General features: G+C 60.5%; 29 protein-coding genes and 4 tRNA genes (1 of these 33 only partly in view). 16 read left to right on the top strand and 17 right to left on the bottom strand.

The window, feature by feature from the left end; translation table 11 throughout:
- Window positions 1–312, bottom strand: partial view of an energy-coupling factor ABC transporter permease gene (locus tag GVN17_RS20670; protein ID WP_166597109.1) — the start only. It extends 372 nt beyond the left edge of the window; 312 of the gene's 684 nt are visible here — the first part of the coding sequence; its start codon is at window positions 310–312; the stop codon falls past the left edge of the window.
- A 111-nt stretch (window positions 313–423) separates the two neighbouring features.
- The gene (locus GVN17_RS20675) at window positions 424–1068 is read right to left on the bottom strand and encodes a hydrolase (protein ID WP_166597110.1); all 645 of its coding nucleotides are present in this window, start codon (window positions 1066–1068) and stop codon (window positions 424–426) included.
- A 155-nt stretch (window positions 1069–1223) separates the two neighbouring features.
- Here GVN17_RS20675 and GVN17_RS20680 point away from each other — a divergent pair, with 155 nt between their 5' ends.
- Window positions 1224–2123, top strand: coding sequence for a LysR family transcriptional regulator (locus GVN17_RS20680; protein WP_166597111.1), 900 nt, complete (start codon window positions 1224–1226; stop codon window positions 2121–2123).
- Window positions 2124–2182: 59 nt separating this feature from the next.
- Here GVN17_RS20680 and GVN17_RS20685 read toward each other — a convergent pair whose 3' ends face one another.
- From GVN17_RS20685 to GVN17_RS20700, 4 genes are all read right to left on the bottom strand, one after another.
- Entirely contained in the window at window positions 2183–3136 is a 954-nt protein-coding gene (locus tag GVN17_RS20685; protein ID WP_166597112.1) for a 2-hydroxyacid dehydrogenase, read from the bottom strand.
- A gap of 32 nt (window positions 3137–3168) precedes the next feature.
- Window positions 3169–3933: an SDR family oxidoreductase gene (locus GVN17_RS20690; protein ID WP_166597113.1), complete on the bottom strand. Its 765-nt coding sequence runs from the start codon at window positions 3931–3933 to the stop codon at window positions 3169–3171.
- A 41-nt stretch (window positions 3934–3974) separates the two neighbouring features.
- Window positions 3975–4676, bottom strand: coding sequence for a fumarylacetoacetate hydrolase family protein (locus GVN17_RS20695; RefSeq protein WP_166597137.1), 702 nt, complete (start codon window positions 4674–4676; stop codon window positions 3975–3977).
- A 297-nt stretch (window positions 4677–4973) separates the two neighbouring features.
- On the bottom strand, window positions 4974–6317 hold the full coding sequence (locus tag GVN17_RS20700) for an MFS transporter (protein ID WP_166597114.1): 1344 nt from the start codon (window positions 6315–6317) through the stop codon (window positions 4974–4976).
- 322 nt (window positions 6318–6639) lie between these two features.
- Between GVN17_RS20700 and GVN17_RS20705 the strand changes: the two genes are divergently transcribed.
- From GVN17_RS20705 to GVN17_RS20720, 4 genes are all read left to right on the top strand, one after another.
- On the top strand, window positions 6640–7542 hold the full coding sequence (locus GVN17_RS20705) for an AraC family transcriptional regulator (RefSeq protein ID WP_166597115.1): 903 nt from the start codon (window positions 6640–6642) through the stop codon (window positions 7540–7542).
- Between the two features lie 245 nt (window positions 7543–7787).
- Window positions 7788–8417 (top strand): DUF1780 domain-containing protein, encoded by a 630-nt coding sequence (locus tag GVN17_RS20710; RefSeq protein ID WP_081566644.1) that lies wholly within the window; start codon window positions 7788–7790, stop codon window positions 8415–8417.
- Between the two features lie 131 nt (window positions 8418–8548).
- Window positions 8549–8722: a DUF3094 family protein gene (locus GVN17_RS20715; protein ID WP_166597116.1), complete on the top strand. Its 174-nt coding sequence runs from the start codon at window positions 8549–8551 to the stop codon at window positions 8720–8722.
- Between the two features lie 63 nt (window positions 8723–8785).
- Window positions 8786–10084, top strand: coding sequence for an NAD(P)/FAD-dependent oxidoreductase (locus GVN17_RS20720; RefSeq protein ID WP_166597117.1), 1299 nt, complete (start codon window positions 8786–8788; stop codon window positions 10082–10084).
- A gap of 305 nt (window positions 10085–10389) precedes the next feature.
- Here GVN17_RS20720 and GVN17_RS20725 read toward each other — a convergent pair whose 3' ends face one another.
- Window positions 10390–11790 carry a sensor domain-containing diguanylate cyclase gene (locus GVN17_RS20725; RefSeq protein ID WP_166597118.1) on the bottom strand — a complete coding sequence of 467 codons (1401 nt, stop codon included), beginning with the start codon at window positions 11788–11790 and terminating at the stop codon, window positions 10390–10392.
- 170 nt (window positions 11791–11960) lie between these two features.
- Here GVN17_RS20725 and pstS point away from each other — a divergent pair, with 170 nt between their 5' ends.
- Window positions 11961–12980: a phosphate ABC transporter substrate-binding protein PstS gene (gene pstS / locus GVN17_RS20730; protein WP_256665327.1), complete on the top strand. Its 1020-nt coding sequence runs from the start codon at window positions 11961–11963 to the stop codon at window positions 12978–12980.
- A gap of 63 nt (window positions 12981–13043) precedes the next feature.
- Here the strand turns inward: pstS and GVN17_RS20735 are convergent, their stop codons facing one another.
- The 9 genes from GVN17_RS20735 to rluD form a co-directional block, all read right to left on the bottom strand.
- Entirely contained in the window at window positions 13044–29399 is a 16356-nt protein-coding gene (locus GVN17_RS20735) for an autotransporter-associated beta strand repeat-containing protein (RefSeq protein WP_166597120.1), read from the bottom strand.
- Window positions 29400–29914: 515 nt separating this feature from the next.
- Window positions 29915–30130 carry a hypothetical protein gene (locus tag GVN17_RS20740; RefSeq protein WP_166597121.1) on the bottom strand — a complete coding sequence of 72 codons (216 nt, stop codon included), beginning with the start codon at window positions 30128–30130 and terminating at the stop codon, window positions 29915–29917.
- 388 nt (window positions 30131–30518) lie between these two features.
- Window positions 30519–30595 (bottom strand) — tRNA-Pro (locus GVN17_RS20745).
- A 95-nt stretch (window positions 30596–30690) separates the two neighbouring features.
- Window positions 30691–30766: transfer RNA gene (locus GVN17_RS20750), tRNA-Lys, on the bottom strand.
- 6 nt (window positions 30767–30772) lie between these two features.
- Window positions 30773–30849 (bottom strand) — tRNA-Pro (locus GVN17_RS20755).
- A 20-nt stretch (window positions 30850–30869) separates the two neighbouring features.
- Window positions 30870–30945, bottom strand: a tRNA-Asn gene (locus tag GVN17_RS20760).
- Window positions 30946–31284: 339 nt separating this feature from the next.
- Complete coding sequence (gene clpB, locus GVN17_RS20765) at window positions 31285–33849, bottom strand: ATP-dependent chaperone ClpB (protein WP_166597122.1); 2565 nt, start codon at window positions 33847–33849, stop codon at window positions 31285–31287.
- A gap of 293 nt (window positions 33850–34142) precedes the next feature.
- Entirely contained in the window at window positions 34143–34880 is a 738-nt protein-coding gene (gene pgeF, locus GVN17_RS20770) for a peptidoglycan editing factor PgeF (RefSeq protein ID WP_166597138.1), read from the bottom strand.
- 8 nt (window positions 34881–34888) lie between these two features.
- Entirely contained in the window at window positions 34889–35851 is a 963-nt protein-coding gene (gene rluD, locus GVN17_RS20775) for a 23S rRNA pseudouridine(1911/1915/1917) synthase RluD (RefSeq protein WP_166597123.1), read from the bottom strand.
- 151 nt (window positions 35852–36002) lie between these two features.
- Here rluD and GVN17_RS20780 point away from each other — a divergent pair, with 151 nt between their 5' ends.
- The 4 genes from GVN17_RS20780 (at window position 36003) to GVN17_RS20795 (ending at window position 40328) form a co-directional block, all read left to right on the top strand.
- Window positions 36003–37019, top strand: a complete 1017-nt coding sequence (locus tag GVN17_RS20780; RefSeq protein WP_166597124.1) for an outer membrane protein assembly factor BamD — start codon at window positions 36003–36005, stop codon at window positions 37017–37019.
- Window positions 37020–37163: 144 nt separating this feature from the next.
- Entirely contained in the window at window positions 37164–37403 is a 240-nt protein-coding gene (locus tag GVN17_RS20785) for a PP0621 family protein (protein ID WP_256665328.1), read from the top strand.
- A complete protein-coding gene (locus GVN17_RS20790; RefSeq protein ID WP_166597125.1) occupies window positions 37393–38985 on the top strand; it encodes an ATP-binding protein in 1593 nt (530 codons plus the stop codon). The genes GVN17_RS20785 and GVN17_RS20790 overlap by 11 nt, the downstream gene beginning before the upstream one ends.
- A 2-nt stretch (window positions 38986–38987) precedes the next feature.
- Window positions 38988–40328, top strand: a complete 1341-nt coding sequence (locus GVN17_RS20795) for a sigma-54 dependent transcriptional regulator (RefSeq protein WP_166597126.1) — start codon at window positions 38988–38990, stop codon at window positions 40326–40328.
- Between the two features lie 82 nt (window positions 40329–40410).
- Here the strand turns inward: GVN17_RS20795 and thiO are convergent, their stop codons facing one another.
- The gene (gene thiO, locus GVN17_RS20800; protein WP_166597140.1) at window positions 40411–41514 is read right to left on the bottom strand and encodes a glycine oxidase ThiO; all 1104 of its coding nucleotides are present in this window, start codon (window positions 41512–41514) and stop codon (window positions 40411–40413) included.
- Between the two features lie 190 nt (window positions 41515–41704).
- On the opposite strand from thiO, the gene GVN17_RS20805 reads away from it, so the two are divergent.
- Genes GVN17_RS20805 through GVN17_RS20830 form a run of 6 tightly spaced genes read left to right on the top strand, consistent with a single transcriptional unit; the run spans window position 41705 to window position 49117 of the window.
- Window positions 41705–42238: a GspH/FimT family pseudopilin gene (locus GVN17_RS20805; protein ID WP_166597127.1), complete on the top strand. Its 534-nt coding sequence runs from the start codon at window positions 41705–41707 to the stop codon at window positions 42236–42238.
- Window positions 42238–42777, top strand: a complete 540-nt coding sequence (pilV, locus tag GVN17_RS20810; RefSeq protein WP_166597128.1) for a type IV pilus modification protein PilV — start codon at window positions 42238–42240, stop codon at window positions 42775–42777. The genes GVN17_RS20805 and pilV overlap by 1 nt, the downstream gene beginning before the upstream one ends.
- Complete coding sequence (locus tag GVN17_RS20815) at window positions 42774–43559, top strand: PilW family protein (RefSeq protein WP_166597129.1); 786 nt, start codon at window positions 42774–42776, stop codon at window positions 43557–43559. Before pilV ends, GVN17_RS20815 begins: the two co-directional genes overlap by 4 nt.
- Window positions 43556–44125: a PilX N-terminal domain-containing pilus assembly protein gene (locus tag GVN17_RS20820; protein ID WP_256665329.1), complete on the top strand. Its 570-nt coding sequence runs from the start codon at window positions 43556–43558 to the stop codon at window positions 44123–44125. The genes GVN17_RS20815 and GVN17_RS20820 overlap by 4 nt, the downstream gene beginning before the upstream one ends.
- Window positions 44125–48675, top strand: a complete 4551-nt coding sequence (locus GVN17_RS20825; RefSeq protein ID WP_256665330.1) for a pilus assembly protein — start codon at window positions 44125–44127, stop codon at window positions 48673–48675. Before GVN17_RS20820 ends, GVN17_RS20825 begins: the two co-directional genes overlap by 1 nt.
- A 13-nt stretch (window positions 48676–48688) precedes the next feature.
- The gene (locus GVN17_RS20830; RefSeq protein ID WP_166597130.1) at window positions 48689–49117 is read left to right on the top strand and encodes a type IV pilin protein; all 429 of its coding nucleotides are present in this window, start codon (window positions 48689–48691) and stop codon (window positions 49115–49117) included.
- Window positions 49118–49171: the final 54 nt, after the last annotated feature.

Here is a 49171-nt window from a genome sequence, read left to right on the forward strand (position 1 = left end):
CAGTTCCTGTCGTCCCAACGCCAACAAGCCAAGCTGCGCAATGAACCCGCCGACGATCGCCAGTGGCCAGTCCAGCAGCAACGTCACCGCCGTCATGCCGAGGAAGTGAAAGGAGACGCCGGTGTCGAAGTCGCGGCGCATCAGCCACAGCAAAAACAGCGCGAAGACCGTGCCGAACAGCAGGTGCTGACGTCGTGCGTCGGTGAAGAGTTCGACCCAGGGACAGCGCCAGATCGCCCACCCCAGCACCGGCAGATAAAACAACCAGGCGAGGGTCATGGTCTGCGCAGTCAGCACCTGTGCTCCGATCATCTCCGTTGCTCTTGTACGTTCGGATAACGACAGTCTAGCCCGACGCAAAAACACCCGATGGCGCGGGTTGATTCGCGCCATCGGGTGGGAAGACTTACCAAGTTGTGTGAGTTAGCTGGCTTTACGCTGTGGCGCGCCGTGAACCATGGTGTAGGCGTAATCAACACCCATGCCGTAGGCGCCACTGTGTTCGAGCACAAGTTGCATGACGGCGTCGTAGGTTTCTTTGTGCGCCCAGTCGCGTTGGAATTCGAGCAAGACTTGTTGCCAGGTCACCGGGACCGCGCCGGCCTGAATCATGCGCTGTACGGACATGTCGTGGGCTTCTTTGGTGGTGCCGCCTGAAGCGTCAGTGACGATGTAGACCTCATAGCCTTCGGCCAGCGCGTCGAGGGTCGGGAAGTTGAGGCAGACTTCAGTCCACAGCGCCGCGATGATCAGCTTCTTGCGACCGGTCGCCTTCACGGCTTCGACCAGCTTCTTGTCTTCCCAGGAGTTCATCGACGTGCGCTCGATGGGCTGTTGGTCCGGGTGTACCGCCAGCAGTTCCGGCCAGATGTAGCCGCTGAAGCTCTGGGTTTCGACCGAGGTATAAATGGTCGGCACGTTGAAAATCTTGGCCGCCTTGGCCAGGCCCACGGTGTTGTTCTTCAGGGTTTGACGATCGATCGACTGCACGCCGAATGCCATCTGTGGCTGGTGGTCGATCAGGATCAATGCGGAATTGGTTGGGTTCAGCAGTTCGCGGATAGACATGGCGTTTTCCTTTGGATTCGATAATGGTCTGTTGGGTTAGCCGCTGGAGCGCTTGGCGCTGTGTGCTTGCTGGCTTGGGAGTAAATTTACGGACTGGCTGACTTCGGAACAATCCCATAGAATCGAGACTCATTGTTTCCATATCAGGGACACTCATGGATCGCATCGAATGCATGCGCGCGTTTGTCGCCACCGTCGGCGCCAACGGTTTTGCGGCAGCGGCCCGGGCGCTGGATGTACCGCGCTCAAAAGTCAGCAAACAGATTCAGGCCTTGGAGGAGGCGATTGGTGTGCAACTGCTGCAACGCACCACCCGCAGCCTGCACCTGACAGAAGCTGGCGCCGAGTACTACGACGCCTGTCGCGATGTCATCGCCTCGCTGGACGAAGCGGAGCAGCGTGCACGCACAGGAATGGGTGAAATACGCGGGGTGTTGCGGGTCAACGCGCCGATGTCGTTCGGCTTGAGTCGGCTCGGGCCACTGATCCCTTTGTTCAATCAACTGCACCCGAATGTCGAGCTGCAAGTCGTACTCAGCGACCAGCAGGTCGATCCGGTGAAAGGCGGCTTTGACGTGACCATCCGGATTGCTAGCCTGCCGGACTCGTCGATGGTGGCCCGCTCGCTGGCTCCGGCGCCGCGACTCATGGTGGCCTCGCCTGACTACCTCGCGAAACACGGCGTGCCGCAATCGCCGAAGGATCTGGCGAATCATCAATTCCTCAGTTACGGCTACCTGCAAAGCGGGATCAGCCTGCAACTGTGCAACGGCAAGGAAACCCAGCGCGTCACGGTCAGCGGGCCGTTGCACGCGAACAACGGCGACATTCTTGCGCAGGCGGCGGTGGGGGGAATGGGCATCGCGTTGCTGCCGAATTTCATCGTCGAAAGGGCGGTGGCGGACGGGCGATTGAAGGCGGTGTTGTGCGAGTGGGAAGCCCCGGCGATTTCAGTGAACGCGGTGTACCCGTCAGCGCGCCGCGTGCCGATGAAGACACGGGCGTTCATTGATTTTCTGGTGGCGGAACTGGCGTTGGGCACGGCGGGGTTTTGATTTCAGGCGGGTTCTGTAGCAGTCCGGCTTGCCGGATTGCTACAGGGGGGGACGCAAACTCAGGCGACCGCGCCAACAGGCTCACGCCCTTCCAGCACCGCCGCCAGACTCGCCAACACCATCTCGCCCATCTTCGTCCGCGTCTGAACGGTCGCGCTGGCGCGGTGGGGTTGGAGGATGACGGTTTCCAGGCCGAACAGCACCTCGGGCACGTTCGGTTCGTCGACGAACACGTCCAGACCAGCGCCTGCTATTGACCCCGATTGCAGCGCTGCGATCAGGTCCGGCTCGTTCACCAGGCTGCCCCGCGCGACGTTGATCAAATACCCCTCCGCGCCCAGCGCCTCCAGCACTTGAGCATTGATGATGCCCTTGGCCTTGTCCGCGGCGGCAGCAACAATCAGTGCGTCGCTTTGGCGAGCCAGTTCCACCAGATCACTGACGAAGGCATAGGGCACGTCGCTCATCGGGTTGAGGTCGGTGTAACTGATAGGGCATCCGAACGCCGCAGCCCGCGTGGCGACGGCACGCCCTACCCGGCCCAAGCCGACGATGCCCACACGCATGCCGCTGAACTGGCGTGCCAGAGGCAGCGGCACCAGCGGCGTGGCGGTTCTGGCCCATTCGCCGGACCGCACGTAGCGGTCGCCAGTGCCCAATCCGCGACAGGCCGAAATCAACAGGCCAATGGCGAGGTCCGCAACGTCCTCGGTCAGCGCACCCATGGTGGCCGTGACCCGAATCCCGCGATCACGGGCATAGGCCAGGTCTACCGCGTCGGTGCCGACGCCATTGACCGCGATCACTTCCACCTTCGGCAACTGCTCCATCACCGCACGGGTGATGCCGGTGTGGCCGCCCGTGACGACGCCGCGAATGTTAGCGCCATGTTCGGCGAGGTAGGCGGCCTTGTCGGACTGCTGAAAATACGGGCGCACGGTGTACAGCGCGTTGAGCCGCGCGTTGATGTCGGGAATCAGGATCGGGCTAAGTTGCAGGATTTCAGGTTTCATCGAAGTCTCGCTCGCAACGGGAGGCAAAAGGATCAACCACGGCCCACGAAAGGCATATTGGTGGCCATGACGGTCATGTTCAGCACGTTGGCCGACAGCGGCAGTGCGGAGATGTAACGCACGGCATCGGCGATGTGTTTGACGTCGATCATCGGCTCCACTGCGATAGACCCATTGGCCTGGCGCACGCCTTTGGTCATGCGCACCGACAGCTCGGTCAGCGCATTGCCGATGTCGATCTGGCTGCACGCGATATTGAATTCACGACCGTCCAGCGCGAGGCTTTTGGTCAGACCCAGAACCGCGTGTTTGCTGGCGGTATATGGCGCCGTGAACGGGCGCGGAACGTGGGCGGAAATCGAGCCGTTGTTGATGATTCGGCCACCCTGCGGCGATTGTTTGCGCATCAGGCCGAACGCCCCGCGACTGCACAGGAAAACCCCGGTCACGTTGGTGTCGATCACGCTCAGCCATGTCTCGACCGGCAACTCGTCCATCGGCACAGCCGGTGCGTTGACGCCCGCGTTGTTGAATACAACATCGAGTCGGCCATAAACCTCTTCGATGGTCGCGAAAAGCGCGTCGACGCTGGCCGGATCGCGCACATCAGTGGACACCGCCAGCGCTTCGCCGCCCTGCTCGCGGGCCTGCGCCACAAAGGCTTCCAGGGGTTCGAGGCGGCGTCCGGTCACCACCACTTTGTAGCCATCTTCCAGCAGGCCCAACGCCACAGCGCGACCGATGCCGCTGCCTGCGCCGGTGACCAAGGCAATTTTTGAGGGGGATTGTGCAGTCATTGTTGTTCTCCTGTTGCTCGTCTGGATGCTCGTAGAGCGGGTCAGTCAGCGCGACGGCTGCCGACGCGCATTTCCAACTCGCCGATGCCACTGATGCCCGCGTTGATCACATCACCCGCCTGGAGTGCTGCGACGCCGGGCGGGGTGCCGGTCATAATCAGGTCCCCGGCGCGCAGGCCGACGGAGTGGGAAAGCTGGCTGATGATTTCGCTTACCGACCAGATCTGGCTGTCCAGGTCCGAGCGCTGACGCTCCACGCCATTGACGCTGAGCCAGATCGCGCCCTGCTTTGGATGGCTGTCGGGGCACGCCGGACGAATCGGAGTGATGGGTGCCGAACCGTCGAATGCCTTGGCGGGTTCCCACGGATTGCCCACGGCTTTTGCGGCCATTTGCAGGTCGCGGCGGGTCAGGTCCAGGCCTGCGGCATAACCCCATACGTGGTCGAGGGCCTGTGCTTCGCTGATCTCGAAACCGTCCTTGCCGATGGCAACCACCAGTTCGATCTCGTGGCAGAACTGCTCGGTCTGGGTCGGGAAATCCAGCTCGCCGGTCGCATCGATGACCGAGGTCGCGGGCTTCATGAAGAAAGCCGGAACTTCACGCACAGCATTCAGCGCATCGCCCCAGTAATAATTGCGCCCCAGGCAAAACACGCGCGCGACAGGGAAGCGCGCGTCGCTGCCACTGACAGGCAAGCTAGGGATGCGGGCGGGTTCGAAGACAAAATTGCTCATGGAGATTCCCTTGGGCCCGGAGGGGCGTGATCGTCGGTTTTTATGACCCCCTGTAGGAGTGAGCTTGCTCGCGATGCCCTCTGACGGTGTCATCCGCATCGACTGATACGCCGCTATCGCGAGCAAGCTCACTCCTACAGGGATAACCGTTTGAACCAGAGACTACGGGATCAAAACGTCCGGAAGTTGGACAAAACCGTGTTGGCGCTGGACTAAAAAACTCAATGTCGCGGGCATAAAAAAGGCGTACTCGCGCACGCCCTTGCCTAGTTCGGCAGAAGGTCACACACACATTCGTAGCGGTTAGCTGGCCTTGAGTTGGATGCGGTAAATCCGGCCCAGCAACAGCGAGTAAGACAGCGTGCCCATGCAGGCGAGCCCGCCGATGAACCAGAATGCCCAGGCGAAACCGCCCGTGACATGCAGAATTTGACCGATGACGATGGGGGTCACGATGCCGCCAATATTCGCCGCCAGGCTGGTGACACCGCCGGTCAGGCCGATCAGTTCTTTCGGTGCGATTTCCGAGACGGCAGCCCAGGACGCCGATGCGATGCCCTGTGCGAAAAAGGCGATGGTCAGCAACGCGATGCAGACTTCATTGGAGTCAGTGAAGTTAACGAGCATGATCGACATGCCCAGCGCCGAGCCCACCACCAGCGGCAGCTTGCGGGCAAAGGACAATGAAATTCCGCGACGGATGAGCCAGTCGGAAACGAACCCCGCCAGTAGCACGCCGACCGTAGCGCCAATGAATGGCAGTACCGCGAAGATCCCGACTTTGACCATGGTCAAATGACGTTCTTCGATCAGGTACGTCGGGAACCAGGTCAGGAAGAAATACAGCACCGACGTGTTGGCGAATTTGCCGATGCAGATCGCCCAGACCTGGCGATACTGAAACAGCTCCGCGATCTGCCCCCACTTGAATTTATTTTTGTCCTGACTGCTTTTGACCAGGCCACCGCCTGCCTCGATGTAGTCGAGTTCTTGCTGACTGACCTTCTTGCAGCTCAGCGGATCGCGGTACAGGTAGAGCCAGGCAACGCCGAACAGGATGCCGACGATGCCGGTGCTGTAGAACACGTGGCGCCAGTCGTAGGTGGTTGCGAGCCACAGCAGCAAACCGGTGAACAACGCGGTGCCGAGATACTGGCCACACACGTAGATGCTGCTGGCCAGCCCCCGCTCCCGCGCCGGAAACCAGACGGTGACGGCACGACTGTTGGCCGGGAACGCCGGTGCTTCCATGGCGCCGATCGCCAGACGCAATCCGAACAGCGACGCAAATCCCCCCGCCATCCCTTGGCACACGGTGACAGCAGACCAGGAAATCAGCGACGCACCGTACGTCAGTCGCGAACCGAAACGGTCGGCGATGAAACCGGCGGGCACCAGAGCGAAGGCGTAGGTCCAGGCGAAGGCCGAGAAGATCAGGCCCATCTGGACTTTATCGAGGCCCAGGTCCTTGGCCATGAACGGCGCGGCGATGGAAATGTTGACCCGGTCCACGTAGTTGATGATCGTCGCGATCAACAACAATGACAGCATGAACCAGCGGCGATGGGAGGCGGGACGTGCGGGTGCGGCAGCCATAGGCGCCGTCGCGGCAGCATCGATCGCCTGAATGTCAGGGTGGCTCGACATGAGAATTCCTCGTTGTTTTTATTGGAATCGAGTGATGAAGCGTGCCTTTAACTTATCGTACGACTGGTTTTAAACAAGACGCTGCTTAGAACGTTTTCGGATTTCAGAGAGTGTCCCTAATTATTAGTCCAAGAAACCTTGAGGAGTCAGATAAGGTAAATGTTGGAGGGAATGCGCCGGAAAATACCGAGATAGAGCCTTTTCACTTTTCTGACGTATTGCGTTCTTTTTGGACAAAAAAACTGGCCAGCGAAAACAGAAAGGTTTTGAATCGTGTCGTAGGACAACTGACAATAAAAATAGACGACTGAGGAACACCCCGATGGACTCTGCCAATCGCGTCCCCACTTTCGGCATGCAGCAACGCAGCGAGCGGCCGGATTTCTATATCCGTGGCAAGACCGAGGGCAAACCGGAAACCGCGCCTCACCGGCATGAGTATTTCCAGATTCAGATCAATCTGGGTGGCGATACGGTGCAGCACATCGGCGGTGTCGTCCGGCCCTTTCCGCGCAACACGCTGGCGTTCATCCTGCCGCACAAACTGCACCTCATCCCGCACCCGCCCGAGGGCAATTTCCTGCTGATCAACTTCGCCCAGACCTTCCTGCTGCCGCAGTTGCAATGCGACCCGCTGGACCTGGAAGACGTGGCCATTGCGCTGGCGCCTGAACTGTCGCCCTTCCGGTTTCAGGAGCATCTGGATTTCACCCTCGATGCAGAAGATTTCGCCGAGATACAACGTCTGCTTGACCGCATGCGCGACCTGGACCAGAACCGTCAGTTCGGCACGCGGGAGATGCTCAAGGGCTGTTTGCTGCAACTGATCGGGACCGTCTGCGCGCTGTACGCCGAACCGATCAAGCTGCTGGCAGACGACAACGCCGCCGAACGCAGCCGTCGCGATGCGCTGGCGCGGATGTCCGAATACGTGCGCAAAAACCTGAGCGACCCGGACCTGAGCCTGAAAAAAGCGGCCTCAGCGGCGTTCCTGTCGCCCAACTACTTGACCCACTGGCTGCGCAAGGAAGTCGGCAAGACCTTCAGCGAACTGGTGCTGGAACGCCGCATGCACTTGGCCCGCACCCTGTTGCTGAACGGCAGCAAGCCTGTGGGCGAAGTGGCCCGGCTGTGCGGGTTTGCAGACGAGGCGTATTTTTCACGGCGGTTTCGTCACGCCCACGGGATGCCGCCGGGGCAGTTCAGGAAGCAGCGGGATTTGTAGTCCTGATTTCAAGCCCACGCGATAGGCCTCTGCCCGGGTCGCGTCCGACCGAAGCGGCAGTAAAACCTGAGCACCCCGAACGGACTGACACACCGTGTATACCGAATTTGCTGCCGCTGCGCGCCAGATCGCGAGCAAGCTTGCTCCTACGGCCTTCGGCCAGAATCAAAAACCAGAGCCAGCGCCCTCAACTTTATGTTCCACAGGACGTTTCATCTTCACACCAGAGCGCTAAGCTCTCCCCCATGGACGACTCTGATTACCTCCGTCTACTGACGATCCAGGCCGAGCAGGCCAATGCGTTCCTGTCCAATGCGCGTAAATGGGAACGTGAGCGCTGGGTGTGCCAGCGTTTGCTGCAAGGTCTGAACATTCCTCACCGCACCGACGATTTCCTGCCCGCCGGGCAAGAACCGCCGGACGTACTGTTTCGCGATGCGTGTTTTGAGGTGTTTTTCGTACTCGATGAGGGGCGGCGGCTCAATGATGAGTGGCGCGAGGAATTGCAGCGGCGGCGCAGTGCGTTTTCCTTGAGCCAACTGGTGCGGCGCGAGGCGAAGCCCAAGCGCATTCCGGCGTCGGAACTGCTGCGACGCCTGGCGCCGACCTTGCGCAAGAAGGCCCACAATTACAAGGAACGCGGGCTGGATCTGAGTGAGTTGGACATCATCGCGTTCGCCAGCCTCAAACGCGAAGTGCTCGACCTCAACAGCCACTTCCCTCCCCCGACCGAATACCTGCGACAAGGGTGGCGCTCGCTCTCGCTGGTGGGTCCGACGTTCGCGCGGGTGCTGTTCGCGCACCCTGACGCACCGGATTTCCTGCGCACGAATCTGGGCCGCAGCGTCGTGTTCGACGTGGGCATCAGCCTGTAATAGCGCAATTCCCACGCGAATGTTACAAAGAGCCATTGCTCGTTGATGTCGGCTTGCGAGGCGCCGTCGACGAAGTTACCGCATGGCAGGCCGTCGTCGCATGACGCCGGTCAACGTTCTGACGAGGCTTTATGACCAGCCGCCTGAACCCTGACGACCAGAAGCGTGTCGAAGAGTACCTTCAAGCGCCTCAGCACCAAGTCGAGCGCCGGCCTTTTCGGCCCTGGCTGCTCCTTATGGTGGTGCTTGTCGTGGTGATCGGGTTGGGCCTGTTGAGCCGTTTACTGAGCTATCTGACGCTATGAGCTGCCTGGCGCTCGCTCGGATAGAGCCACAAGAGAATTCCTTAAGCCTTATGAGATATCCCCATGACTCATCGTATCGTGATCGTCGGCGGAGGCGCCGGTGGTCTGGAGCTGGCTACCCGTCTGGGTAAAACCCTCGGCAAGAAAGGCACGGCCAGCGTCACGCTGGTGGACGCCAATCTGACCCACATCTGGAAACCGCTGCTGCACGAAGTCGCGGCCGGTTCGCTCAATTCTTACGAGGACGAGCTGAACTACGTGGCGCAGGCCAAGTGGAACCACTTCCAGTTTCAACTGGGTCGGATGATGGGCCTGGACCGCGAGAGCAAGCAGATTCATCTGGCGGCCACACAGGACGAAAACGGTAACGAACTGGTCCCGGCGCGCAGCCTGGATTACGACTCACTGGTGATTTCTGTCGGCAGCACGACGAATGACTTCGGCACCAAGGGTGCGGCAGAACATTGCCTTTTTCTCGACACCCGTAAGCAAGCCGAACGCTTCCACCAGCAGCTGTTGAACCGCTATCTGCGCGCCCACGCCAACGAACTGGCCGCCACCGAAGAAATCAACGTGGCGATTGTCGGCGCCGGTGCGACAGGGGTTGAACTGGCCGCTGAGCTCCACAACGCCGCTCACGAATTGGCCGCTTATGGCTTGGGTCAGATCAAGCCGGAAAACCTGCGCATCACGGTGATCGAAGCCGGCCCTCGCGTACTGCCTGCGCTGCCGGAACGTATCGGTGGCCCGGTGCACAAGACGCTGGAAAAGCTGGGCGTGACGGTGCTGACCAACTCGGCCGTGAGCGAAGTGACGGCGGAAGGTCTGGTGACAGCAACGGGTCAGGTGATTCCGGCGACGTTGAAGGTCTGGGCAGCGGGCATTCGTGCTCCGGCATTTCTGGAAGGCATCGCCGGACTTGAGACCAATCGCATCAATCAGCTGCAAGTGCGGCCGACCCTGCAAACCACGCGCGATGACAGCATCTTTGCGTTCGGTGACTGCGCGGCCTGTCCGCAGAAAGGCACGGATCGCAACGTCCCGCCACGGGCTCAAGCGGCGCATCAGCAGGCGTCGTTGCTGGTGAAGTCGCTGAAGTTGCGCATCGAAGGCGGTGAGCTTCCGGAGTATCGCTACAAAGACTACGGCTCGCTGATTTCGCTGTCGAAGTTTTCGGCGGTGGGCAATCTCATGGGCAACCTGACCGGTAGCGTGATGCTGGAAGGCTGGCTGGCAAGGATGTTTTATGTGTCGCTGTACCGGATGCACCAAATGGCGCTGTACGGGATGTTCCGTACGCTGATGCTGATGCTCGGCAGCCGGATCGGGCGCGGGACCGAGCCGAGGATGAAGTTGCATTGATTTTTGTCTGGTGTCTGCCGCGCATATGCGGCGGACCCGCTTCTGCCAAAGGCGTAGAAGCTGCCAAGGTGGCGCGATCAGAGCTTTTGATTCTGGCCGAAGGCCGTGGGAGCTGGCTTGCCTGCGATCGGCTGCGAAGCAGTCGTCAATCCGGTCGATGCGGTGTTTCAGGAAAATCGAGCCAGCAGGTTTTGCTGCCGCTGCGCGACAGATCGCAGGCAAGCCAGCTCCCACGGCCCTCGGCCAGAATCAAAGGCACATCGCGTTGTGCCAATGTTCCAAACCTTGGGCAAGCAGATACCGACTCACGGCATCACCCGCCCTTTCCCCGAATGTTTGGCCTTGTACATCCAGCGGTCCGCTTCGCGCATCAGTTCGTCAGGGGCTTTGCCAGAGCCGGGTTCGTACATGGAGAAACCCACGCTGGCGTTGGTACGGATCACGCCCCCTTTCAGCAGAATCGGCTCGGCAATCGCAGCGATCAGTTTTTTCGCCACTTCCCTCGCTTCATCCACGCCCGGGACGATCCCTTCCAGAATCACGATGAATTCGTCACCCGCCAGACGGATCAAGCTGTCAGTGCGACGCACGCAGCTTTGCAGGCGTGCCGAGACGGTGCGCAGCAGGTCATCCCCCGCGTCGTGGCCGTAGGTGTCGTTGACGCCTTTGAAGCCATCGAGGTCGATGAACATCAACGCCAGCTGCAAGCCTGAACGATCTGAGCGGGCCTGGGCGATGGGGAGAATGGCGTCCAGCGCACGGCGGTTGAACAGGCCGGTGAGCGCATCGTGGCGCGCCTCCTGTTCCAGCTCCTTGCGCGCCTGAATGCTCTGGATGATCGAGATGAAATATTCCAGGTGCCCTTTTTCGGACAGCTTTTTAGTGACGCTGAGGTTAATCCAGACGGGGTGGCCGTCGTTGTGCAGATAGCGCTTCTCCAATTGATAGCGATCAATTTTGTTGTCGATCAATTGGGTCAGCAATTCGAGGTCGGTGTTCAAGTCATCAGGGTGGGTAATGTCCTGGAACGTCAGGCGTTTCAGCTCATCCGGGGTGTAGCCGATGATGTCGCACAACGCCGAGTTGACGCTGATCCAGCCGCCATCGGGCGCCACCAGCGCGATGCCCACCGAGGCCAGTTCGAACATCGAACGATACCCGGCTTCGCTGGCTTTCATCAGCGCGTCCGAACGGGTTTTCTGCAAGCGCGCCATCATCAGGTTTTCCCGCAACTGCACCTCACGGCTGACGATGTCGGCGAGGTCGCGCAGCGTGTCGAGCTCGTCCTGAGTCAGCTGCCGCGGGCGTTCGTCGATGGCGCAGAGGGTGCCGACGGCGAACCCCTTGCTGGTGCGAATGGGCACGCCCGCGTAGAAACGGATATGGGGGGCGCCGGTGACCAACTGGTTGTCGCAGAAGCGTTCATCTTGCGCAGCGTCCGGGACCACCAATGGCGTGGATTGCAGAATGGCGTGGGCACAAAAGGCCATTTCTCTGGGGGTTTGCGTGGCGTCGAGGCCCGCTCGGGATTTGAACCACTGCCGGTCTGCGTCCACCAACGACACCAGCGCGATGGGCACGTCGAGAACACGCGCCACCAGTCGGGTGATCCGGTCGAGGGAGGCCTCGGCCGGGGTGTCGAGTATTTCCAGTTGCTGCAGCGCCTCAAGGCGCTCTTTTTCGTATGGAGGAATTGGCGCTTTCATATGACCGGCCGACCCTGAAAAGACTGTCTGGAGTCTATACCGGGTCTTGGAAATGCGCATCTCGAATGCCATCACCGTCTTCGGTAACGCCCTGTCATAAAAATGTGCGGATGACTGTGATCCCATTAAGACATCACACCCCGATGTCGCTCGATCACAGGAAGTCATCCATGTTGCAACTTTCCCGAATGATGCTGGCCGCAGGTCTTGGCATTGCACTGACCCTCTCCATGCCAGGCACTGCTGGCGCCGCCCAGGAAGTCACTGGCGCCGGTTCCACGTTCATCTACCCGGTCCTGTTCAAATGGGCGACCGATTACGATCAGAAGACTGGTGTAAAGGTTAACTACCAGAGCGTCGGCTCGGGCGCTGGCATCGCGCAGATCAAGGAAGGCGCCGTGGATTTCGGCGCGACCGACATGCCGATCAATTCCGCCGAGCTGGAAAAATTGGGTCTGCAACAATTCCCGTCGGTGATTGGCGGCGTGGTGCCGGTGATCAACGTGGCGTCGATCAAGACCGGCGCGCTGAAGCTGAACGGCCCGGTGCTGGCAGACATTTACCTGGGCAAGATCAAGAAGTGGAACGACCCGGCCCTCGCGGCACTGAACGCGGATTTGAAGCTGCCGGACAGTGCGATCAACGTCGTATACCGCTCGGACGATTCGGGGACCACGTTCAATTGGGCGACTTATCTGTCCACGGTGAGCCCTGAATGGAAAGGCAAGATCGGCGCCGGAACGTCCGTCAAATGGCCGGTCGGGATTGGCAGCAAAGGCAGTGAAGGCGTGGCGTCGTACGTGAAGAAAATGCCGAACTCGATTGGCTATGTCGAGTACGCCTACATCAAGCAGCAAGGGATGAATTTCGGCCTCTTGCAGAACGCCGCCGGAAAGTTCGTGGCGCCGAGCACCGAGTCGTTCCAGGCAGCCGCCGACACTGCGGACTGGAAGAATGCGAAGGACTTCGACCTGTCGATGATCAACGCGCCGGGTGACAACGCCTACCCCATCACCGCCGCGACATTCATCGTGATGTACAAGCACCCCAAAGACGCCGATCGCCAGACGACCGTAAAAGAGTTCTTCCGCTGGACGCTGGAGAACGGCCAGGAACAGGCGCGCAAGCTGGACTTCGCCCCGATCCCTAACGATCTGAAAGCGCAGATCGAAGCGTCTTGGGGTCAGTGAAAACAGAGACACGATAAATGGGGTGGACCCGTTGGAGAGCGTTTGACGGGGCCACCCCCGGATTCAAAACCCCATGCTGAAGCTGATGGTCATGGCGTGGTCTTTGTTTTCTTTCGAAAGCTGCCCTGAATAGCCAATCCCCAATTTGCTGTCTTCGCCTACCTGGAAATCCAGCCCGGCTTCGACCACCGCTGCATCCCGCGCAATCGGCACGCCTTGGGTGCTGAAGGAGGCGCCGCCGTTGATAAAAGTCAGGTCGGCGTCGGGTTTGGTATCGCCGTACGCATGTCGCCAGCCGATGCTGCCACGAGGGGTGATTTCCGAATCCTTGCCCAACTGAATGCGTTTGCCCGCACGCACGCCGACGGTGGAGAAGGTCATGTTCTGATCGGAGTCAGCGCTCAGCCGCGCCATGCCGCCCTTCTCTTTCGCCCTGTCGCTGTCGTAATCGACGTGGGCCAGGCCCGCGAATGGCTCGAACGACACGCCGCCTGCCTCAAGGGTGTAACCCACTTCACCGAACACCTGAGCCGTACGCGCATCGTATTTCGCTTTCAGGCGGTCACTGTAATTGCCCACGCTGACCTCGCGTTTGCTTTCGATGTCATGCCAGCTGTAAACCGCGCCGAAGCGCGCAGCCAGTGCGTCGAGCTGGTAGTTCATGTAAGCGGCGAGGTGGTAGCTGTCGACGCTCGCGGTGGAGTGACGATCATGCGCATTCAGGTCGCTGCGGGTGTAACCGGCGGCCGCCCCGACGCGCCATTGATCATCGATCTGTTTGTCGGTGCCGAGCATGAAGCCTGACACGTTGTGATCGAGTTTGGCCGTGTTGCTGTCACCCTTCGCCTCGCCCCACGATCCCAACACGCGCATCCAGCCGACCATTTCGTTTTGACACCCCGCGCTGCTCAGGCGATTTTCGCTGGTCACCAGCGCGTTACGCGGATCGTCCTCGCGATAGCAGCCGGGTTGGCGCATACGCTCCGTGAGGGCGTCGCGAACGTAGTGTGAGTCCTCGATCATCGCGCTGGTGGTGCTGGCAAAAATCTCGCCGGACAAATTGTCGAAGGCCGCCCGGGCACCGCTGCTGCTCATGTTGAGGATTTCGTTCTGCAAGCTGTTACCCCGAGGGCCGCCCACCGCACCAGCGACACCTTGTTGGTTAGGGGTATCGGCCACGTCTGTGAAAGGGGTCTGATTGCGGGTGACGTCCAGATTCACGGCGTTTGGCGCGTAGCTGACGGAGGTGTCGAGGAACGCGTAATTCGGCAGGTCCAGTGTGTTGAAGGTGCCGTTGATACCGCCTGCGGAGGTCAGCAGCGTGTAGCGGGTGTTGCCGGTGAACGGTGCCAGCGGCACAACCTGCAACGTACCGCCCAACGTTGTAACGCCGCCGACCGCCAACGGACTGAACGACGCAGCGTTGACCAACAGACGCAGGCGGCCGGTCGGACCATTGGTGAAGTTGCCGGTCACACCGAGATTGCCGGTCTCGCCACCCGATTGCACGAGACCGTTGTTGCTCAGGCCCGCGACGCTGCCATTGCCCACTAACGCAGCGCCATCGGCAACGGCCACCTGCCCGCCGAGTGTCGCAGGGCTGTCAGAGGCGCCCACTTGCAACGTGCCCTCGTTCACAGCAACGGAGCCGCTGAACGGCTGGGCACCGGTCAGCAATAAGGTGCCCGCGCCCTGCTTGATCAACTCGCCGGTGCCGCTGAGGGTGCCATTGAATCGGCCATTCGCCACCTGGGCGAACAGCAGCCGCGCGTTGTTGCGGATGGTGCCCTGCAAGCTGCTGGTGTTACCCGCCAGCATCCCGCCGCTGACCGTGGTCCCGCCGCTATACGTGTTGGGCCCCGTCAGCCACAACGTACCGGCGTCGAGTTTTTCGATACCGGCAGCGCCCACCAGCGACGCGGCAATCTGCGTGGTCACGCCCGAATCCACGCGCACCGGTGCCGGACTGCCATCGGTCCCATTGGTCGGCGTGAGCGTCCCGCCGCTCGCTGAGGTGAGGGTGTAGCCATCCTCCAGAAACTGCAGGCCGGTGAAGTTCTGATTGCCCTCGACGGTCACCACGCCGCCCCAACCGCCAAACACGGCGAAGCGCGCATTGGTGGGCAGACTCAGCGTACCCGTGGCATCGGTCCAGTTGGTGTCGGCACCCCACACGCCGTCGCCGCCGCCAATGGCACCGTCCGCGCTGGTTTTGCTGCCGTTCCAGAACTGAAGCTCACTGGCGTCGCTGGCCACCAGCAGGTTCACCTGGTTGGCCATTGACGTTTGCAGGCTAAGGTCCCCGGCAGCCGTGCCCGTTGGCAACGTGCCGTAATTCAGGCCATTGTTGGTCAGGTTGCCGCCGTAGCGAAACAGCCGATAGACCCCGGTGCCGAATCCGCCCGCGTTGCTGATGTTCAGGGTGCCGCCGAGGGTCAGATCGCCGCCCACATTGACAGCAGTGGTCGAGCTGCCGGGCAGACCCAAGGCAAAGTCCAGCGTGCTGCCGGACGCCAATGCGAGGGAGCCGAGGGACAACGGCGTCGCGCTGCTGCCTGCCGTCAGTGTCGCGCCCGAATTGACCTGAACGGCGCCGTTGATTTGCCCGCCGCCGCCCAGGGTCGCGCCGCTGGCGACGTTGACACTGGCGCTGTTCAGGCTGCCGTCGACCCGCAGCGCACCGGCTTGCACGTCGGTGGTGCCGGTGAAACCGCTGTTGCCGGTCAGCAGGAGTTCGCCGGTGCCGCTTTTGATCAGCGAGCCGTTGCCGGACAGGCTGCCCGCGTAGGTGCCATTGGCGTTTTGAGCGAAGGTCAGCGCGGCGTTATTGAGGATCGAACCCTGCAGGCTGGTGGTGTCGCCGGTGGTGCTGCCGCCGTTGAGCGTTGTACCGCCGCTGTAAGTGTTGGCGCCGCTCAGCAGCAACGCACCCGTGCCATTTTTGATGAGGCTGCCGGTGCCGCTGATCACCCCGTTCAGTGTGGTCGCCTGGTTGCCTGCAAGTGTCAGCGATCCGCCCAATTGAATCCCGTTGGCCAGATTCAATGCCCCGCTGCTGTCCAGTGTCCCGGCACCGGCGACATTCAGAGCGCCCGAACCCAAAGCGCCGTCGTTGCCCAATAGCAGCGCCCCCGCGTTCAGTTGCGTGCCGCCTTGCCAGCTGTTGGTGCCCGTCAGCGTCAGGGTATTTGCATCATTTTTGATGAGGCTACCCGCGCCACTGATGTTGCCCGCGAGGGTGAACGGGCTGAGCCCTCCCACCGCCAGCGCACCCTTGAGCACGATGCCGTTGCCCAGCGTGACTGCAGCGTTGTTGCCCAACGCAGTGCCGTCCGCCGCCGTCAGTACGCCGGAACCCAACGCAGTGTCATTGCCTACAACCAACGCGCCACCGTCGAGAGAAGTGCCACCGGTGTAGCCATTGGCGCCGTTCAACACCAACGTGCCGCTGTCGAGCTTGTTCAGCGTGCCGGTGCCATTGATCACGGTGTTGAGGGTCGCCGTGACGTTCGGATCGACACGCACCGCTGTCGTGCCAGTGCTGCCATTCACGGCGTTCAACTCGCCTCCCGCCCCTTGATCGAGGACGTAGCCGTCGGTCACGAACTGCAAACCGGTGATGGATTGGCTGCCTTCGACGGTCACGGTGCCGGGTGCGCCCATGAACACCGCGAAGCTGTTTTTCCAGGTGTTGTTATCCAGACCGTCCACGGAGGTCCAGTTGCTCGACCCGGCATTCCAAACGCCGCTGCCACCATCCACCGTGCCATTGGGCGTGGTCTGGCCGCCGTCCCAGAACTGCACCGTGGTGCCGGACGTCGCTACCAGCAGATTGACTTGATTGGCCACGGCCGTTTGCACTTGCAGGTCGTTCTGGCTCACACCGCTGGGCAGCGTGCCGATCGCCAGACCGTTGTTGATCAGCGCGCCGTTGTAGCGCATCAGACGGTAGACACCGCTGCCGAACCCGCCGATGTCCGTCACGTTCAGGGTGCCGTCCAGCGTCAGGTTGCCATTGATGTTGACCAGTGCATTGCCGCCACCGCCGACCGGTGCGCCGAGGCTCACATCGAAAAGCGCGTTCGGCGCCAAGGCCAGCGAACCCAGCGTGAGCGTATCGGGGGTACTCGCCGCCAAGTGCCCGCCGTCTTCGACGGTGACCTCGCCGAGGACGGACCCGGTACCGCTCAGCGTGCCGCCGTTCTTCACCGCGACGGTGCGGCTGGCCAGCAGATTACGAATGTTGAGGGTGCCACCTTTGATCACGGCATCGCCGCTGTGGGTGTTGGCGCCGGTCAGGCTGAGGGTGCCAGCGCCGTCCTTGACGAAGGTGCCCGGGCCACTCAGTACGCCGTCGAACACACTGCTGGCGTTGCCACCGCCGACGGTCAGCGTGTTGCCGCTGGCCACATCGACGCTGCCATCGCCGCTCAGCCCGCCGAGGTTGGCGGAGCCACTCAGGTTCAGCGCCGCGCCGCTCGCCAGATTGATTCCCGCGTTATTGCCGAGGGCGTTAGCGCCCACAGTGGTCAGGCTGCCCGACAGGATATTGATGAGGCCGGTGAAGGTGTTGTTGCCGCTGAGGGTCAGGTCGGCGAGACCGGTCTTGATCAACGAACCGGCGCCGCTGATCACACCGGCGAGGGTCAGGTTCTGGCTTCCGCCGACGGTCAGGTTGTCGGCCAGGGCGACGTCATTGGCGAGGCTCAGCGGTGTCGTATTGTCCAGCGTGGAGGCCGCGCCCACGGTGAGCGCCCCGCTTCCCAATGCGCCTGCGTTGCCCAATACGAGCGTACCACCGTTCAGCCGGGTGCCACCGGTGTACGTGTTGAGACGATTGAGGACGAGCCGGGAAACGCCGTTCTTGATCAGCCGGCCGCTGCCCCCCACGACACCTGACAACGTCAGGTCAGAGGTGCCCGCGACGGTCAACCCGCCGCCCAGGTTCACGTCGTTGGCCAGAGTGACTGCCGTCGAGCTGTCCAGCGTCGTGCCGTCAGCGGTATTCAATGGGCCGCTGCCCAACGCGAAGTCGCTGCCGACGATCAACGAACCTGCTTTTAGCGTGGTTGCGCCCTGGTACAGATTGTCGCCGTTAAGGGTCAACGCGGCAGGGCCGTTTTTGATCAAGCCGCCCGTGCCGGAAATTGCGCCATTGAGGGTCAGGTCGTTGCTGCCGCCGAGGTTCAGGCCGCCGTTGAGCGTGATCCCGTTGCCGAGCGTCGCAGCGGTGTTGCTGTCCAGCGTGGTGCCGTTGGCGGCGGTCAACACGCCACTGCCCAGTGCGCTGTCGTTGCCCACGACCAACGTGCCGCCCTGCAGCGAGGTGCCACCGCTGTAGGTGTTGGCGCCGTTGAGAACGAGGGTGCCGGTGTCGAGTTTGGCGATGGGACTGGTGCCGTCGATCAGGGTGTCGATGATCGCGGTCACGCCCGGATCGACGCGAATGGACGTGTTGCCATTCAGTGCAGCGACCGCCGTCAAGCTGTTGCCCTGTCCGCCGAGCAGGTGATAACCGTCCGTGGAAAACTGCATGCCGTTGAAGGTCTGATTGCCCTGCACGGTGACATCGCCTGCGGTGCCCTGGAACACGGCGAACTCACCGGCCCACGGGCCATTTTGGCTGCCATCAGCGGTGGTCCAGTTGGTGTTTCCGGCGCCCCAGATGCCCGCCCCGCCATCGACACTGTTGTTGGGAGCGGTCTGCGCGCCGTCCCAGAAATTGATGTTGGCGGTGGCGTTGCCGTACACCAGGTTCACCTGATTACCGACCGAGGTTTGCACTTGCAGATCGGCCAGGCTCACGCCCGCGGGAATACGGGCGATGTCCAGACCGAGGTCTGTCAGGCTGCCGGTGTAGTCGATCAAACGGTACACACCCACGCCGAAGCCGCCGACGTCCGTCACGTTGAGGTTGCCGTCCAGCGTAAGGTTGCCGCCGACGCTCACCAACCCGGTGGGGGATGGCGCGCCGAGCCCGACATCAAAATTCGAGTTCGCGGCCATGATCAGCGAACCGACTGACAAGGTGCCGCCCTGCGCTGCTTCGAGATGCCCGCCATCGCCAATGTTGACCGCACCGGCCAACGAGCCAGTGCCCGCCAGCGCCGCGCCGTTGCTGACTTGCACGTTGCCACTGGCCAGCGAGCCGGTGACGTTCAGCGTGCCGCCGTTGACGAGAGTGTCGCCGGACAGGCTGTTGATGCCGGTCAGTGTCAGGGTGTCGAGACCGGATTTGGTGAACTGGCCAGTGCCAGCCAGGCTGCCGTCGAACGTGCTGGCGAGGTTGTTGTTGTCCACCGTCAACGTCGCGCCGTTGCCAATGGTGACATCGCCCGCACCGGCAAGCCCACCGACGCTGGCATCGCCCCCGAGATTCAGGCCCGCGCCCGCCGCCACATTCACGCCGGACGCGTTGCCGAGTGCGCTGTTGCCCACCGTGAAGACATTGCCCGCGACGACACTCAGCGGACCGGTGAAAGTGTTGATGCCGCTCAGGGTCAGGTCATTGACGCCGTTTTTGATCAACCCGCCCACGCCGGAAATCACCCCGGACAATGCCAGGTCGTTGACCCCATCCACCGTGAGATTGGCGCCCAGGTTGACGTTATTGGCCAAAGCAGTGGCAGGCGCACTTGCGTTGTTGATGAGGGTCGACACGCCGCCGACAGTGAGCGCGCCAGTGCCCAGGGCCTGAGCGTTGTTCACGATCAAGCGGCCCGCGTTCAGGTCGGTGCCGCCAGTCCAGGTGTTGTTGCCTCCGAGGCTCAGATCAGAAGTGCCGTTCTTGATGAGTGTGCCAGCGCCGTCGACGGTCCCGCTCAAGGTCAGGTTGCCGGTGCCCGCGATCATCAAGTCCGCCAGCAGCGAGACGTTGTTGGCGAGGTTCACACCGCCGATGTTGCTGAGGGTCGAAGCGCCCGCCACCGTCAGCGCGCCGATGCCCAGCGCACTGTCACTACCGGCCACCAAGGTCCCGACGTTGAGGGTGGTGCCGCCCTGATAGGCGTTATTGCCATTGAGCAAGAGCGACCCGGCGCCGTTTTTGATCAGGCTGCCCGTGCCGCTGATATCGCCGTTGAGGACAAAGGTGTTAGTCGCGTCCATGCTCAGCGCGCCGTTCGACACGACGTCGTTGCCCAGCGTTACGTTGCCGTTATTGCCCAGTGTGGTGCCGTCAGCTGCCGTGAGCGTGCCGGTGCCTAAAGCCCCGTTGTTGCCCACCACCAGCGTGCCGCCGTCAAGCGACGTGCCGCCGCTGTAGGTGTTGGCGCCGTTGAGCACCAGCGTGCCCGCATCCAGTTTGTTCAAGGTCGCTGCGCCGTCGATGCCGAGCCCAAGGGTCGCGGTCACGTTCGGATCGACTCGAACGGCGAATGTGCCGCTGCCCGCATTGAGCTGGCCGTTGGTACCCGAGACCAGCGCGTAGCCGTCAGTGAGAAATTGCAGCCCGGTCACGTTCTGCGCACCGTTCACCGTGACGGTGCCTGCGCTGCCCTGGAACACGGCGAAACCGCCGCCCCAGCCAGCATTCACCCCACCATTTGCGTCCGTCCAGTTGAGGTTCGTGGCATCCCAAGTGCCCACTCCGCCGTCGACGGTGCCGTTAGGGAGCACTTGGCTGCCGTCCCAGAATTGCAGGTTGCCGCCAGCGCCGGAGACGACCAGATTGACCTGGCCATTCACGCCGGTCTGCACCAGCAGATCGGACGCATTGACGTTGCCGGGGATGCTGCCAATGTTCAGGCCCGCGCCGCTGAAGACACCGCTGTAATCGATCAAGCGATAGACGCCCAGCCCAAACCCGCCGATGTCGGCAACGTTCAGATTGCCATTCAGGCTCAGGTCGCCGTTGACGTTGATCAGCCGTGTGCCACCCGTGGAAGGCGCGGCCAGGCCGACGTCCAGATTCGACCCCGAGTCGAGCACCAACGAACCGACAGTCAGGGTCCGGTTGCTCTGCGCGTTCAGGTGACCGCCGCTGGCAATGTTCACCCCGCCCAACAAGGTGCCGGTGCCTGTGAGCGTCGCGCCGCTGCCGACGGCCACGTTGCTGCTGTCCAGCGAGCCGGTGACGTTCAGTGTTCCGCCGGTGACTTGGGTATTGCCGGTGAAGCCATTAGCCCCCGCCAGAGTCAGTGTGCTGGTGCCGTCTTTGATCAGGTTGCCGATGCTATTGAGGCCGTTGTTGATCGGCCCGGTGAGAGTCAGGTTATGGCTGCCAAGGACCGTCAGATCGGCGCCGAGATTGATCCCGTTGCCGACGCTTATGGCGCTGCTGTTGTCGAGGGTCGAAGCACCCGCGACGTTCAGCGCACCCGTGCCCAATGCGGCCCCATTGCCCAAGTTCAGCGCTCCGCTGTTGAGAGTGGTGCCACCCGTGTAAGTGTTGACGCCGTTCAGCGTCAGTTGCGCGGCGCCGTTTTTGGTCAGACCGCCTGCGCCACTGACGATGCCGCCGAGCGCCAGATCTGCCGTGCCGCCAATGTTGAGGCTACCGGCCAACGTCACGTCGTTGGCTGCAATGACGCTGGTGCTCGCATCCAGCGTGGTGTTCGCCGCTGCGTTCAATGGTCCGCTGCTCAGGGCCGTGTTGGACGCCAGAATCAGCCCACCGGCATTCAGCGCGGTCGGCCCGAGGTAGCTGTTGTTGCCGCCGAGGGTCAGGTTTGCCAGGCCGTTTTTGATCAGGCCTCCGGCGCCGCTGACGATGCCGTTGAGGGTCAACCCGTTGCTGCCACCAATGGCCAGGTCGCCGTTCAGGTTCACCGCATTGCCGAGCGTGACAGGCGCGTTGCTGTCCAGCGTGGTGCCAGTGACCGCCGTTAGTCCGCCGCTGCCGAGGGCGCTGTCGCTGCCAACGACCAACGTGCCGCCGTTGAGTAATGTGCCACCGCTGTGGCTGTTGTTGCCGCTGAGGACCAGTGTGCCGCTGTCGAGTTTGTTCAGCGCGACGGTGCCTGCGAGGTTCACGCCCAAAGTGGCGGTAACGTTGGGATCGACCCGCACCGCCGCGTAGCCGTTTCCGGTATCGGCGGTGGTCAGTTGCCCGTTCGTGCCGTTAATCAGGCTGTAGTTCGACGAGAACTGCAAACCGCCGAAATTTTGGTTGCCGTCTACCGTGACCGTACCCGCCGCGCCCTGGAACACCGCGAAGTCATTGCCCCACGCCTGATTGACCGTGCCGTTGGCCGAGGTCCAGTTGGTATTCGTCGCGCTCCAGGTGCCGTTGCCGCCATCCACCGCATTGTTGGCAACCGTGTTGCTGCCATCCCAGAACAGCAGGTTGCTGGACTGCGAGGACAGCACGAGGTTGACCTGCCCGTTTACGCCGGTCTGCACCGACAGGTCCGCGAGGTTGACGCCTGCAGGGAGGGTCGCGATGTTCAGCCCCAGATCGCTGAGACTGCCGGTGTAGTCGATCAACCGGTACACGCCGACGCCGAACCCGCCTGCGTCGGTGACGTTGAGGTCGCCGTCCAGCACCAGATTGCCGCCGACGCGGAACAGGCCCGGGCCGCCGGTTGCGGTCGGTGCGCCCAGTGCGACGTCCATTTGCGAACCGCTGGCGAGGGTCAGTGCGCCCATCGACAAGGTGTTGCCCGTCGACCCCGCAAGATGCCCGCCGTTGGCCACCGACACCGCGCCCGCCAGCGAGCCCACGCCGGTGAGTGTCGCGCCGCTGCCGACGGCCACGTTGGCACTGGCCAGCGAGCCTCCCACGTTCAGCGTGCCGCCGTTGACTTGCGCATCGCCGCTGAGGCCGTTCACGCCGGTCAGGTTGAGGCTGCCGCTGCCCGCTTTGATCAGGTTGCCGCCGCCGTTGATCACGCCATCGAACGTCGAGGTAGCGTTGTTCCCGCCGAGGCTCAGGGTGTTGCCGCTGCCCAGCTGCACGCCACCTGCGCCCGACAGGCTGTTGAGGCTGAGGCTGCTGCCGAGGTCCAACAACGCGCCGGACGCGACGTTGGCGCCGGAAGTGTTGCCCAGACTGGCCGCGTCGGTGGTGCTGAGTGTGCCCGACTGAATGTCCAGCGGGCCGCTGAAGGTGTTGGTGCCGCTGAGGGTGAGCGTGTTATTGCCGGACTTGATCAGCCCGCCCGCGCCACTGACGACGCCTGCCAGATTCAGGTCATTGCTGCCGACCAGGCTGAGGGTGCTGTTCAGGTTGATGGCGTTGTTCACCGTCATTGCGGCGAGGGTGTCGAGCGTAGAGGTCCCGCCGACGGTCAACGCATCGGTGCCCAGGGCGGCCCCATTGCCAAGGAGCAGGCCCCCGGCATTCAGGTTTGTGCCGCCGCTGTACGTGTTGCTACGGTCGAGGATCAACTGCGCCGCGCCATTCTTCGTCAGACTGCCGGAGCCGCTGACCACGCCGTTGAGGGTGAGGTCCGAGGTGCCGCCGATGCGTAGATTGCCTGCCAGCGTGATCGCATTGTTCGCGGTGATCGCCGTGGTCGGGTTGGCCGTGTCCAGCGTTGCGTTGCCGGACACGTTCAGGGCGCCGCTGCCCAGCGCCGTGTTTGAGGCGAGAATCAGGCCACCGGCATTCAGCGCGATGGGCCCTAGGTAGCTGTTATTGCCGCCCAGGCTCAGGTTGGACAAGCCGTTTTTGATCAGGCCGCCCGCGCCGCTGATGTCGCCGTTCAAGGCCAGCGCCTGGCTGCCGGCGACGGTGAGGTTGCCTGACAGCGTGATCGCGTTGCCCAGCGCCACCAAGGTGTTGCTGTCCAGCGTGGTGCCGTCCGCAGCGGTCAGTCGGCTGACCCCAAGCGCGGTGTTGCTGCCGACGACAAGCGTGCCGCCATTCAGTTGCGTGCCACCGCTGTAGCCGTTGGCGCCGTTGAGGACCAGCGTGCCGCTGTCGAGTTTGTTCAGCGTGCCTGCGCCACCGATACCGACACCGAGGGTCGCCGTGACGTTGGGATCGACCCGGATCGCTGTGTTGCCGTTCGCGCCGTTGAGCGCGGTCAACTGGCCATTGGTGCCAGAAACCAGGTTGTACCCATCGGTGACGAATTGCAGGCCGGTGAAGCTCTGATTGCCCTCAACGGTGACGGTGCCCGCTGTGCCCTGAAATACACCGAAGTCGCTCGACCAGGTTTGATTGAGCAAGCCATTGGCCGAGGTCCAGTTGGTGCCCGAACCCCAGACGCCGCTGCCGCCATCCACCGCCGCGTTGGCCACGGTCTGGCTGCCGTCCCAGAAGCGAATGGTGCCGGTGTCACCGTTCACTACCAGATTCACCTGGCCGTTGACACCGGTCTGCACGGCGAGGTCTGCCAGGTTCACGTTCGCCGGGATGCTGCTGATGTCGATCCCCAGGTCGGTGAGGCTGCCGCTGTAGTCGATCAGCCGATAGACGCCCACGCCGAAGCCGCCAACGTCGGTGACGTTGAGCTTGCCGTCGAGGGTCAGGTTGCCGTTGACGTTGATCAGCCGGGTGCCGCCGGTGGAAGGCGCGCCGAGGCCCACATCCAGATTGGAATTGCCGTTCAAGAGCAACGAACCGACCGACAAAGTGTTGCCGCTGCTGGCGCTCAAATGGCCGCCGTCCGCAATGTTCACGGCACCCAGCAACGCGCCATTGCCGGTCAGGATCGCGCCACTGGCGACACCGACGTTGGCGCTGGCCAGCGAGCCCGCTACGTCGAGCGTGCCTGCGTTGACTTGCGTGTTGCCGGTCAGGCCATTGGTGCCCGTCAAACGCAACAGGCTGCCGCCGTTTTTGATCAGGCTGCCGGTGCCATTGAGGGCGCCGCCGAGGGTCAGCTCGTTGCTGCCAGCCACGGTCAGGTTGGCGCCGAGGTTCATGGCGTTGCCGAGGGCCAGCGCTGCGCTGTTGTCCAGTGTCGCGTTGCCGACCACCGACAGCGCACCCGTTCCCAGCGCCACGCCGTTGCCCACCACCAGCGTGCCGCTGTTCAGGGTGGTGCCGCCGCTGAAGGTGTTCAGGCCGTTGAGGGTCAGCACGCCGGTGTCATTTTTGGTCAGGCCGCCTGCGCCGCCGATCAGGCCATTGAGCGTCAGGCTGGAGGGCGTGCCGATGCCCAGATTGCCATTCAGGTTGACGACGTTGTTCAGGGTGACGGCGTTGACGCTGTTGAGGTTCGTGCCCGCCTCGGCCGTCAGCGCGCCGACGCCGAGTGCGCCGTCGTTGCCGACCACCAACGTGCCGCCTGTGAGTTGTGTGCCGCCCGCGTAGGTGCTGAGGCCGTTGAGCACCAAGGTGCCGCTGTCGAGTTTATTGAGCGTGGCGGCGCCGGTGATGCCGACATTGAGGGTCGCTGTCACGTTGGGATCGACGCGCACGGCGGTGTAGCCGCTGCTGCCGTTCACCGCCGCCAGTTCGCCGAGGGCGCCAGCGTTCAGGACGTAGCCGTCGGTCAAAAATTGCAGGCCGTTGAAGGTCTGGGGGCCTGCGACCGTGACCGTGCCCGCCGTGCCTTGAAACACCGCGAAGTCGCTGGCCCATAGCTGGTTGAGTGCACCATTGGCGGAGGTCCAGTTATTGCCCCCGCTGCTCCACGTGCCGCTGCCGCCGTCCACCGAACCATTGCCAGCGGTGTTGCTGCCGTCCCAAAACCGGATCGTGCCTGGCGTGGTGCCTGTCGAAACCACCAGATTGATCTGGCCATTGACACCCGTCTGCACCGCCAGATCGCCCAGGTTGACACCGGCCGGCAAGCTGCCGATGTCCAGGCCGAGGTTGGTCAGGCTGCCGGTGTAATCGATCAGTCGATACACGCCGACGCCAAAACCACCGATGTCCGTGACGTTGAGTTTGCCGTCCAGGGTCAGATTGCCGCCGACATTGAACAGCCGAGTGCCGCCGCCATTGATGGGCGCAGCGAGACCAACGTCGAGGTTGGCGTTGTTGCTCAGCACCAGAGAGCCAAGGGACAACGTGCTGCCGGTCGAGCCTTTCAAATGCCCGCCGTCGGCAACGTTGACCGCCCCTGACAACGAACCAGTGCCACCCAGCGTCGCGCCGTTGGCCACCGCGACGGTGCTGTTCGCCAACGAGCCGTTGACGTTCAAGGTCCCGGCGTTAACCTGCACGGCCCCGCTCATCGTGTTGCTGCCGGAGAGTGCCAGCGTGCCGGTGCCTGCCTTGATCAACGTGCCCGCGCCCGTGAGTACGCCGCTGAAAACGCTGTCCAGATTGGTGGCGCCGATGGTTAACGCGTTGCCCGCGCCCATTTGCACCGAACCCGCGCCGCTGATGCCGTTGAGGCTGGTGCTATTGCCCAGATTCAATTGAGCGCCGGAGGCGACGTTCGCGCCTGACACATTCGCCAGGGCGTTCGCGCTTTGGGTCGTCACGCTCCCGGCCTGCACGTCGAGCAAGCCGCTGAAGGTGTTGTTGCCTGCCAGCGTCAGGTTGGCCAGGCCGTTTTTGATCAGGCCACCAGCGCCGCTGATGACGCCGCTCAGGTTGAGATTGTTGGTGCCGCCGACTGCCAGATTACCGGCCAGATTGATCGCGTTGCCGAGGCTGGTCGCGGTGTTGCTGTCCAGCGTCGTTCCTGTGGTGGCCGTCAGTTGTCCTGTGCCGAGCGCGGTTGTGTTGCCGACCACCAGTTTGCCGCCGTTGAGCAGGGTGCCACCGGTGTAGGTATTGGCGCCATTGAGCACCAGTGTCCCGGCGTCCTGTTTGTTCAGCGTGCCCGCCCCCTCGATGCCGACGCCCACTGTGGCCGTGACATTCGGATCGACCCGAATCGAGGTATTGCCGGTGCTGCCGCTGACCGCCGTGAGTCGCCCGCCCGCGCCCGCATTGAGGCTGTAGCCATCGGTGACGAATTGCAGACCGTTGAAGCTCTGATTTCCCACCACCGAGACCGCGCCCGCCGTGCCCTGAAACACACCGAAATCGCTCGCCCACGCCTGGTTCTGAGTACCGTTGACGCTCGTCCAGTTGGTGGTGCCTGCCGCCCATGTTCCGGCGCCGCCATCGACGATGCCGTTGGCGGTGATTTGCGCGCCGTCCCAGAATCGGACGCTACTGTTCGAACCCGCGACGACCAGGTTGACCTGTCCGTTCGCCCCGGTCTGTACCGTCAGGTCTGCCAGATTGACGTTGGCCGGGATGGAATTGATGTTCAGCCCCAGATCGCTCAACGAGCCTGTGTAGTCGATCAGCCGATACACCCCGGTGCCGAACCCGCCGACGTCGGTCACGTTGAGGTTGCCGTCGAGGGTCAGGCTGCCGTTGACTTTGATCAGCCCGGTGCTGGAAGGCGCGCCTAATCCGGCATCCAGATTCGCAGAACTGCCCAGCACCAGCGAACCCACGTTCAAGGTGCTGCCCGAGGTCGCGGCGAGGTGCGCACCATTGGCGATGTTCACCGCCCCGGTCAACAAACCTGTACCGGCGAGGGTCGCGCCACTGTTCACGTTGACGTTGTCGCTGGCCAGACTGCCGCCCACGTTCAGGGTGCCGCCGCTCACCAGCGTGGTGCCGGTGAGGGTGTTTGCACCGGTCAGGCCCAAAACGCCGGAGCCGGATTTGGTCAGCCCACCCGCGCCGCTGATGACACCGCCGAACGTACTGCTCGCGCTGGTTCCGCCGAGTGTCAACGTATTGCCTGTGCCAATGTTCACGCCACCGGTACCGGTCAGCGAACCGAGGCTGGCGTTGTTGCCGAGGTTGAGCGCCGCGCCCGTCGCGATGTTCGCCCCAGCGCTGTTGCCCAAGGCGCCTGCACTGGCGGTGGTGACGGTCCCGGCGAGAATACTCAGCGGCCCGGTGAAGCCCGCATTGTTGCCACTGAGGGTCAGGTTGGCCGCGCCGTTTTTGATCAGCGCACCGGTGCCGTCGATCACACCGCCCAAGGTCAGCGCTTGAAGGCCTGCGATGCTCAGGTCCGCGCCCAGATGCACGGCGTTGTTCAAGGTGTAGGCAGCCGCGTTATCCAGGGTCGCTGCGCCGCCGACCGTCAATGCGCCCGTTCCCAAGGCTGAGGCGTTGCCGAGCTTCAGGCCTCCGCCGTTGAGCTGCGTGCCGCCCTGCCACGTATTGGCGCCGTTGAGCGTGAGGTTCGCGGCGCCGTTCTTGGTGAGTTGGCCGGTGCCCGAGAGGATGCCGCCCAGCGCCAGCGCATTGGTGCCTGCAACGGACAAGTTGGCCCCGAGACTGATGTTGTTGCCGACGGTCAGTGCCGTGCTGCTGTCGAGGCTGCTGGCGCCCGTCACCGTCAACAGCCCGGTGCCCAACGCGGCGCCATTGCCAAGCGACAACCCACCGCCGCCCAACGAAGTCCCGCCGGTGTAGGTATTGGTGCCGTTCAGGCTCAACGTCCCTGTGCCGGATTTGACCAACGGACCGGTCCCGCCAACCACGCCGCCCAGTGTAAGGTTGCTGGCACCCTGCTCGGTCAGACCACCCGTTCCGAGGGTGACTTGATTGCCCAGCGTCAAACCGTTGTTGAGCGCCAGTATCGACCCACCATTGGACGTCAGCAGCCCACTGCCGAATGCTGCCACGCTGTCGAACTGAGCGAGGCCGCCGTTGAGGATGGAAGTGTTGCTGACCACCGGCCCTTGTAAGGTCCATGTGCCGCTGTTGAGGGTCAATCTGTTGAAGTTGATGTAATTCGCGCTGCTGATCGTGCCTGTGCCGCTGCTGCCAGTATTCGTCGGGTTATTCAACACCAGCGTGTTGTTGCCCCCGGCGCCGCCGTCGATGATGCCGGTCGCCGCGAACCCCAGGTTCACGCCCACCAGGCCCGCTAGATTCAGCCCAACACCGCCACCTGAGCTGACGCTGGACCCCGTGACGGCCGTGAATAGGTTGGTGCTGTTTTGCCCCATTGATACGCTGCCGACGATCTCGCCCGCGTTGTAGAACGTATTGCCGCCCGTCGTCGGTTTTTCGAAGGCGACTCGGCCGATGATTTTCCCCGTGGCAGCGTTGGTCATACTGATCTGCGCACCACCCCAGGCCGCCACGACCGGCGCGTCACCGCCCAGTAACGTCACGCCCAATAACCCACTTGAGCTGATGGTGCCCGCGTTGTTGATAGTGGTCGTGCCCGCGCCGTTCTGCACGTTCAGCGCCATGCCATCGAGGGAGAGCAAACTGACGCCCAGTAAACCGGTCGTGCCCCTCAATACCCCGCCAGTGGCGTTGGAGATATTGATGGTGTTGGTGCCCGAGTTGCCGACTTTCACCCCTGAACTCAGCACCGACAGCAGGCCAAGCAATGATGGGTCGACTGTGCCAGCGTTATTGAAGGTGACATTGTTGCCGGAGAGTTGGAGCGCCGTGCCAATGCCCAGCAGCGGACTGTTGACCGAGCCGCCGGCATTGATCACGAAGGTGATGTTGTTCAGAGAGGAGGAGTAGCCACCGTTAGCGCCGGTGCAGGTGATCGTTGCACCTGCTGAAGGAAACACCGGAGTGCATGCCGCCATGACCGGACTTGAAATAAGCCCCAGCGCCAGCCCTGCCGCGCTTAATCCCCCAATAACCCAAAGGCCGGACCGATTCCCTACTGCAGAAACATACCGATTATTCACGTCAACATCCTTTTATATGGGAACTGCCTTTCCCATAACAACAAAAGCGAATCCTCACCGCGTCCGCAGTTAGATTTAGTTGACCAGCAAGTTCATGTCAAAGCGGGACAGTATTTAAATAGCATTAATACTTTCGTGTGCAGTGTTTCACGCGCATTACAAACATGAATAAAAACTATATAAATTCCTCGATAAATCAGATAGATAAGCAGAGACGCATTTTGGCTTAGGTATTTAAAAAACATTAAGCCACTTTGTATGCTACGCCCTCTCATACAAATTCAAGAGCAGCTTATTGCCACTCATCGCCCGGGGCGTAATCAATCTGAACTTATATGATGGGCTGCAAGAGCGATCGACTTTATGTCGAACCTGGCCTGACATTGCGCCAGGCCTGCGGCAGACAACGATCAGCGACCGGACATCTTATCGAGCAGCGCGCTCTTTTCTTCCAGCACTGCAGCCCGGCGAGCAATTTCTGCGCGGGCCGTGTCAATACGAGCACGTCCCGCTTCCACCGCAGCCTCGTGAGACTCAAAAAGTGTGTCTGGGGCGTACCACTTGCCCTTGATCGTTCGCTCGTACTGCCCGTCAGCCGTCGGACCCGCGAGCTCGACTTCAAGCACAGTAAAGCTCCGGGTTAGCACCCAGGCGGTGTAGGGGTAAATGCGCTCGTTAGGGTTCGGCCTCATGGCTCAGTCTCTCTATGAGGTGTGTGCAGGGCGCAGACGATCCACGTCGCACTTTTCAACATGAGCGAGGGCCTTGATCACCCAACGTCACACGAGCGCCCATGATACCGATCGCTGTATATATTTTCATATAGCGTAAACGTACAAGCGCTCAAATCGGCCATTCAGCCGCCATCATCAGATGATGCTTCGTCATCAAGAATGGAGAGGGAAACAGGAATGCCAGAAACGAAAAAAGCGCCCCGAAGGACGCTTTTTTGTTGGCTAGACGCGAATGACGCCAGAGCCTGTATTTTCTGCCCGGGTACTGCTGGGGCGAAAATGGTCGGGGTAAGGGGATTCGAACTCCTGACATCCTGCTCCCAAAGCAGGCGCGCTACCGGACTGCGCTATACCCCGATGAAACAGAGAAACACCCCGTAAGGTGTTCCTGAAGCGGGTGACGTAACTGACGTCACTCCCTAAGATTCAACCCGATGAAGCCAGGCCAAAAATGGTGGGTCGTGTGGGATTCGAACCTACGACCAATTGGTTAAAAGCCAACTGCTCTACCAACTGAGCTAACGACCCAAAAAATGGTCGGGGTAAGGGGATTCGAACTCCTGACATCCTGCTCCCAAAGCAGGCGCGCTACCGGACTGCGCTATACCCCGACGGTACTACCTCTGGAAATTGGCTCCGTGACCAGGACTCGAACCTGGGACCCAATGATTAACAGTCATTTGCTCTACCGACTGAGCTATCACGGAATTTCAATTTCAGATGCAGCATTTGACGCGCTTCGACACAACAAATTCAGTACTTCTTTGCGAAACGAATCTCGCATCTACAACCCTGAATCTACTGCATTTTCAGCCTCTTCGACCTGTCTGCATCGCTGCGTTCACGTCTCTGAGGCGCGCTATTCTACATTCCCAGAAACAGGTGTCAACCCTCTAAATTGCTTTTAAGACAATGATTTGCGACTTTTTTTCGAGAAGGCCTTCGAGGGCCGAAAATCGCGGGATCGAGCCTGTTTCCGGGCGCGCATGAAAAAGGGCGCACCTCTTGGCGCGCCCTCCGATCCCCTTCTATATAGAAACAGGCGATCAGACGAATGCGATTTCGTCGTTCTCCACCGTGCCCTTGATGCTGGTGCCTGGCATGAAACCTCCGGACAGGATCAACTGAGCCAGCGGGTTTTCGATCCAGCGCTGAATCGCACGCTTCAGTGGCCGTGCGCCATACACCGGGTCGTAACCGACCGCGATCAGTTTCTCCAGGGCTTCCGGCGTCAACTCCAGGCTCAGGTCGCGCTCTGCCAGACGCTGACGCAGGCGGCCAAGCTGAATGTCGGTGATACCGGCAATCTGGTCATGACCCAACGGCTCGAAAATCACCACCTCGTCGACCCGGTTGATGAACTCCGGACGGAAGTGCGTGCTGATGGCGTCCATCACCGCCGCACGTTGCGCCTCGCGGTCACCCACCAACTCCTGAATGCGCGCCGACCCCAGGTTGGAGGTCATGACGATCACCGTGTTGCGGAAATCGACAGTGCGACCGTGGCTGTCGGTCAGGCGTCCGTCTTCCAGCACCTGCAGCAGGATGTTGAAAACATCCGGATGGGCCTTCTCGACTTCGTCCAGCAGGATCACCGAATACGGCTTGCGACGCACAGCCTCGGTCAGGTAGCCGCCCTCTTCATAGCCGACGTAGCCCGGTGGCGCACCAATGAGGCGAGCCACGGAATGTTTCTCCATGAACTCGGACATATCGATGCGGACCATTGCCTCTTCGGTGTCGAACAGGAACTCGGCCAACGCCTTGCACAGTTCGGTCTTACCCACGCCGGTCGGGCCGAGGAACATGAACGAGCCGCTTGGGCGATTCGGGTCAGACAACCCGGCGCGCGACCGCCGCACGGCATTGGCCACGGCCACCACCGCTTCGTTCTGCCCGATCACGCGCTGGTGCAGCAGGCTTTCCATTTTCAGCAGCTTGTCGCGCTCGCCTTCGAGCATTTTCGACACGGGAATCCCGGTCCACTTCGACACGACCTCGGCGATTTCTTCCTCGGTTACTTTGCTGCGCAGGAGCTGGTTTTCCGGCTTGCCGTGCTGATCGACCATTTGCAGGCTGCGTTCCAGATCGGGAATCACGCCGTATTGCAATTCAGCCATACGGTTGAGATCGCCCCGACGACGCGCGGCTTCCAGTTCCTGACGCGACTGCTCGATCTTCTGCTGAATCTGCGCAGAACCGGTGACCTCGGCTTTTTCGGAGGTCCAGATTTCTTCGAGATCAGCGTACTCGCGCTCCAGTCGGACGATCTCTTCCTGAAGTTTTTCCAGACGCTTGATCGCGGCGTCATCGTCTTCCTTCTTCAGTGCCTGAGACTCAACCTTCAGCTGAATCAGGCGGCGCTCCAGGCGATCCAGCACTTCGGGCTTGGAGTCGATTTCCATGCGAATGCGGCTGGCGGCTTCGTCGATCAGGTCAATGGCTTTGTCGGGCAACTGACGATCCGTGATGTAACGGTGACTGAGCTTGGCCGCCGCGATGATCGCGCCGTCGGTGATCGCCACTTTATGGTGAACCTCGTAGCGCTCTTTCAGGCCGCGCAGGATCGCGATGGTGTCTTCTTCGCTCGGCTCATCCACCAACACTTTCTGGAAGCGCCGTTCGAGGGCCGCATCCTTCTCTATATATTGGCGGTATTCGTTGAGGGTCGTCGCGCCCACGCAGTGCAACTCGCCTCGCGCCAACGCTGGCTTGAGCATGTTGCCGGCGTCCATCGAGCCCTCGGCCTTGCCCGCACCGACCATGGTGTGCAGCTCGTCGATGAACAGAATGATCTGGCCTTCCTGCTTGGACAGCTCGTTCAGTACGGCTTTCAGGCGCTCTTCGAACTCGCCGCGAAATTTGGCACCGGCAATCAGCGCGCCCATGTCGAGCGACAGCAAACGCTTGCCACGCAGGCCATCCGGCACCTCGCCGTTGATGATGCGTTGAGCGAGACCTTCGGCAATCGCGGTTTTACCCACGCCTGGCTCGCCGATCAGCACCGGGTTGTTCTTGGTGCGACGTTGCAGGACCTGAATGGTCCGGCGAATTTCGTCGTCACGCCCAATGACAGGATCGAGCTTGCCTTCTTCGGCGCGCTTGGTCAGATCGACGGTGAATTTATCCAGCGCCTGACGCGACTCTTCGGCATTCGGGTCGTTGACCGCATCACCGCCGCGCAGGTTGCTGATGGCGTTTTCCAACGCTTTTTTGCTCACGCCCTGGCCAAGCAGCAACTTGCCGAGCTTGCTGTTTTCGTCCATTGCGGCGAGCAGTACCAGTTCGCTGGAAATGAACTGATCACCTTTCTGTTGGGCCAGACGGTCCGCTTGATTGAGCAGACGCGCCAAGTCCTGCGACATGTTCACGTCGCCCGTCGGGTTTTGAATTTTCGGCAGTTGGTCGAGTTCTTTGCTCAACGCCTTGCGCAGGCTGTTGATGTCGAAGCCGACTTGCAGCAGCAGGGGTTTGATCGAACCACCCTGCTGTTCGAGCAACGCCTGCATCAAGTGCGCGGGCTCGATGGCGGGATGGTCCATGCCCACCGCCAACGATTGGGAATCGGATAAAGCGAGCTGAAGTTTGCTGGTTAAACGGTCAATACGCATTGGTCACCTTCCTAATGGGCAGGCCGGAGCAATGAACACACCTTAATAAAGAAAACCTGCCAGATAGCCCTTAGATGTGGCCGATTTAACAGGATTCAAGCGGCGGGCGCTTGACACAGAACAACATTAGCTGGCGAGAAGGGTTTAGGAGAGGAAATCGAAGATGGTCGGACTGGAATACAAAACCTGTGGGAGCGAATTTATTCGCGAAGGTCGGTCAGGCAACGGAGATGCGTAGGCCATACAACCTTATCGCGAATAAATTCGCTCCCACAGAATGAATCAGAGGTGAGTCAGGCAGACGGCAGAGATTCGATCCACACCAACGACGCAAACCGACCTGTGCGTGCGCCGCGACGATAGGAGAAAAAACGCTCGTCGTTGTAGGTCGACAACCCGCCGCCATACACCGCCGTCACACCATGGGCCGCCAAACGCAGGCGCGCCAGTTGGTAGATGTCGGCCATGAACTTGCCGTCGTTGACGCTCGGCACGAAGGCTTCGGCCGTTTCGGGGTGCGACGCCATAAAGGCTTCGCGCACTTCCGGGCCGACCTCGAACGCTTGAGGACCGATGGCTGGCCCTAGCCAGACAAGGATGTCAGCAGGCGCATCGACGAAACTGTCGACCGCCGCTTCCAGCACACCCGCCGCCAAGCCGCGCCAACCCGCATGGACCGCCGCAACTTGCGTACCCTGTCGATTACAAAACAGCGCAGGCAGGCAGTCAGCCGTCATGATCGTGCAGGCGATACCTGGCGTCTTGCTCCAGCTGGCATCCGCTTGCATCACATGAGCAGCCGAAGCCTCGACCACGTTGATGCCATGCACTTGCTTGAGCCATGCGGGCTGGATGTTCAAAGCGGTCGTGAGTGTCGAACGATTCTGCGCAACGGCATCAGGATCGTCATCGACATGATCCCCAAGGTTGAAACTGTCGAACGGCGCCACGCTGACGCCGCCCGATCGAGTGGTGACGCACGCTTTTATCCCCACCGGCGCAGGCCAGTCGGGAATCAGCCAGTCCGCCACGAACTCACTCATCCGATGAACGCCTCACGATCCTGCTTCAACAGCGACAGCAGCCAGTTGAAGTCCTCTGGCAGTGGCGACTCCCAGCCCATGCGCTGACCGGTTGTCGGATGATCCAGCTCCAGGAAGCGCGCGTGCAGGGCCTGACGCGGGAAATGCTTCAACGATTCAACCATGGTCTGGCTGGCCGCTGGCGGAATGCGGAAGCGACCGCCGTAGGCCGGATCGCCCACCAACGGGAAGTTGATGTGCGCCATGTGCACGCGAATCTGGTGAGTACGGCCGGTTTCCAGCTTGACCCGCACGTGGGTGTGGGACCGGAAACGCTCCAGCACGCGGTAGTGACTGACCGCAGGCTTGCCGCCTTCCATCACGGCCATGCGCTGACGCTGCTGGCCATGGCGCCCGATCGGGGCGTTGATCTTGCCGCCAGCGGTGACCACGCCGATCACGATGCACTCGTAGATCCGGCTGACCGAGCGCTTCTGCAATTGGGTGACCAGTTGGGTCTGTGCCTGAATGGTCTTGGCCACCACCATCAAACCGGTGGTGTCCTTGTCCAGACGGTGCACGATGCCCGCACGCGGGACATTGATGATGTCCGGCACATGGTGCAGCAGCGCGTTGAGCAGGGTGCCGTCGGCATGGCCTGCCGCCGGGTGCACAACCAGCCCGGCCGGTTTGTTGATCACCAGAATCTGGTCGTCTTCATAGACGATGTCCAGTTCGATGTCCTGGGCCACCCATTCACCTTGGGCCTCTTGCTCGGCCTTGAGGACCAGTTCGGCGCCGCCATGCACGATGTCACGCGGGCGCAGTACGCCTCCGTCCACAGTCAGGCGGCCGTCTTTGATCCAGGCGGAAAGGCGCGAGCGCGAATGCTCGGCGAAGAGTTGGGCGGCGACTTGGTCGAGGCGTTGACCGCCCAATTCGGACGGCACCTCTGCGCGAAGTTCAATGATCTCAGACATGCTCAAACTAGGAGGTGGCACTGGCCTTTGGTTTCGGCTGTGCGCTTGTGGTTAAATACGGCGTCTTTTGTCCCGGGGGTTCCACGGGGCGCCCATCATAACAGGACGGTCCTGCGCAAGACAGCAGGCCGTTATAGGGACGCAAGCCGCCATGCAAGTGAAACACCTGCTGCTGATAGCCATCCTCGGACTTACCGCTGCCTGTTCTTCGAAGAAAGAAGTCATCGACGAAAACCTCAGCGAAGTCGAGCTGTACCAGCAGGCGCAGGCCGATCTGGACAACAACAGCTACAACAGCGCGAGCGAAAAACTCAAGGCGCTGGAATCCCGCTACCCGTTTGGTCGTTATGCCGACCAGGCCCAGCTGGAACTGATCTACGCCAACTATAAGAATGGTGAGCCCGAGGCTGCGAAATCCGCCGCCGAGCGCTTCATTCGTCTGCACCCGCAGCACCCGAACGTCGACTACGCCTACTACCTGAAAGGCCTGACCTCGTTCGACCAGGACGTGGGCATCATTGCGCGCTTCCTGCCGCTGGACCAGACCAAGCGCGACCCTGGCGCCGCTCGCGACTCTTACAACGAGTTCGCCCAGCTGACCAGCCGCTACCCGAACAGCCGCTACGCGCCGGACGCCAAGCAGCGCATGATTTATCTGCGCAACCTGCTGGCCGCCTATGAAATCCACGTGGCCGACTACTACCTGACTCGTCAAGCGTACGTCGCTGCGGTGAACCGTGGCCGCTACGTGGTGGAAAACTTCCAGGAAACCCCATCGGTCGGCGACGGCCTGGCGGTGATGGTCGAAGGCTATCAGCGCCTGCACCTGGACGATCTGGCCGACACCAGCCTGCAAGTCCTGAAAGCCAACTACCCGGACCACCCACAGCTGGCCGATGGCAAATTCAGCGCTCGCACCCCCGATCCGGACAACCGTTCGTGGCTGTCGAAAGCAACGCTGGGCCTGATCGAAAGCCGTCCGCCGCTGCCACCGGGAGAGACCCGCGCCAACCAGGACGTGATCAAGCAGTACCAGGACGCGAAGGACGCCATTCCGCCAGAGCTGTTGCCTGAGAACCAGAGCGAAGAGAAGAAAAATACTGACGATGACGGCACCCCGAAAAGCCGCTCGATCTTCAGCTACATGACCTTTGGCTTGTTCGACTGATTCAGTCGCGGCGTTTGCGTCACACAAAGAGAGGTCCTACGGGACCTCTTTTTCATTTCCGACACACTGGAACGGTGTTGCTCACTGTGCGCCCGCCAGCGCCTTGGCTACACTGCGACATCTTCACTGACTAAGCTGGTAAACATGATTCGCTTGATTATGTGGGTCGCCCTGATCATGGCGGCGATCTGGTTCTTCAAACGCTTGACCAAAGGTCCGGCCCCTCGCCCGAAACCCGCCGCGCCTGAAATCGACGCGGCGCCGATGGTGCGTTGCGCGCAATGTGGCGTTCACGTTCCTCGCGATCGCGCGTTGAGCCAAGGTCAGCAATGGTATTGCACCGAAGCGCATCGGCTTCAGGGCCCTGCCGCCCGTGACCGCTGAAACCCTTTCGCTGGCCACCCCTCAGGCCCAACGTATCCTGCGGTTGTATCACCTCTATCGCCTGAGCATTGGCATCCTGCTGGTGCTGCTGATTTCCAGCAGCCTGGACGCCGAACTGCTGGAGCTGGCGGATATCGAGCTGTTTCGCACCGGCTGCTGGCTGTATCTGGTGTTCAACATCCTGGTGGTCGTGCTGCTTGAACGACCGACCCGTCAAGGGCAACTGTTCACCCTGGCCACGACCGACGCGATCATGCTCTGCGCGCTGTTCTACGCGGGCGGTGGCGCGCCGAGTGGAATTGGCAACCTGATCGTCGCGTCGGTCGCGATCAGTAATGTCTTGCTGCGCAAGCGCACAGGCCTGCTGATCGCCGCCATTTCCGCGATTGGCATCATTTACCTGACCTTTTACATCAGCTATCACAAGCCTGCTGCCGCCAATCACTTCGTTCAGGCCGGCTCCCTGGGTGCGCTGTGTTTCGCGGCGGCCCTGTTGGTGCAGACCCTGGCCAGACGCTTGCAGGTAAGCGAAGACATCGCCGAACAACGTGCCGCCGATGTCGACAACCTTGAAGAGCTCAACGCGCTGATCCTTGAACGCATGCGCACGGGCATTCTGGTGCTGGATGCCGATCACAAGGTGCTGCTGGCCAATCACAGCGCGCTCACGTTGTTGGGTCACGAGCGCCTGCTGGGGGAGGCCATCGATCTGTACTCGCCCCAACTGGTGGAGCGGCTGCGGCAATGGCAAATCAACTCGTCGATGATCCCGCGCAGCATGACCACGTCGGCCATCGGCCCCGTGTTGCGCCCCGGCTTCATCGCCCTGACTCGCGGGCACCAGCGCCACACCCTGGTGTTTCTCGACGATCTTTCGCAAATATCCCAGCAGGCCCAGCAACTCAAGCTCGCCGCCCTGGGTCGGCTGACGGCTGGCATTGCCCATGAAATTCGCAACCCCCTGGGCGCGATCAGCCACGCTGCCCAGCTGCTGCATGAATCCGAGGAACTGGCGGCGCCGGACCGGCGTCTCAGTCAGATCATTCAAGATCAATCGCGACGGATGAATCTGGTGATCGAGAACGTCTTGCAGCTGTCCCGCCGACGTCAGACCGAACCGCACCTGCTCGACCTCCGGCAGTGGCTCGAACACTTCGTCGCCGACTTCCGCAGTCGACTGCCGACCGATCAGTCCCTGCATGTCGAGATCGGTTTCGGCACCCTCACTACCCGCATGGACGCCGAACAACTCCAGCAGGTCATGACCAACCTCGTGCAGAACGGCCTGCGCTACAGCGGCCAATTGCATGAGCGTGCGCAGGTCTGGCTGAGGCTGTTTCATGATGCCCACAGCGACCTGCCAAGCCTTGAAGTGCTGGACGATGGCCCCGGCGTCGCGGCCGAGCACCTGTCGAAAATCTTCGAGCCGTTTTTCACCACGGAAAGCAAAGGCACGGGGCTGGGGCTGTACCTTTCGCGAGAATTGTGCGAAAGCAATCAGGCGAACCTGGATTACACACCACGGGAAGGTGGCGGCAGTTGTATGCGGGTCACCTTCGCCCATCCGTTCAAATTGAGTTGAACATGAGCCAACGGCAAAAAATCCTGATCGTCGATGACGAGCCCGACATTCGTGAACTGCTGGAAATCACGCTGGGCCGGATGAAACTGGACACCCGCAGCGCGCGGAACGTCAAGGAAGCACAAGACTGGTTGGCCCGCGAGCCCTTCGACCTGTGCCTGACCGACATGCGCCTGCCCGACGGCAACGGCCTGGAACTCGTGCAACACATTCAGAAACGTCACGCGCAGGTTCCCGTGGCGATGATCACCGCTTTCGGCAGCCTCGACACCGCGATTCATGCGCTCAAGGCCGGTGCCTTCGACTTCCTCACCAAACCCGTGGATTTGGGACGACTGCGCGAACTGGTGGGCAGCGCGTTGCGTCTGCACAAATCGCCGCTCAATGAAAACAGCATCGACAACCGACTGCTTGGCACTTCCCCGCCGATGCAGGCGCTGCGCAAACAGATCAGCAAGCTGGCACGCAGTCAGGCGCCGATTTACATCAGCGGCGAATCCGGCAGCGGTAAAGAACTGGTGGCGCGCCTGATCCATGAACAAGGCCCGCGCATCGACAAGCCGTTCGTGCCGGTCAACTGCGGCGCGATTCCAAGCGAATTGATGGAAAGCGAATTCTTCGGCCATCGAAAAGGCAGCTTCACTGGCGCCCACGAAGACAAGCCGGGACTGTTTCAGGTGGCCAACGGCGGCACCTTGTTTCTGGACGAAGTGGCTGACTTGCCATTGGCCATGCAGGTCAAGCTGCTGCGCGCGATCCAGGAAAAATCCGTACGCCCGGTCGGGGGCCAGCAGGAACAAGTGGTGGATGTTCGCGTTCTGTGCGCCACCCACAAAGACCTCAGCGTCGAAGTAGCGGCCCAGCGTTTCCGACAGGACCTCTACTACCGCCTCAACGTCATCGAACTGCGCGTCCCCCCACTGCGCGAACGCCGCGAAGACATTGAAGACATCGCCAATAACGTTTTGCGCCGCCTCGCCGAGAATGCCGACCAGACCCCTGTCCGGCTGACGCCCCACGCATTGGCCGCACTCAAGGGCTATCGCTTTCCCGGCAACGTCCGCGAACTGGAAAACATGCTCGAACGGGCTTACACCCTTTGCGAAAACGACCAGATCAACGCCGACGACCTGCGCCTCGCCGAGCCGCTCAGCACCTCGGAACAAGACGGCCCGAGCCTCGCCGACATCGACAATCTGGAAGACTACCTGGAAAGCATCGAACGCAAGCTCATCCTTCAGGCGCTGGAAGAGACGCGCTGGAACAGAACGGCAGCGGCGCAGCGGTTGAACCTGACGTTCAGGTCGATGCGGTATCGATTGAAGAAGCTGGGGTTGGAGTAACGCTGAGAAAGGTCCCAAATTGGGTCCGATCATTCCCAACGTGGGAATGATCGTTCTTGATGCAACAACTGTCGTGAAAAGGTTAGCGGGACAGGCGTCCCTCAGGCGCATATGGCGCAGGATCAATGATCGGCGCATTGCCCGTCAGCAAGTCGGCCAGCAGCTGACACGATGCAGGCGCCAGCACCAGGCCGTTGCGGAAATGCCCGCAGTTCAGCCACAGCCCTTCATGATTCGGCACTCGCCCAATGAACGGGATGCCCTCCGGCGAGCCCGGTCGCAGGCCCGCCCAATGCCCCACTACTTCAGCGTCGGCCAAGGCCGGGATCAACTCCACCGCCGAGGCTTTAAGACTTTCGAGCGCGGTGCTGGTCGGCGTCTTGTCGTAGCCTTCGTATTCCAGCGTGCTGCCGATCAGGATATGCCCGTCGCGGCGGGGGATCGCGTAGCGGCCTTTGGCAAGGATCATGCTCGGCAGAAAATCCGCGTCGCATTTGTACAAAATCATCTGGCCTTTCACAGGTTCAACAGGCAGCTCCAGATCGAGCTTGCCCAGCAGATCGCCGCTCCAGGCGCCTGCCGCCAAGACCACGCTATCACCCAGGATATCGCCTGCAGAGGTGCTCACGCCGATGATCCGGTCGGCATCGCGCACGAAATCGCTGACTTCGCATTGCTCATGGATCGTCACGTTAGGCAGCGCCTGCAAAGCGGCTTTGAGTGACTTCACCAGCCGAGGATTGCGCACGTTGGCGATGTCGGCCATGTGAATGGCGCGTGAGTATCCGCCGCCCATCACCGGCACCGCATCGTAGACCGCCGAGATGTCCACCGGGCGCAGAGGCCGGTTCAAGCGTTGCGCCCACTCAAGCGCTTGCGGCTCGTCGTCCAGGTCCAGCCAGTACAGGCCGGTCATGTGGACTTCCGGGTCGATGCCGGTGGCCGCCAACAGGCGCTCGGCCAGACGTGGATAAAAATCCTGAGACCAATGCGCCAGCGCCGTCACTGCCGGACTGTAGCGCCAGGGATAAAGCGGCGAAACGATGCCGCCACCCGCCCACGAAGACTCCTGCCCAACCCCAGCCCGCTCCAGCACCACGACGCTTTGCGCCTTGGCGGCGAGATTGAAGGCAGTCAATAGACCAATGACACCGCCACCGACGATTACCACGTGTTGCCCGGACATGCAGAACCCGATCATCAAGAGAAAATAAACGCCGGTTTCCGCCTGCCATGGTGCAGACAAACCGACTCCACAAAAGCTCGAAAACACCACCGTGCCACTGGTCCGCCGAATATCTCCGACCATCCACTACATAGCGACTTCGAACCTGAGTAGTATCACCATATTTCAAACGAAAAATGGAATTTCCTCGATGGATTTCAGCTCTGGCATTACGCGCCCGAATTCGCGTCGCAGCTGGCAAGGTCCTCTTGGGGGCAAAAGCGGCGGGTTTACCTTGATCGAATTGATGGTGGTCGTTGTGATCATGGGGATTTTTGCTGCGATTGCGGTGCCGAGTTTTTCAGGAGTGCTGCATCGCAACAGCGTCAGAGCTGCCTCCGACGAATTCTATGATTTGCTGCAGTACGCCCGGGCCGAGGCGGTTACCCGAGGCACTTTCGTGAATATAAGTGCTGCTACAGGCACGACCAACATCATCGTGGCATTGGGATCAGATGGAAAAGGCACCAAGCTAAGGCAAGTTGGCTCAACGGGACTTCAGGCTGGGACCACCATCAACTCAACCGTTAACAGTCTCTACTTCTCCCCGACTGGCACGGCGTCGACGACGGCTTGCTTTCAGGTGCTCTACCCGACCGACACCGCTGTCGCAGCGCAGTATGTGACGTTGTTGAGCAGTGGACGCGTGAACCCTCCGGTCACGGCCAAACCGGGAGGATGCTGATGAACGCTTTCCTTCCCCGTCGTAGCGCCGGATTCAGCCTGATCGAAGTGCTGGTAAGTCTGCTCATCACGGCAATCGGCGTTCTGGGCATGGTGGGTCTACAAAGTAAGGCCATTCCGTACACACAAGACTCGGTGCAGCGGAATACCGCCATGATGCTAGCGGATGATTTGGTGGACATCATTCGCACGTCTGGCAGCTGTACTACGGCGAACAGTTGCGTGACTGCGCCTGGCTCCGACTTTCCGGCCAAGCCGGGTAGTTGCAATCCAACACCGGCGACACTCGCGGGTCAAATCGGATGCTGGCAAGACCAAGCAAGCCGCGCATTACCAGGTGCCGACAAACTGCTTAATACTTCTTTTTATATTTGTCGCAGCGCTTCCCCTCGCGACACTTCCGCGTGCGGTACTGCCGCCAACAGTGAAATCGAAATTCAACTGGCCTGGACTGTGAAAAATGCAGCCGAGTGCATGGACAAGGACGTATCGGGTACGAATACAACGTGTACCTACCGCATCAGGACCCGTCTGCCATGAGATGTAGTGCCAACTTATCCCCCTCGCGCGGCACACAACGCGGCCTGTCACTCATCGAGCTGATGGTCGCGATGGTGATCGGCTTGATTCTGATTCTGGGCGTGACGCAGATCTTCATTAACAATCAGAAGAGCTATCTGTTCCAACAAGGCCAGATGGGTAATCAGGAAAACAGTCGCTTTGCGCTGGCACTGCTGAACCAGGAGCTCTCCAAGGCTGGCTACCGCAGCAAGCCGATCAGAACCTTCCCTGCTGGCTCCGGGCAAGGCTGCACCTTTCCCGAAGGTGCAGCGGTGGTCGCTGCAGGCGCGAACGCACTGTGCATTCGCTACCAGGCGGCCAACAAAGGCGATGTGAATTGCCAGGGCACGGCCCTCGCAGGCGGAGACCAAGACACGATCATTACCCCTTACGGTCAGAACAACCCAATTGTCGTTGAGAAGATTTCGTACGACTCAGGGAGCAGCTCAATCCTGTGTTCATCGGGAAGCACGCCTCAACAATTGGTGACAGGAGTCGCGGCGTTGAATTTCGACTATGGCTCGGGCCAGTCAGATCTCAAGACAGTCAGCGGCTATAGCACGACGCCGGGCGGGACGATTGGCGCAGTGCGCTACACGATTCTGATGATGAGCCCCGGGAGTTCTTCTCTGAGAGACACAGCGGCTGCATCACAAGCCTTAACGGAGTGGAAAAACAGATTTGGCTCAAGCCCCGTTGAGACCAATCAGATCTACCAGATCGTCCAGGGTACGACCATGATCAGGAATCAGATGCAATGAGACTTTTTATGGGGAGTGCACCGGCGACAATCCGCTGCCATCAAGCCGGGGCAACATTGCTCGTTGCGATCATGATGCTGTTGATCATCACCCTGCTGGCGCTGTCCAGCATGCGCGGTGTATCGCTGGAGTCACGCATCACTGGCAATCTTAAAAATCAGAAAACGCTGTTCAATGCGGCGGAAGGTGCTTTAAGGATCGGCGAAAACAGTATCAGCACAACCAAAGCGCCCTCCCTCGATGCCGCCTGTATCAAGACATCGTGCTTGCGCTGGAGCCTGAAAGATCTGGCGGTAACCGATGGCAAAGACACCGTCACACGTTTCGGAACAGCCGATAACGGCACAAATACGACCAAGCTGGTGACCAACTACGACGTCAAGGTGCAATGGTATGTAGTCGATCTGGGCAACCTGGTGGGTTACAGCCAAGGTACTTGTGCTGCCATGGGTTGCGGTCCGCACCACTACGAAATCAATGCATGCGCGTCGGCCACCAGTTATTGCACCGAGAACACAACCGATCAACGCGTCATCCTGCGCACTGTCATTGCACGGTATTACTAATGAACATTCGCCAGTCCCTGGCCGTCAAGAAGTCGGCCAACGCAGTGAAGCTGGTTGCAGCCTTGATGGCAGCTTTGGGCCTGTCCAGCCCTTCGGCTCAGGCAGCCGTGAGCCAAGTGCCCGCGCAAGTTCCGTTATTCGTCAACGACTCAGTGCCGCCGCTGAACATGTTGATCGTGGGGCGCGACCACAAATTGTTTTTTCCTGCGTATAACGATGCGTCCGATCTGGACGGCGACGGCTCAATTGAAATTCGCTACAAGCCTTCGATTACTTATCTGGGCTACTTCGACTCCAATGTGTGCTACAGCTACGGCGGTTCTTATTTCAGCGCTGCCGATATAGTGGTTTCCGACGCCGCCGGCAACACTAAAAAGTGCACAGGCAAGGCCGGGGCATGGAGCGGGAACTACCTCAACTACCTGACCACCTCGCGTGCCGATGCATTGCGAAAAGTACTGTACGGCGGTTATCGGAGCACCGATACGAGCAGCCAGACCATCCTGGAGCGCGCCTACATTCCGACCGACGCTCACACATGGGGTAAGGAATACAACGGTTCAAGCGCCGACGCTGATGGCTACAACTTGAATGACTACACGCCGTTTTCCAATCCCCCCACTGGCAGTCGGGCACTGTTCGCCAATAACACGCAGTCGACGTCGACCGGACCACTCCTGCGAGTTGTCCCAAGCGTTGCCAACCTTCGAATATCCGGCTGGGTTTCGCGAGAGGTGACTCAGGGTGGCGCCAAGGCGAATGACACGGCGTTCAAGGAAGTCGATCTCACCAGTCAGATACAGGACTTCATCGTTCGGGTCGAAGTGTGCAAAAAAGACACCTCCGATAAAAAAATACCCTTGGAGAGCAACTGCAAGCTTTACCCTAATGGCAACTACAAGCCGACCGGCATCCTTCACGATTACGGTGAAGGGAACCAGATGTACTTTGGCTTGATGACAGGCACCTACTCGAACAACCTTCAGGGCGGCGCGGTTCGCAAGGCTATCAGCAGTTTTGCCAACGAAGTCGATACATCGACTGGCATCTTCGGCACGAAAAACTCTGTAGGCTCCGGCTACACCAAGGGCGGGATTATTGGCACGCTCGATAACCTGAAGATTTCAAAAGGGGCGTGCTCGACACAAGGTAACTCCATCACGAATGGCACTTGCCAAGATTGGGGTAACCCGTTGGCCGAAATGATGTTCGAAACCCTTCGCTATTTCAGCGGAGTGGGCAGTGACGGTAAGGCAGTTCCACCCACTTCCGGATATTTGTCAGGGCTGAGCGATGGAACCTTGGGTCTCAGCGGCCTGAGCAGCTGGTTCGACCCCTATTCTGCGACTCCAGACCAAAACGCAACCAACCCGACTTATCCCAGCTGCTCCAAGCCGTTCATGACGCTGTTTAGCGACATCAACCCTACCTACGATTCTGATCTCCCGGGCAGTGCATACCCTACCGTCAGCCCCCCGTCCGCTACCCCTGTTTTGCAAGACTTCAAGGCCGGTACGCTTGGACAAAAGATCTGGAACAGTGACGTCGGTGCTGGAAACAAAAACATAAACATCGGGCAGACGCCAAGCAGCTATGACAGCGGCACCAACCCGCTTCTACCAAACCCGACCTATGACGACCTGGCGCCAACCGCCAAGAGCGCTTCCAGCTTTGGCAACATTCGCGGCCTGCCAGAAGAGCCCGCCAAACAGGGCACGTTCAACGCGGGTGCAGTCGCCTACTTTGGAAACACCTACCCCATTACTTCGCTGGGTAGCCAGAAAGTCCAGACGTTCTCAATCGCACTGTCCTCAACACTTCCTCGTATCCAAATGCCCGTGGGAAGCGGCACGATCACAGTCCTGCCTTATGGCAAGGTGGTCAATACAAATGGCGTCACCGAGCAGATCACTGGCTTTTATATCGACTCCCTTTACAACATGCCGGGACAACCTGCTAATCCCAACGTGAACGGGGGGCGCGCCCAGGCTGTCTTCCGCGTCGTGTTCGACGACAGCGGACAAGGCGGCGACTACGACATGGACGCCATTGTGCTCTATACCGTGTCTGTCGTTAAAACAGGAACAGTCGACACACTGGATGTCAGGCTGGAAACGGTTTATGCCCAAGCGGGATACGAATCGCACATGGGCTACACCATTTCCGGCACGACGCAAGACGGTATCTACCTGGAGGTTACGGGCGGAGGCAGCGGAAACCAGCATTACGCATTGGATACTCCAAACAGTCAGTTGCCAAACTCCTGTTCGGCGGGTTGCACAGGTACAGGCACACTGCTCCCTGGCATGAAATCGGGCAGCACCGTGGTGAACGGCGCGACTTTCAAGACTCGTAACTTCACGCCGTCCTCTTCACGATCAGTGACGAACCTTTTGGACCCCCTCTGGTATGCCGCTAAATGGGGTGGATTCGGCGATAAAAATAATACAAAAGACAGCGTACCCGTTGCGGGCCAATGGGACTCGAACAAAGCCGGTACACCTGACAATTACTTCCTTGTGAGCAGTGCCTCAACGCTCAAAGCTCAATTGCAGGCAGCGTTCAGCCAGATTCTGCAAAAAAACAGCTCTGTAGCGCCGCCATCTGCTGCACCGCTATCCAACTCCGGCTCAGCTGTCACGTACAACGGAAGTTTCAACGTCACTCTCTGGAGTGGCGACCTTACCAAATCGACAAGCACCTATGATTCAACCAATAACACCAGAGGCACCACACTGGAGTGGACGGCTGCGGATAACGTTCCGACGGCGGACAAACGGAATATCAAGATAGCCAACGCCGCCGGAAACGACTTGGTGGACTTTAGCTACGCCAACCTTGCCAATCGCAGCTTCGCAAGTAAAAACTGGCAGAACTCTTCAACGACAACCACGGCTAACGGATTGCTCTCCAGTAGCCAGGTATCATTCCTCAGGGGTGACCGCTCTCTGGAAGGGAGTACTTTCCGTAGACGCTTCAAACTGCTGGGGGATATCGTAGATTCCGCCCCTCTGGTGGTCGACTCATCTACCTTCATTACAACGATGGGAGACTTTTTGAGCGGGGCCACCAGTTACGCAGCTTTTCAGACCAAAGCGAGCAGCCGACGCCCGCAAGTCTATGTCGGTGCCAACGACGGTATGCTGCATGCATTTGACGCCGCCACTGGCGCAGAGACGTTTGCCTTCATTCCTTCTGCCGTCGTGGAAAACCTCCCCGCATTAACGAATAAAACGTACAACACTGACTCCTCCCAGCACCGTTTCTTTGTTGATGGCAGCATGGTCACATCGGACGTCTACTTCAAAAGTGACACAAGCTGGCATACCGTACTGATTGGCACGCTCGGCGCAGGTGGTAAAGAGGTATTTGCGCTTGACGTGACCGACCCGGACAGTATCAAACTGCTTTGGGAGTTTACAGCCCAGTCCGACACGGACCTGGGGTACACGTTCTCGACGCCCTCCATCGTAAAACTGCACTCCGGTGAATGGGGCGCAGTGTTTGGCAGCGGATACAACGGTAATAACGGCAACGCCAGTCTATTTATCCTTAATGCGCAGACAGGGGTTCAAATTGCCAAACTCAAGGTGCCCGACAGCGATCCTAAGGTCGATAATGGCCTTTCCACCCCTGTCATCCTCGATACGAATTCAGACGGTATCGCGGACTACGCGTACGCGGGGGATCTGCTGGGTAATCTCTGGCGCTTCGATCTGATCAAACCAGGTTCGTTGACAGAGGACACGTCGGCGAGCAGCTATAAAGTTTCGTTCAGTGGCAAACCTTTATTCACCGCGGCCGCACCCACTGCAGGCGCAGCAGCTCAGTCGATCACCACTCAGCCGTTGGTTGCACCTCATCCCACGAGCGATGGCGCCCTGGTGATTTTCGGAACAGGCCGTTACTTCACGTCAGGTGACAAGTCCACCACCGATCTTCAGTCGGTCTACGGTATCTGGGATCCGCTGAACCAAGGGCAAACAGCAACCACGCCTGCGGGAGCGACTGCGAGTAAACCGTTGAGCAGAGCCAGCTTACAGGCCCAGACTGTATCTGCTGTCAACGGCACTATTGGCACCGCGACTAACTTGCGGACGATCACTCGTAATGGTGTCGACTGGGCCAGCAAGTACGGTTGGTACCTTGACTTGCAAACAGGCACTGCGGCGACGGGTGAGCGAGTGGTAGACCCGTTGGTAATCAAGGGTAGCGTGTTATCGGTTACCACGCGCACTCCCATCTCTGGTGTCTGCGAAGCGGGTGTTCAGGGTAAGACACTAAGTCTGGACCCTAATACTGGCGGGTTGAATCCGTACTCCGTCTTTGACTTCAATCGCAATGGCGTCATTGACAGTGGAGACACTGTGGGCGGCACTATCATCGCCGGATTCGATACCGTTGCAGGAGGGTTCAGCATCATCTCCGGAGTCGGACCGTCGGGGCTTTCTACGATGTACCGCAGTGATGGCGCGAGCAGCGCTATCGATATGTTTACCGGCTTTCAGTACAACGGCCGCCAAACCTGGCGTGTGATTCCTTCACCATAAGAAACGATGGATTATGACTAATAGTTCTTCAAAACAGCGCGGTTTTACCCTGATAGAGCTGATGATTACCGTTGCTATCGTCGGAATCCTGGCAGCTATCGCCTATCCGTCGTACACCAAATACGTACAGCGGGGGTATCGGTCCGAAGGGCTTGCCATGCTTAACGATGCGGTGGCGAGGACCGAGCGGTTTTACGCTCAGAACAACACGTACGCTGGCGCGACGCTCAAAACGATCGGGCTAGTGGCCGACGATAAAACCACGGTATTGAACTCCACGAACGCGAAATACCAGCTCACCTTCGTGACGGCTTCATCCTCTTCAACGACTTATACCTTGCAGATTGCGCCGCAAGGCACGCAAACCAATGACACATGCGGCACGATGACAATTGATCAGGCAGGAACCAAAACCCCAACCACCGCTGAATGCTGGAAATAACATCACCGCCCCCAACACCCCTGCACCTGGCTCGTATACACATCTCAGAGCCCA

Source organism: Pseudomonas sp. SLFW (assembly GCF_009905615.1).
In the GTDB taxonomy this organism is placed as follows: domain Bacteria; phylum Pseudomonadota; class Gammaproteobacteria; order Pseudomonadales; family Pseudomonadaceae; genus Aquipseudomonas; species Aquipseudomonas bambusae.

What these genes read in the sequence shown, in the direction of transcription:
- pstS (WP_256665327.1), top strand. Translation starts at nt 11,961, where the DNA reads ATGTTGCAACTTTCCCGAATGATGCTGGCCGCAGGTCTTGGCATTGCA.
- GVN17_RS20675 (WP_166597110.1), bottom strand. Translation starts at nt 1,068, where the DNA reads ATGTCTATCCGCGAACTGCTGAACCCAACCAATTCCGCATTGATCCTG.
- GVN17_RS20725 (WP_166597118.1), bottom strand. Translation starts at nt 11,790, where the DNA reads ATGAAAGCGCCAATTCCTCCATACGAAAAAGAGCGCCTTGAGGCGCTG.
- GVN17_RS20705 (WP_166597115.1), top strand. Translation starts at nt 6,640, where the DNA reads ATGGACTCTGCCAATCGCGTCCCCACTTTCGGCATGCAGCAACGCAGC.
- GVN17_RS20735 (WP_166597120.1), bottom strand. Translation starts at nt 29,399, where the DNA reads ATGGCGGCATGCACTCCGGTGTTTCCTTCAGCAGGTGCAACGATCACC.
- GVN17_RS20685 (WP_166597112.1), bottom strand. Translation starts at nt 3,136, where the DNA reads ATGAAACCTGAAATCCTGCAACTTAGCCCGATCCTGATTCCCGACATC.
- rluD (WP_166597123.1), bottom strand. Translation starts at nt 35,851, where the DNA reads ATGTCTGAGATCATTGAACTTCGCGCAGAGGTGCCGTCCGAATTGGGC.
- GVN17_RS20720 (WP_166597117.1), top strand. Translation starts at nt 8,786, where the DNA reads ATGACTCATCGTATCGTGATCGTCGGCGGAGGCGCCGGTGGTCTGGAG.
- clpB (WP_166597122.1), bottom strand. Translation starts at nt 33,849, where the DNA reads ATGCGTATTGACCGTTTAACCAGCAAACTTCAGCTCGCTTTATCCGAT.
- GVN17_RS20710 (WP_081566644.1), top strand. Translation starts at nt 7,788, where the DNA reads ATGGACGACTCTGATTACCTCCGTCTACTGACGATCCAGGCCGAGCAG.
- GVN17_RS20805 (WP_166597127.1), top strand. Translation starts at nt 41,705, where the DNA reads ATGGATTTCAGCTCTGGCATTACGCGCCCGAATTCGCGTCGCAGCTGG.
- pilV (WP_166597128.1), top strand. Translation starts at nt 42,238, where the DNA reads ATGAACGCTTTCCTTCCCCGTCGTAGCGCCGGATTCAGCCTGATCGAA.
- GVN17_RS20820 (WP_256665329.1), top strand. Translation starts at nt 43,556, where the DNA reads ATGAGACTTTTTATGGGGAGTGCACCGGCGACAATCCGCTGCCATCAA.
- GVN17_RS20815 (WP_166597129.1), top strand. Translation starts at nt 42,774, where the DNA reads ATGAGATGTAGTGCCAACTTATCCCCCTCGCGCGGCACACAACGCGGC.
- GVN17_RS20785 (WP_256665328.1), top strand. Translation starts at nt 37,164, where the DNA reads ATGATTCGCTTGATTATGTGGGTCGCCCTGATCATGGCGGCGATCTGG.
- GVN17_RS20680 (WP_166597111.1), top strand. Translation starts at nt 1,224, where the DNA reads ATGGATCGCATCGAATGCATGCGCGCGTTTGTCGCCACCGTCGGCGCC.
- GVN17_RS20700 (WP_166597114.1), bottom strand. Translation starts at nt 6,317, where the DNA reads ATGTCGAGCCACCCTGACATTCAGGCGATCGATGCTGCCGCGACGGCG.
- thiO (WP_166597140.1), bottom strand. Translation starts at nt 41,514, where the DNA reads ATGTCCGGGCAACACGTGGTAATCGTCGGTGGCGGTGTCATTGGTCTA.
- GVN17_RS20690 (WP_166597113.1), bottom strand. Translation starts at nt 3,933, where the DNA reads ATGACTGCACAATCCCCCTCAAAAATTGCCTTGGTCACCGGCGCAGGC.
- GVN17_RS20830 (WP_166597130.1), top strand. Translation starts at nt 48,689, where the DNA reads ATGACTAATAGTTCTTCAAAACAGCGCGGTTTTACCCTGATAGAGCTG.
- GVN17_RS20825 (WP_256665330.1), top strand. Translation starts at nt 44,125, where the DNA reads ATGAACATTCGCCAGTCCCTGGCCGTCAAGAAGTCGGCCAACGCAGTG.
- GVN17_RS20715 (WP_166597116.1), top strand. Translation starts at nt 8,549, where the DNA reads ATGACCAGCCGCCTGAACCCTGACGACCAGAAGCGTGTCGAAGAGTAC.
- GVN17_RS20795 (WP_166597126.1), top strand. Translation starts at nt 38,988, where the DNA reads ATGAGCCAACGGCAAAAAATCCTGATCGTCGATGACGAGCCCGACATT.
- GVN17_RS20780 (WP_166597124.1), top strand. Translation starts at nt 36,003, where the DNA reads ATGCAAGTGAAACACCTGCTGCTGATAGCCATCCTCGGACTTACCGCT.